Here is a 57,671-nt window from a genome sequence, read left to right on the forward strand (position 1 = left end):
CTGTGTAGCTAAACATGCCGCTTTTCATGTTGAAGCGGGCAAGGTAGCCTTTGCAATTAATGACGGAAAATTTACCGAAGCGGAAGCTATGCTCAATACGGGAAGTTCATTCAGCACCGCTTCAAATGAAATTACCGCTGCCGTAAATGCCCTAAAAAATGAAACAGGTTTGAACTAAGCGTTTAATAAAAAAAGGCTCCTCAAATCGGAGGAGCCTTTTTTTCTACGCTAAAAACTCATCTTACGGATGAGCATCCAGCCATGTTTTAAATTGCTCTTTTGCGTTTTTCATGGTAATTACATCGGTGATAAGCGTTTTCCCGCTATCATTAGCTACAGCGTAATTTATTTTGTGCGGCCTTCCATCGGGATAATGCACCCCGAATTTGGTAAGATGGGAGTTTGCATCATTGGAATCGGAAACCCATAATGCAGTTATATTGTCATCGGCATCAAATTCAACACCCCAGACGGTAACAACATGAAGACCGGCGTTGTTCCCCAATATAAACTGCACTGCAAGAGCGTTGTGTTTATCAAATGCATCCTTTATTGTGTTTTCAAATTCTTCTTTGTTGTGCACATAGCGTGGTACTATCAAATCATTTAAATCGGAAAATATACCTTGTACAATACCGGGAGCCGGTTCGGCACTATACTGAGGGGTTAGCTCTCCTCCGGCAGTCATACCCAATAAATACCAGCCGACAGCACTATTTAATGCAGTACCGTGCACACTATTTTTAAAACGCTTTCGGAACACATTGGCAACACCGCTTTTTCGCTCCGATAAATTTCTATTATATTCACCCAGATATAATTTATATTCATCAGTATCGGGAGATATGCCTTTTTGTTGAATAACACGCTTCAGGTTCTCTTCATTTTGCTTCATCCACCAATGTAAAAGATCGGCGGTTGACATTGCCCAACACATCTGATCATCTGTATTATCTTGTGATTTTTTTGCATTAAACCACGTAGTCGTTTGAGTTTCTTTCCAGACACCATATTTGGGATTTACACTATGCCCGCCGTGCTCCAATTCACTGTCGGAAGGCGGTGTTATACCGTGCACCCACTTTGTTTTAAGCACGGGAGCGGGACAAACTTTTTGAATAATCGGTATTTCACGAATAAGGGTTGGTTTGGCAGTATTGGTTTTAAATACAAGATAAGCCCTTCGTTCAAATGCCGATTTATTTTCTTTAAGCTTTACGGTAATTGTATCAATATTCTCTGCCGAAACAGATGTCGTTTCCACCCAATTGCCGTTCCCGTAAGCATATCTGACGGTACAATTATATGTTGAATATTGTGTTTTTTTTGCAACAGACAACACCGTAGAGGAAGCCTGATGATCGGATTCTATTTTCGGCTGGCTGAACACAAACGTAGAATCGTCCTTTATCTGGAAACGGATAGAAGTACGTTTCTTACCGTCGACCCAAATATTAACGGTTGCAGTTCCTTTTCCAATTGCCGTAACCAGCCCGGTTTCCGTAACTGAAACCAGATTCTTCTCATACGTATATTTTACTTCTTTGTTTGTCGCATTTTCCGGTTTAATAACGGGTTTCAGCTGAAACTGTTCCCCCAACTTAACCGGTAAAGTAGTATCTTCTTCGATAAGTTCATCATTTACATCGTTAAGAACAACGTCCGTTACCGGAACATACTTCGGTATAAACGGAGCGGGCTGCCCAGAATTGTCCGGGTTTTGTCCCTGTCCCGAGTGCGGTTTGACAGTACCGCCGCCGGAAGGGTTTGTTTTTGCGAGACTATTTGGACAGCCGGCAAGAAGTACAATGAGCGCCGTAAGAGCACCGAATAAACCTGCATATAATATCCGTTTTTTATTCATTTAAATCTCCTTAAAATATATCCGCAGCGCATTATCAGCGTGCGGACATTGTGTTTCTAAAAACTCACAATTTTCAGTTCGCGGCATCCAGCCATGCTTTAAATTCTTTTTTTGCCGATTTCATAACAGCTACTTCTTCAATGCGGGTGTCTCCCTTATCGTTCGGAGCAGCATAGTTTATTTTATGCGGTATTCCATCAGGATAATATACGCCGAATTTTACAATATGCGAGTTTCTGTCATTGGAATCGGAAGTCCACAGTTCAACGATGTTATCGTCTTCGTCAAAAACAACGCCCCAAACGGTAACGACATGCAGCGGATCGATAATATTGGTTTTCGGTTTTATAACAACGGCAATAGCATGTCCATCATTTAAAGCACCATTTATCATATCTTCAAACTCTTTTTTGTTATGCGCGTAACGGACTTCTATCAGCTTGTTTAAATCTTCCTGTCCCGTAAATACGTCTTGCACAATACCGGGCGGAGCAATCTTTTGTGAACCGTTGGAAACGCCGCGTAAATACCAATTAACGGCGGTGTGTAACTGTAACCCGACATCGCCGTACCCCTTGCGGAATACATTTGCAATGCTGCTTTTATCTTTTTCGCCTATATCGCCTAAACCGCCCTTGTATTCGCCCGTGTAATATAAATATTCGGCTTTACCGGATGTAATTCCTTTTTTTCGCATATAGCGTTCAAGGTTGTCTTTGTTTTCCCGCATCCACCAATGTAAAAGGTCGGAGGTAGACATTGCCCAGCACATATTGGCATCCGTAACCGAACGATAGTTTTGCGTGTAGCGGAGCTTGCGGGCATTAAACCATGTAGTATGTGCGGTTTCTTCCCATTTGCGGTAACGCACATCAGTTCCCGTTTCGGTTTTAATTTCGCCTTCCGCCGGAGGTGTAATGCCGTGCACCCACTTTGTAATAAGCTTGGGGTCAACGAGGTTTGGAGTTTGGGTAATGGTCAGCTTGTGTACTGTTTTTTGTTGTTGCTTTCCTCGCCTAGCCGGTTCTATTTTTGAAACAGTCAGCGAAACCATTCTGGGCACGGGTGCTTTATTTTCTGAGATACGGAGCGTAAGCGTTTCTTTTTTTGTGTTTTCGCCTGATTTTTCCACAGTCAGCCAAGGTACTACAGGATTAACCGTCAGCACATACTTGGTACTGTTATATTTTTTTTCAATAACAAGCGTTTCGGTAAAAGCATCGCGGCTGTGTTTTATTTCCTTTTTACCTTCAACCTTAAAAGTATAATCGTCTTTAATGTTAAAGTACATAGTGTACTCGCGTCCGTTTGACGCTCTCGCCGTGATTTCGGCATTTCCGATGCCGTTTACCGTAATAATTCCTTCGGGGCTAACGGAAATATCGCCTTTTTTTACCTCGTATTGCAGGTTTTTGTCCGAAGCATCGGGCGGGTCGAAAACGGGGATAAGCCGATACGGTTTATTCAGTTCAAGATTCATAGAATACGTTATCGCAAATTCCGTACCATCTTGTGTATCTTTTCCCTTAAAAGTTATATTTTTGACGGGAACCGTACCTTGATCGGAAGATGCCGGCACTTGTCCCGAAGCAGGATTTTGCTTAAACAATACCTTTACCGATGCATCGGAAGTAAGTTTTACCGCCGCAGTTAAATCACCCTCGTTTCTTCCCGATACTATCTCACCGCCTTTAACATTCCAGCCTGCTACTACATAACCCTCGCCCGGTTCAGCGGTAAAAACTACGGTTTTGCCGCTTACGGCTTTTGCACCGGATGCAATGCTTTTTCCGTCAACCGCCGCCTTAAGCCGGCCGCCTCCGCCTTCGACTTCAAACTGTACCTCATATTTTAACGTCTCCGGCTTTATAGGGGCCGAGCATCCGAGTGCCAAAACCGAAATAAGGGCAGCCACCCCGAAAAGGTTTAAAAAAAGCCGGCCCCTTGGTCTATGTTTTTTTGTATATTGTTTCATAGTATAATCCGTTTAATGTATAAAATTATCCTTATTAAAGGTAACGTTTATTGTTGCCGTTTGATTTTCCAGCTCTAAATTCTGTACTTTTACATTTTCTAACTCTATCGTCCAGTCGGCAGGAAGCGGTAACGGCGATATCGATGTAAATTTGATTAACCCGCTGCCGCCTTGATTCGGTAAAAAAGACAGGGTTTTGGTGTTAGGATCATAGCTCATCCGTCCAAACTTAGAGTTTCCTAGTCCCAATGAGCTATCAAAAACAGTAAGAGTATTACCGTCACTTATTACCAGATAGAGCTTTTCGGATTTCCCGCCTTTAGTTTTTTTCAGTATACCCGCAGCCTCCCAGTTAAGATTTTGAACAAGATATTCCTGAAACATTACCTTCACTTCCGTGTCTTTTTTTACGGTCAGCTCGGCGGTTTTTTTATCGGACGATACCTTTAAACCTTCGCCGCTCCACCCCAATATATAATACCCCTTACCGGCTTTTGACGGTGTTGCGGTAAAGATAATTTTCGTTCCTTCATATACTTGGCTTCCGCTGTGAATGGGGGCACCGTTGTCCTTTCTCTTTGCGGTAATGGTACCTCCCGCCGAAGGTTCGGCACTATAAGTAACCATGTATTGCTTGAGCGTTGATGTATTAGGGCAGCCTATTAAAAAAAATAAAACTGAAACTAAAACTCCCGCGCCTATTAACTGTGTTTTAATTTTTTTCATATTAAAATCTCCTTAAAAATATTATTTATAACTATAATTTTTGCGCATAACGCGTAATATATTATACAAGTTTTCCGCCTTCCAGCCGTTTGTATGCATAATGGCGTATCTTGTTTTTCAATGAATACAGAGCACAAGATAAGCTGCTTATATGCTTTTATGTTACCGTATTTTTTGTCTCCGTATTTCAAATAAAAACTCCTTCGCAATTACGGATTATATCCTAAAAAAGGCCGTGTTGTAATTTCGACAATCTTGCCGCCGCACAACTGCATACTCACCTTTAATTCCCGATGACATATTCCGGACTTACTTCCAAAGCGATTTCTTCGCCTTCACCGGTAAAGTTTATATGTACTTTGAGTTTATCGCTTCCGCTTTCTTTATTCAAATAAACATATTTTATAAAAATATGTTTACCGTCCGCCGTTTTTGAATAGGATATAGGCTCGTTAAAGGCTAAAACGTCTTCAGGTTCCCTGCCGTTTACTTCCAAATAAAATGCGGAAACCGCTGTCTTTTGTAAGGGATTTTCCAGCGCAAACATCGTCATCTCTCTTTCGGTATCGTATTGTTCCGATAAAAAGCGGTAGTTTTCAAAAACTTTATGTTGCCATTTTTGACGCGAATTTGGGTCATCTTTTACCTTTACGGAAAAATTAAATAAAGACGCTATATTGTCTTTAGGAATCTTTTTAAACCCTGCCGCCTTTGCCGTTTTTGTTACGGTTATGCGCCGTACGGAAGGGTCGGGTTTGGAAGAAAGCATTTCTGCGATTTGTTCCTTTTCGGCAATACAATAAGTTATTTCCAGAGTTCCTTCAATATCATCCGCCTTTATACCTTCATTTTCCGGATGAAATAAAGCCGTGTCCATCTCCATATTGAATTGTCCGCCCTCCCGATTATAACGGGTCATAATTGTTTGTATATGGGCATCATTTATAAGACGCGCAGGTGTTACCCTAAGGTGCTTTGCAAAAGCATAATATTCCGAACCGAACACATCGGCAGATACATTGATAATGCCGTCATCGGTTTTGTTTATAAGATACCTAAACACATCTTCTTTCGAAAAATAGGGCTTTGTAAGGTCGGCTCCCAAGCGTGCAAATAAAGCACTTCTATCCGTTTCTGTTGAAGTTTCAATGCCGCCAGCCTCTTTTTTTAAGTATTTAACCTTATACTCTGGTTTTATTTTTATTTTATCGCCGTTTTTTTCCAATGCCGCGGCTAAGCTGTAACGGTCATGAACTCCCAAACTGAGAGAGCCGATATTATCATCACTGAAAGACAGCTTTTTTAAAAGAGCGGAGTTATGAGCCGCCTCCGAAATAAAGGTATCAAATGTTTTATTGTGCTCTATAGCGTCCGAAAAATCCAATTCCGCTTCACTGAGCGAAGGAAAAATCTTTGCATAGGGATTTTCAAAACCTGTAAAGGTTAGTTCTTTTTCAAAGGGCTTTCCGTCTTTTGTGCCCTTTACCTTTACGGTAAATGTTCCGGCTTTATCATCGTAGGCGGTAACCGTGTTTCCTGAAAAGGTCAGCCCCGAACCCGCAAAAGGAGACATATCACGGATTTTTTTTGCCGCATCGGAGGCGGTTATATGTCCCTTTGTTAAAGCAAAGGCGCTCATAATATCCTCTTTTAACAAATCGCCCGGCTGTATCTGCGGATTAAGCGGTGCATTTGAGTTTATATCAGTTTTCGGTATTACCGAATTAGGGCATCCCGCAAATAAAAAAATGCAACATATTATAGCAGCTGCCATTATATTGTTTAATATTGTTTTCATAAAACTCCTAACATAAATATATCATTTTAACCAGACATTAACAAACAGAGAGCGAATTTAGTTACAAGAATATTAATAATTTTCTCTTGATTTTATTATTTTTTAGATTTAGATATATAATGTTATTATAGATAATTACAATTGTTGTAAATTAAGCTAAAAAATTTATTCTAACCAAAACCTTTGATATTTATAGGAGATTAAATTATGAAAAATATTGCAAAATATACAGTTATAAGCATATTTATTCTTATGCTGTACACCGCCTGTCCCCATAAGAGAAACAACCCCGACTCACAGGATTCCGTTCCTTCCGCACCCTATGTCGAAGGCGGTATTTCGCTGGTAGTAAGTCGGGATAAAAAGACGATAAATATTAACGTAAAAAGCAGTAACGGCACACCGATTGAACTCGAAGAATGTACCGCATCTTCCGTTCCGCATGATACATACGAAAATGTAACGGCAAAAAACAGAATCATCATCTTAAAGCCTCAAACCGGTGCCGATATTATAGGATTAAACTGTCCTAACCAAGCCGTGCTGAAAATAAATGCCTCAGGATGTAAAACGCTTACAAGCTTAACCTGCAATAAAAATCTGCTGGACAGCCTTATTCTTCCTGCCGATTCGCAGTTAACCCATTTAGCATGTGCGGAGAATAAACTTACTGCTCTTAATATACAAGCATGTAAAAACCTTGAAAGCCTTGAATGCGGAAAAAATAAGCTGACATCGCTCGACCTCAGCGGGTTAAACAACTTGACTAAAGCGGAGTGTTGGCAAAATAATCTTACCGAACTTAAGCTGACCGGCTGTACCGCTTTAACAAAGCTTGACTGCGAAACCAACAATTTGTCGGCACTTAATCTCAGTAATTTAACGGCTTTGACAGAAGTAAACTGTAAGTCAAATAAGCTTACAGAGCTTACCGTAACCGGCTGTACCCAATTAGCAAAACTGGATATAAGCGGTCTTAATCAGCTGCAAACCGTATTATGCCATGGGAACAAACTGAACGAGATAAATATTACAGACTGTACCGCTTTAAAACAAATAGAGTGTTATAACAATGACTTGAATAAAGACGCCTTTACAACGCTTTTAAATACCCTGCCGGATAGAACTTCCGCCGAGACGGAGGGGAAGGCCGTATTGTACAAAGAAGGCGAAACGGGTAATGTAACCGATTTTACAACACCGGAAGCTTTGGCGAATGCAGTTACCGCTGCTAAAAATAAAAACTGGAAATTGTACAAAAAAACCGGCACGGATACGGACGAAGAAATATAAAAATCAATACAAAACCGCCGATTAAGGTATTTAACCCTAATCGGCGGCTTTATTATAAGTTAGAACAACGCTTTTAAAGCTTTTAACTTTAGCAAATTTTGCCGCCCGAAACCTTTATATCGGCATCGTTTTCGACAATGGCTTCTATTGCAAGTTCGATTCCCCTTACAATCATCTCAAGGCTCATCGAGGGAGTTGTTGCAGGCTTTCCGACAGCCTGTTCGGGCAAAAACGGAATATGAATAAAGCCGCTTTTCATCGGCTTGCCTTGGGCTGTTCTTGCGGCTGCAATATGAGCAACACCGTAGCAAACATGGTTGCAGATAAATGTCCCTGCCGTATTCGATATTGAAGCAGGTATTTTGCCTGCCTTTACCTTCTCGACAATGGCCTTAATCGGTAAAGTAACAAAGTAGGCAGCAGGGCCGTCTTTTACAACAGGCTCATCAATCGGCTGATTGCCTTCATTGTCGGGAATTCGGCAGTCGTCAATATTTATACCGATTCTTTCTACCGAAATATCGGCACGGTTTCCGGCTTGACCGATACTTAAAACAACATCGGGATTTTCTTTTTCAATCATTTCTTTTATCTTTGCTACGGATTTTCCGATAACGGTCGGAATTTCCAGCTTGATAATTTGTGCTCCCAAGATTTGATTGGGAAGGAGCTTAATCGTTTCGAGGGCGGGATTTACCTTTTCCCCTCCGAAAGGATCAAAACCTGTAACTAAAATCTTCATTATATCGCTCCTAATTAAAAGGCAAGAGTCAGCATCAAAATAATGTGAACAATAATCAAAGCAAAGGACATAAAGGCTTGTGCTTTTATCAGGGTATATTTGTTTTCGGTTTCCAAAATTGCTGCAGGAACAATGTTAAAGTTTGCAGCCATGGGTGTTAAAAGAGTACCGCAATATCCGCAGGTCATACCGAGGGCTCCTACAATTGCAGGGTTGCCGCCCTGTGCAATTACAAATGGAGCACCTACACCGATTGTGATAACGGTAAAGGCAGCGAAAGCATTACCCATAATCATTGTAAAGATTACCATACCTAAGCAGTATGCAATAACACCAAGGACCGGAACACCCTGAGGAACAATACCGCTTGCAAAATGGCCTATGATTTTGCCGATGCCGGCTGTTGCAAAAATTGCACCCAAAACACCGAGAAGCTGGGGAAGTAAGCTGGAAGAACCTACCTGCATAAGCATCTTTGATGTATCGTTAATAGATTCCTTCATCTTAGGTTTGGTCAAAAGAACCGCAAAGATGAGGGCAACGATAGAAGCTATACCGACAACCTGAGCTGTAGTAAATCCGAAGATAATTTCTTTTCCGGCAGCATTTGTTCCGAGAGAAATTTTAAAGCTCTTCATCTGTGCCAAGAACATGGCGACAACACCAATCAAAACGGCAGGTATAAAAATCTTATTTCCGACCTTTTTAGAATTTTCTACAATTTCTTCTTTTGTAGCAGAAGGAATATCTGCAACCTTTACCTGCTTTGTAAGAGTAAGAACACCAAGACCTACCAATAAAGCGCCGATGATGGCTCCGCCGTAGGGCACATTGAGTACAAGAACCTTTCCGAACATAAACAAGAGACCCAAAATTCCCCAAAACAAGAATGTTCCGATAGGATTCTTTTTATCTTTTAAGGAGATTACGGCTGTAATAATTGAAACAAGACCGCAAAGACCATATATAATTTCATCGATGATCATGCTGTTATTATTAATAAAACTAAACATCAGCCTACTCCCCCTTTCTAAGTGATTTTTCAAAAAGCCAGCACTGTATCAAGGCTATAAGAACCATTGCAACACCTGCAAAAATTGAGTACTTAGCTACATCCGTATTTGTAATATCAAAACCCTGCTCCTTTAGTGTTCCTGTAATTAAAAGAACACCTGATGCAACAGGGAAGATATTTTGACCGAAAAAGTTTCCGTAGTTTTCGGAAGCACCTGCAAGGCCTTTAATTTTTTCGATGTCGTCCTCGGTAAGCTTTATATGTTTTTGAGCCGCACCTTCAGCCATCGGGAGGATTAAGGGTCTGATAAACTGAACATGACCGCCCAACCTGATCGAAAAAGCCGAAGCAATTGTCCTTATAAGAATGTAAAGCCAAATAACCATACCCGCACTTGCACCCTTAATTTTTTTAATAAAGTCTGCAGCACGCTCTTTTAACCCATACCGCTCCATAATTGCAATTACAGGGAAAGAAACAAAGAACAAACTCATGTAGCGGTTGTTTACAAAACCTGTTCCGATAGCATTGAGAACTTCAACAAAACCCATCTTTGCAATCAAGCCTGTTACAAGTCCCGAAATCAAGACTACTGCAACTACATCGAGCTTTAAAATAAAGCCGACGATGATAATAACAACGCCGATTAAAACCAAATAGTTCATAAGACACTCCTTTTATTGGTTTACAAAAATTACGGCTCATCACCTATAATTTTATCCGGCGCATTTTATCAGAAATATGAATATTTGTCTATTATAAAAAATTAAAAGCTGCAATTAAAATAAGAATCGAATAATTGATCCATATCAAAATCTACATCTTTAATCAAAGCAATTTGGAATATTATTCCATTACCTTTTTGATATATTGCATTTACCCAAACATAATTATACTGATTTAAATCCGTAGCTTGAGGGAAAACCAGAGCATCTACAATCTGAAAATCAGCACCTAATTCCTCCTTAAGGGTATAACTCTGATCGATTTTTGAAGCATATATTTCACGCAAAGACGGTTCTTTGCCTGCAAGCTTTTGAGAAGTTTGATGAATAAAGGCGTAGACTGAGTCCATTTCTGTTGGCTTATTTTCTTTTGCATAAGCATAATAAACAAGGCCTGAACCGTCAGTAAATTCAAAGGCTTTTTCGACCGATATTCCAAATTTTTTTGGCGGCTGGATCTCTTTAAGATATGGAACAGACTTAACATTTAATCCATATTTTTGAAATTTAAAATTTGCTTTTTTTAAGGCCTCTTTTTCTTTTTTTTCTGCAGTTCTAAGCATATCAATATCTTTATTGGAAATTCCATATTCTTTTAAGATTAGGTCATCCTTGATTTTTGAATAACTCATCCTTGCTAAGTTATAATCTCCGAGCTTATAATAACATGCTGCAATAAAATATAAAGCCTGAAATGCATAATGAGATTCATTTTTCATATATAGATTGAACGCATATTTAAAAAACTCTAAAGCTCGAACTTCTTTACCGTTATTGTATAATAATAAGGCCAATCCGTAATTTCCCTCAGGGTTGTTTTCATCATTAGCCACAACATGAAGATATGCACTGATTGCTTTATCAATCATTCCATTTTCTTCATAAGCAAGAGCAAGGTTAAGATGCAGCATAATATCCGATACCTTTAATCTTTGTGCATCTTTTATGGCTTTTTCAAAGGTCTTTATCGCCTCAACATTTTTGCTTTGCCTGTAATATATAAGTCCCAGAAAATTAGAGGCATCAATAAAATCGGGGTCGAATTTAAGGGCTTTTTTGAAAAACTCCTCAGCTTTTTCAAAATTTTGTGCTTCATAATAATTCGTTCCTTCCTTATAAGCCGCCTCAGCATTTTTATTTCTGGTAGGATTAATCATATCATGATTAATATCCTGAGCAAAAACCAAACTTGTTATTAACAACAAATAACACAAAAAAAAGATAATCTTTTTCATACTTTACTCTCCTCGTAAAAACTTGATTATATTAAAAAACATACAGGAATTAAACTTCTTTTTCCAAGGAGCCCAAAGAAATCAACCTCTGATTAAGTCCCGAAAAGATCATAATTCTGTCGCTTTCAATATCGAAGTTTATTTTTTCACCTATCTTGTAGGCTATGTTTAAAAATACTACACCCGTTAAAAGAAGGTTCCCTATCTTTATTTTTACTGTTGTTTCCATACCTGTGGGCATCGAGCTGTAGATTGTTCCGGTAAGTTTTCCGTTTTCGTGTATTTTAATAAATTCGGGACGGATGCCGAGAATAAAATCTTTTTCGCTCGGAGCTGGCGAATTTAAAGCAAGCTCGGTTTCGTCGGTTTTTGCAATATGATACTTAAAGGGCAAAATCTTATTTTCTTTTTCGGCGTTTTTTGTACGCTCGGCTTCTTCTTCCCTTTCTTTTTTAATTTCAGCTTCCGTTTTTAAAAGCCATTCTTTATAATCGATTTTTTGTGCAGGTTTAAATTTAAATTTTAAACCTTCTAAACAAGTTAAATTAAAATCTCCGTCTTCACCGGTCTCACCTACGGCTTCTACAAAATTTATAGAGGGGTTACCTATAAAGTCTGCCGTAAAGAGGTTTACGGGTTTTTCGTAGATGTCCAAGGGAGCATCATATTGCTGCAAAAGGCCGTTATCCATCAAGCATATCTTTGTAGCCAAGGTCATAGCTTCGAGCTGATCATGGGTAACATAGATAAAGGTCGATTTTGTGTCCAGATGAAGGCGCTGCAATTCACTGCGCATTTCAAGACGCAGCTTTGCATCGAGGTTTGAAAGGGGTTCATCCATAAAAAGAACCTTAGGCCCGGGAGCCAAGGTTCGGGCAATGGCAACCCTTTGCTGCTGTCCGCCTGAAAGCTCGTTAGGATACCTATCCATAAACATTCCGATTTTTACGATGCGGGAAACTCGGCGGACTATTAAGTCTATTTCTTCGTTTTCGAGTTTACGCACTTTCTTTACAACTTCACCATTTGAATCTACAAGCTCATAATTTGCATTTACTGAAACTCCGTTCTTTTTATGCCTATCCAAAAGAGCAGCTCTTTTTTCATCCAAGCCGGAAAGTATTGTCTTTATTTTTTCTTCCCGATTATCAAGTATTTCAAGTCCGTAAGACAAAACGGTTTTTGCCGTATGCTCTGAGACGATAAACCCATCGATAATTTTAATTAAGGCAATTTTTTCGTCCGGCTTTTTACCTGCTTTTTTATCTTTAACTTGAGAATCGGAAATAATTTCGATAAGTTTTTCGCTTTCACTTAAAATCTTTTTTAAATCGTCTATTCTTTTAATTTCAAAGTCGCAGAGGGGCATTTCTTCTTTGATATTTTTTAAGCCGAAACTTATGTTTTCATAGACGGTCATATTCGGCCAGAGGGCATAGTTTTGAAACAAAAAGCCGACCTTTCTTTTATTTGCAGGAATGTTTATGCCTTGTTCGCTGTCAAAAACGGTTTCTCCGTCGATTATTATCTTTCCGCTTGTCGGTGTTTCAAGACCGGCAATCATTCTAAGTGTTGTTGTTTTGCCGCAGCCTGAAGGCCCCAGCAGAGTAATAAACGAATTATTTTCTATAGTTAAATTTAAATTATCCGTTCCGTAAAATTTCCCCCATCTTTTGGTAAGGTTTTGTAAAATTATCTCAGGCATTATCTTCCTCCTAGTCCCGAATCAATTCCAGCCTTTGTAAGTTTGTTTAATCCAAAGTTGACGGCCAAAATAAATATAATTAAAATTAAGTTGATTGCACTTGAAAAGGCGTATAAGCCCATTTCGTCATAATAGTCCAACATGGTTGTGCTTATCTTGGACTGACTGCACAAAAGCATAAATAAGCTTAGCTCTCTAACGCAGGTTATAAAGGGTAAAAGATAGCCGCTTAAAATTGCCGTCTTTTGAATAGGAATTATTATCCTTGTCATGCGCTTATGCCAAGGCGTATCCTGTATCAAAGCCGATTCTTCTATCTCGTTGCTGATTTGAAGCATCGAGTTAAGAGAGCTCCTCGACGAAAAAGGAATGTACTTAATTGTTCCGACTATTATCAAAAGCAAAAATGTATCATAGATGCCCATCATCGACCCGAAGATAAAGAATGCTATACCTACAGCGAGAGAAGGCAAAAGGTATGGCAAAAAAGCTATGTCGTTTACATAGTTTGCAAATTTGTTTCTTCTGTGCTTGCTTACTGCATAGCCTATTAAAAGACCTATTGTTCCTGCAAGCAAGGCACAAGAAACGGCAACGAGTATGGTTCCTCTAAAGCTCATCCAAAAGGCCCGGTTATATAAAATACCGAACTGGCCGTACATACCGACATCTTCTGCAGAGTGATGAGTCCACCATTTTAAGGTCAGGTTTGCAAAGTCTCCGGTTCTAAAAAAACTGTAATCTCCCGGGTTGGGTAAAAATGTTTCAAAGGCAAAGGAAATAACAGGATATATTCCTGTAAATAAGGTAAAGATAATTAAAATTGCAGGAATTAAATATTGTCCGATTTTCCCTACATTTACCTTGCTGACCTGTCCGCTTTTGCCCGTGATTGTGGTATAGTTTTTTCGGGACTTCATACTGAGCCTGTTTGTAATCAGAATTAAAATTCCAAAGACCATCATCACTACGCCGATAATGCTCGCCTGTCCCGTCCTTACAACCTTTAAGTCTATGTATTTTGTAGAAAGGGTTGTCAATTTTAAGTAGTGTGGAACGGGATAGCTTCCCATAGCACTTCCGAATACGAGCAAAATAGTAGATAGGATTGCAGGTCTTAATAAGGGAAGGGTTACCTTGCGGAATATCTTTGATTTTGAGGTATTTAAGATCAAGGCTGCTTCTTCAAGGTTGGAGTCCATATTTTTAAATATGCCGCCTATTAAGATATAGGCAAAGGCCGCATAGTGCAAGGACAAAACAACTATAGAAGGGAAAAGGCCTTCTGCCCACCATGCAGGCATCGTAATGCCGAAAAGCCCTGCAAGAATTCCGTTAGAGCCTCCCGTAACGGCTGTGCTCTTAAAAAGGTTCATCCATGTAAGAGCTAATGTCCACTGAGGCATTATATATGGAAAAATAAAAACGATATTCAGATATTTTTTACATTTTATATTTGTACGCGTAATCAAATATGCAAAAACGCCGCCTATTAAGATAGCTCCTATGCAGCTGAATATCGCAAGCAGCAAGGTATTTGTAAGCGGGCTCCAAAAATTTCTTACAGCAAGAGAGCCGGTAAAAATATCCTTCCAGTTAAAAACGGTAAAGCCGTCAGGCCCATGCATGGCATCTATAGTACCGGGGTGAACTGTAATTGTATCCAAAAGAATAGTTACTATCGGAGCTATAGTCGTAACAGAAAGCACAACACCGAATATAAGCAATATCATATTTTGCGGCTTTCTAAAAAAATCTTTGCTTTGATTTAAAAATACGGCACGCGGAATTGTCTTAGTCAAAATCTCCTCCAATAAAAACAAAGGTTTCCGCCGTTTTTAAAATTAAGACAGCGGAAACCTATTTATAAAAACTCTTTTTAATTACTTAAATAAGAGCAAATGTTAATTAACCGCTATTAATTTCTTAAAGAGCTTATCCATTCACCTACGGTAAAGGTTACGCTTGCACAGTATACGGGGTCTTCGACAATTAAGCCGCCTTTTCCTTCTCCTGTCCACCAGTCATAGCCCCTGTCGTTTTTGGCAGGGAATTTATTTATCTTTTTGATTTCGCCTTTTACTTCTTCATCAACATAGCCGTCCATGCTGTGGTCCTGATTGATAGCAGGGTTGGAGCTGTATCCGCCCATATCCTTTCCCCAAGGATGGAAGCCTTCTTTTGTAGTTACCATGTAGGCGATAAAGGCACAGGCAGTCCAAGGAAGAGGTGCATTGTTTAATACCTGCAAATAGTGCTTATAGGCATAACCCCCGAAGCCCTTATATCCGTCCTGATAAGCTGCAACAGTGATATTGTTTACTGAAGATTCGTCAGTCTCTTTAATAGAGCGCAGTTTGGAGTAAACCAATAAACCTGTTTGATCCTTAGAGGATTTTTTTACCAGGTCTACACTGATGGGGCCGTCATCGGTTTTTAAGTTAAATTGAGAAACAAAAAGCTTAATCCAGCCGAGAGCGTACTTGCCGTTTTCGCTTAAACCGAGCTCCTTAGCTGTTTTTTCCAAGCTGTCTACAACGGGTTTAAAATAAGCCTTGTCCGTTTCAGGCAAAGCATCATAGGCGGCTTTTACAACCTTTGAGTACTTTTCGTGAGTAAGCATAAGCAAAAAGTTCTTTCCGATAGGTTCGGATTCCAAACCCATAAATAAGGGGCTTTGACCTTCTTTTACAAAATCCCATACGTTTAAAAACTTGTTTGAGGCTTCTACGTTATTGTACATAAAAACCTTGTTCAAGGTCTGCAAGGCCAAGGGATTTCCGTTTTCTTTCATGTCGGTTCCTTTAGACTCTTTCCACTCTTTAGGAACAAAGTTATGCAAAATACCCGTATCAATCATCTTAGACTTAATCTGGGCTCCATCCTGGATAAGGGTCATAGAAAATTCGGGCTTAACGTTTTTGTTATCGTTTGTAAGCTGATCAAAGATAGTATTGTTCTTAGGCTGGGACCAATCTATTTTTCCTGTATAATCTGGATATTTTGCCTTTATTGCTTCAACAAAGGTTTCGCCCGCAGTTTTACCCCGGCTTGAGTTCCCCAGACCTTTTAAAACCTTTCCGTTTGATTCTTGATAGGCTTTTTCGAAAAGCTGATCAAGGGTCATGCCTTCGGCTTCCTTTATTACCTTAAGAACAGCGTTGTTCTTTTCCGATTTGCCGCCGCAGCTTGTAATTGCAAGCAATAGCAGTGCGATCGATAATGCTGAAATGATTTTTTTCATTTAAAATCTCCCTCAATATATGTATATCTTTCTATAACTATAGTACATATTCTTTAAATACACAAGAGCCTCTTATAAAAGTAAAAAATATTTTAAAATTTAAACTTACATTATATTACTTCTTATGTTATACTAGAATAGTATATGTAAAATAGGGAGAATATAGAATATGGAAAAAAGTAAGGTAAAAAAAACGGCACGCAGAAGTCTTGTTTTTAAAATTTCTACAGTAGTATGTTGTGTTTTTATTTTTTCTGCAGGACTTATTGGAACTATCATTTTTCAGCAATTTGCTAACATAATTCTGGGAGATATAAAAACAAGTCTTTCGTCACGCATAGATAATGAGGCAAATATAATTTACGGTAGGATTTTTTCAAAGATGGAAACTAAATCTATTGATTACGCCTTACTGATTACTAATTTAGGCTTTCAAGATCCGGAAAACCTCAAAAAGATAAGCAGCATAACTATGGGGTCCGATAAAAACATCGTAGGAGGAGGCTTTTGGCTTGAACCATATGTTATAGAAGGAGAAAAATTTTACGGTCCCTATTGGTACACCGAAAATAATACTGTAAAAATGACTTGGGAATACAGTAACGAAAAAAACGACTACCGGAAATTCGTTTGGTACAAAAATGACGGTATTGCTCAAAAGAAAAACGTTGTTTGGAGCGAACTTTATAATGATGAGGTTACCGGAGTACCAATGATAACAGCGACATCTCCCATTGTTTCAGGAGCAAAGAAATTAGGCGTAGTCACTATAGACCTTGGGCTTGAACCTTTAAGCCGTTACTTTGGAAGTCTAGCCTTTGAAGATATAAAAAATTACTCTTTATCTTTAGTAAACAATAAAGGATTTTGTTTAAATAACAAAAATAAAGATTTAATCGGTCAAAAAATTTTTGACTTTGAAATAGAGGCTAGGAAACAGCTGATAGAAGACAGCAAAAAAATAATATTTATTTCACCTATAGAAGACACCGGCATTTATATCTCACTTGAAGTAACAAAGGCAGTCATATTTAAGAGCTTTTATAAACTGCTTACAGTAAATATTTTACTTGCCGTTTTTTTTGTACTTGTTTTGATTTTTTTAGTCATATTTTTTATGAGAAATATTCTTATAAAACCTCTTTTTAAAATTGTTCAAGCCCTTAAACAAATAACGTCCGGAGATTTAACCGTAAGACTTCCTATAAAATCAAATGATGAGATAGGAGAGCTGTCAGCATACTTTAACAACGCAATGGAACAGATAGGGAATGCTATAAAATCCTTTGAAAAAAATACCGAAATCATGAATATGGTAGGAGATGAACTTGCAAAAAATATGACTGAAACGGCAAGTGAAATAAACCAAATCAGCTCAAGAATTGAAGGAGTAAAACAGCAAGCCCTGATACAAGCATCAAGTGTGGATAATACATCAAAAACAGTAGACAGTATAATAGACAGAATCAAAAGTCAAAATGGCAGTATTGAAATTCAGGCGGCAAGTGTTTCAGAATCATCATCTGCAATAGAAGAGATGACCTCAAATATAAGCTCAATCACTCAAACTATTGAAAAAACCGATGATATGATAGGCGAGCTTGCAAATGCAACGGCAGACGGCAAAAAGAACGTTGCAAGTTCAAATGCTATAACGCAGCAAATAGCTGAAGAATCAGGCAGTCTTTTAGAAGCTTCAAGTGTAATTCAGCACATTGCAAGTCAGACGAATCTTCTAGCCATGAATGCAGCTATTGAAGCGGCTCATGCAGGAGAAGCAGGAAAGGGATTTGCTGTAGTAGCCGACGAAATAAGAAAACTGGCAGAAGAATCGGCAGCTCAGGCCAAAGCCATTACCTTCACATTAAAAAATTTAAGCTCCGAAATCGATACCCTTTCAGATTCTGCAAAATCGGCTGAGGAACAATTCAACTTTATATTTAACCTTTCTGATAAAGTAAAAAATATGAGTACCGATCTTACAGATGCCATGAAGGAGCAAGAAAACGGCAGTAGGGAAGTTCTACTTGCAATCCAAGAAATCAGAACGGTAACCACAAAAGTAATAGAAGGATCCGGTGAAATGCTAAAAGGAGGAACAGCTGTATCGGGAGAAATGGGAAAACTTAATAATTTAACCGATCTTATAACCGACAGCATGAATGAAATGGCTGCAGGTGCAGTGCATATAAACAATACAATACAGGAAATAAACCAAATCACTCAGAAAAATAAAAAAAGCATTGAAGCCCTATCTGAAGAGGTTAAAAAATTTAAGGTGTAATACCTAGTTTATTTGTAAAAAAAGATATATAATGTTAAGATACTCTTATATTTTTTATTAAGGAGATTTTACGTGTTTTTTGACAATTATCCTATAAAACTTTCAGATACAACGAAACCCTTTTTTTTAAAAGGACTAAAAACCGCGCCGGCTATTTTGCTGATTCATGGTTACACGGGCTCTCCCAGAGAGATGATTTGGCTGGGACGCCAGTTAAATGAAGCAGGCTACAATGTCTATATCCCCCGCCTGCCAGGACACGGAACCAAAAAAGACGATTTTTTAAGTACATCTTGGAAAGACTGGCTCCGCAAGGTTTGTGACGAATATATTGACCTTTGTGCAATGTATGAAAGAGTTTTTGTCGGAGGTCTTTCTATGGGCGGAGTACTGGCATCTTTAATAGCAGCGCGTTTTAATCCGGAAAAAATATTTTTATGTGCACCTGCCTTTATAGCAACGGATAACAGGATAAAATTGACACCTTTTTTAAAATTTTTTGTCAAAAAGATAGAAACCGTAAAAAAAACTTATGAGAACGATCCTGAATACGGAAGATCAATGACGGACTATAATGGTGTAGAATACTTAGCAAAAACGGCGGATCTTTATAAATTACAAAAATTAGCCTTAAAAAACATGGTTTTTATAAGATCTCAAAGCCTTACAATCTTATCAAAGGCCGATAAATTAGTCCCTTTTAAGGTAAAAGATCTAATAGATAAGAATTTAAGAACTCAAAACGAGTATCTAATACTTGAAAAAAGCAGTCATATAGTTACAAACGATATTGAAAAAGAACTTGTAGCAAAAAAAATAATAGAATTTCTAAAGGATTAAACTTTTTAATAAAATTTACCGATAATATTGCCGGATTATAGTATATTTAGTATGACTTTTTTAAAAAAGAGTGATATACTTATACTTATAGGTTTTACAAGGAAGTTTTAATGAGAGATTTTGATTACTATAAAAAGCAGCCCAAAGCTGATACTCATAATCATCTGAATTTAAGTATGAAGTATTCCGACTATAAAAAATGGGCAGGGTTTGACATTCCCAATTTTCCTCGCAAAATGAACGGTCTTGATGAGATGCATGAAATCATCGGACAATATACTCGCCCTGCATGTACTACAGCGCAACACGTTATAGATTTAATAGAAATGTCCATACTGAGTGCAATAGAAGACAATGTTGTTCACATAGAAGGCTCAATTGATATAGGTTTTATAAGACAATTTAAAGGTGATTTGGACGGTTTTTTAACCGGAATAAATAATATTGTAAAAAAATATAAAAGTAAGATTAACATTGTTCCCGAATTGGGAATATCAAAAACTATAGATCAAATTTTTTTAAAGCAATGGGTAGAACCTATGATGTCATCAAAGGTATTTAAAAACATAGACCTTTATGGCCCTGAAGTTTCGGAAGGCATTGAACAGTGCGTATATATATTTAGATTGGCCGAAAAATACGGATTAAAAAAGAAGGCCCATGTAGGCGAATTTTCAGATGCAGCTTCAGTCAAGTATTTTGTTGAAATGTTTGATTTAGATGAGGTTCAGCATGGTATAGGAGCAGCCCAAAGCGACAAGGTGCTGCAGTTTTTAGCAGATAGAAAGGTCCGTTGCAATGTTTGCCCCCAAAGCAATGTAATGCTGGGAGCGGTCAAAGACCTAAAATCTCATCCATTACGTAAAATGATGGATGCAGGTGTACCGATAAGCATAGGAACCGATGATATTCTCTTTTTTGGGAAAACAAACAGCGAGCAGTTTTATGACCTCGTAAGCGAAAAAATTATAACCGAAAAAGAAGCCGACAAGCTGATGGCAATTAGATAATCTAAAATAATCCTAGTATCATTTCGCCGAAGACGTCATAAAATAATTTTGCAAACAATAAAATTATAACCACAATCATAAGAGGCCTTATAAAGGCAGCCCCTTTCTTTAAAGCAAATCCGGCACCTAAGTAATTACCGATAATACCGCAAACTGCAGCAGGAACAGAAAGCGAAAAAACAACCTTATTATTCAGCAAAGCGGCAGTCAAAGAAGCATAGTTTGAAGCTAAGTTTAAAAGCTTGGCATTTCCCGAGGCTGTTTTTAGGTCGTATTTCATCCATGCGGAATAAGCTATAATTGCGATTGTACCGGTACCGGGCCCTATAAGTCCGTCATAAAAACCTACACAAGCACCTATTAAGCCTGCCAAAACATAAGCCTTTTTTTGAGGAATTTCCTTGGATTTGTTTTCGTTGCCGAAATTTCTTTTTATCAAAAGAACAGCCGCTATCACGGGAAATATTAAAATCAGGGCAGTTTTTAAGACCGCTTGGTCTATTCTGAGCGCAATTTTCATTCCTATATAAGAAGCCCCAAAAGAAAAAACTGCCGAAACCAGAGCTACACGCCATTCAAGAGCCCCGTGCTTAAAAAAACGGAAGGTTGAAAGAGTTGTCCCGCAGGCTGCCGAAAATTTATTGCAGCCTATGGCTGTATGAGCCGGAAGGCCCACAAAAAAATAGGCCGGGAGCGAAATAAGACCGCCGCCGCCGGCAGCCGAATCTACAAAGCCAGCAAGAAAAACGCAAAAGCACAAAAAAATCATTGCCTGTAACGATAAATACATAAAAACCCCTTATACTATTTTTTCGGTAAACATCAATTTGCACCTAAATGCTTTTTTACCTTATCTTCATGGTGTAAGAACATAAAAAGAGCAACTGCAAATATTATAGCAAATCCTAAAAAACTCCACCGGTCGGGAAGCTCTCCCAAAAAAGCGAAGCCGAAAAGTGCAGAAAAAACTATTTGAGTATAATCATAAACCGAAATTGAACCTGCAGGAGCATGGGCATAGGCAGCAGTAACACAAAACTGTCCGCCCGTTCCTACAAGACCTGCAAGCAAGAGGGTGATAGTTTGTAAAAGAGTCATCGGACGATAAAATATTATAAATACGGGAAGAAGGATCAATATCGAGCAAAACGAAAAGAAAAAAACTATAGTTGCGCCTTTTTCTTTTTTTATTGAAAGATAGCGTACGCAGGTATAAGCTGCCCCGGCCATCATTCCCCCGAAGGCCCCTATAAGGGCTGCAATAACATGACTCTTATCTGCAAAGGCAGGTTTTATGATAAGAAGGCTAGCCGAAAAAGCCGTTATAACTGCAAGAATTTGATAAAGCTTTATTTTTTCCTTTAAAAAAAGGAACGAAAAAAGGATGGCAAAAAAAGGCGCCAGTTTTGCAAGAATAGAAGCATCGGCGAGAAGCATATTCTCTATCGCATAAAAATTCCCGACAATCCCCATAGTGCCGAAAATTGCCCTCATAAAAAAGAAGGGCAGATTTTTTTTATCCAAATGAAATTTTTCTTTTGACCGTATAAGTACTGCAAAAGACACAAGAGCCGCTATTAGATTTCTAAAAAAAGCCTTTTGCATCGAAGGCAGATCCCCTGCAAGCTTTGCCAACAAATTCATCGATGCAAAGCAAAGCGCCGAAAGAATTAAAAACATAATACCCTTTTGTTTTGATGTTAATTTCATTTTTTTTCAACTCCTACTAAATTCTTTTACACATCCCCTATATCGTATCTGCTCATACCCTCATATTCATAAGAGGCCTGTATGCCCCTCATATAAACTTCCCTGTTCTGAATATCATCGGTTAGGGCTGTTTTCAATAAAAACTTGAGTTCCAGACTGTTTACCGGAGAGCGTTCCATCGCACTTAAATAAGAAAACTTGTCTATCTTTGACCAATCAACACACTTTCCTAAGCGTTGTTTTAAAAGAATATCCAGCCATATCCTCATGCTCCTTCCGTTGCCCTCTCTAAAAGGATGAGCAACATTCATTTCGATATATTTATCCAAAATCTCATCAAAGGCCTCGTCCTTCATCTTATCGATTATTTTAAGATTTTCAGTCAAAAATAAAATTGGAGCAAAGCGGAAGTTTCCCTTTGAAATATTTACCTTTCTAACTTCTCCTGCAAAATCAAACACATCTTGAAACAGGTATCTATGTATTTCTTGCAAACCCTTAAAGGTTCCAACTTCAATATTTTCAATTAAATTTTTATCCCAAAGTTCGAGAGCCCTGATCTTTGTCAGCTTTTCTTCATCATTCATAGTTTGTTTCCTTTAAAATTTTTTTTAGCTCCCGATCAAAATCCGATTCTATTTTTTGTGTTTTATTGAATATATCATATTCGGATTCGGCTTTTTCTTTTGCCTTGGCATATGAAACTTTTCCCTTATTTTGAAGAATGTCATATCGGCGGAAGGCTAAAAATTCATTAACACTTTGAGAAAATTCCTGCATGGTAAAGGTATTTTCTCTTTCTATGATATCCTCGATATAATCAAAATATCCGGTAATAGCCCGTTCAAGTCTTTTTATCGATTTTTCATCAAGATAGTTTTTTGCGATGCTGACATCCGATTTTAAAATACGACCATTCGGAGAATTCTTCCATGTCATAAGCCCCATGTTTTCTTTTTTACTGTCTGCACTCTCGTATACAATTTCAGCGGCAGTTTTTCCGCTTATGGCATAATGAAATTTATTTTGCACCATAGCATAAAAATCTTTTGTAATATGATTGTCTTTATCATAATCTATAGAACATTCGGCAAAAATATCAGTTATCTGCTGCCATATACGCCTTTCACTTGCACGGATTGAGCGGACTCGCTCCAATAATTCTCTAAAATAGTCCTTGCCGAAAAGGGTTTTACCCTGTTTTAATCTTTCATCATCAAGGGCAAAGCCCTTTATCATGTACTCTTTTAAAACCCCTGTCGCCCAAATACGGAATTTTGTTGCCTTTTGAGAATTCACACGGTAGCCCACCGAGATGATTGCATCTAAATTATAAAACTTCGTATCCTTCGTTTGTGTTTTTCCGGGAATAGCACCATGGTCAGTGGTTATTTCCAAAATGGAAACAACCACTTTTTCATTAAGCTCTCCCTCATCAAAGATGTTTTTTAAATGCTTGGATACGGCAGGTACTCCTATACCAAAAAGTTCTGCCATGGCTTTTTGGGTGAGCCAAATGGTTTCATCTTTTACAACCACATTAACCGATACGTTTTCCTCTTTTGAGGTGTACATCAAAAACGAAAGCTCCTTTAAATCATTCATCCTTCAAACCTCCTTATAGATTTTCACTTAACCATAAAACGGTCTCGTCGAGCATTTGAATACTTATATAATGATCCATTCTTTCGACACTCATAAGCCTTAATAAATCTTTATTATTATAAAGCGGAAGGGTTGAGTCGTAAAATTGTTTTTGGATTTTGTAAGAAACCAGGGAGTCCTTTATTCCGTGTAAAAGAAAAAGAGGCCGATCTATGAGTTTGTCGATGTTTTGTGCGGGATCAGCTTTTTTTGTTGCCTCATCAAATTCGATATGGCCTTCATCATATTCTTTTTCGATTTGAAGGATTGCATTTTGCCAATCGCAGGCACCGTTAAAAACGACCGCAGTTTTAATGCTCGGATTATGGGTAAAGATTCCTGCTGTAGTAAAACCGCCCATAGAATGTCCCGAAACTGCAAGGCGTTTTTCATCTGCATTAAAATTTTTTATGGCATAGTTTTTTATTATGGGAAACTCGGCAAGGTTTTGCATAATGACAGGCAAAAAAAACTCGTTTAAGGCCTCATCATAATCTTCAAACTTATTTCTTTCACCGTGATGGACAGCATCCGGTAAGATTACTTGATATCCCAAGGTAGAAAAAACATAGCCAATCAGCTTTTGCTTATTTTTTTCTGAAGACCAGCCGTGATAATAAAATAAGGTAGGAAAAGGCGGAAGAAATCCGCTCATCTTTGCAGGATAAAAACGCAAACAGGGTATACCTTCTATTTCGACCCTCTCTTCGATTATATTTTGATTTTTGTATTTTCCCATAACTCCTCCCTCAGTACGGTCATTCCGAAAAAATAGAATTGTGAATCAGTTTTATTTTTGAAATATGAGCAATAGAAATTTTCAACCTATCTTTAGGATTATCACACACAATGGTAAGAACTGCATCTTTTTCTTCTTTTAAAATTTCCTCGGGAACTCCGCTTATTTTTTCCGGACCCTTTTCTGTGTTCAACTCTATTTCAAGGATGTGTTTACCTAGGATTGCCTGCTCCGCTATTTTTTGTTTTCCCAAAAAATCAAGCCCGGATGCTTCCTTTTTTGTAAACTTAAAAACTCCGTCTTTAAGCTGCTCCTCCGTAATTATAGCTTTACGGTTTATCCTGCCGCTTACAATTTTGGTATCTTCCTTTGCTAACTGTAAATCTTTTAGTATTGCACTTAATTGCGATAAGGTCTTTGAATATTTATCTTCCCTTTCTTTTTGATGTTTTACCCAATCAAGTTTTTTTGTGTAATCCTTTTTTTCTTTTTGAGAAAATAAATTAAGCCTTTGAAAATTTCTTACAGAAGGAGATTGGAGAGGTCTATTTTTATAAAAGATAAATTCCAAACCGCTTTTGTAAACGGCTTGTTCAAAATCTTTTAAATCTTGAACATTTAAAAGATAGACCCCCTCTGCTATTTTTTTATGGACAAGCTTTTTTAAAGGAGTATCGAGCTCAAAAAATTTTTCTTTTTCCTTAGCAACAGAAACTACAAAACCGCTGTATAATTCCAGTGAAGTAAAATTCTTATACCACTCGTTTATTGAAACTCTTATATTTTGAGGAATCTCATGCCCTGTTGCCTCCGATAAAATTTTATACACATTCTCGGAAGTAAATCCTAACTGAAAAATCTTCGAACATGCTTTTTTTGTAATTTCGAATTTTCCCGTCATTTGAATTAAGACCGGCTCCATACACTCCGCTGTATCTAAAAGGCTTTTTAAATTGCTGTCAGGTAAAACGGTAACCTCAAAAGATGGATCTATTAAAAGAGGCTTTTTAGGTTCAGTTACATTTTTTAAAAGCTCAGGATTCAAATAAATCAAATGCTTATCCCTGCATAAAAGACCGAAGGTTTCAGCAATCTCTATAAAATTTAAATGAAGGATGTCAATTTCATTTTTAATAAAGGATGAAGAAAAATTTTGCATACACAAAAGAAGAAAAAATTGTTCTACGTCATCTTCCTCATAATAGGCCCTATCATAAAACCCATTTAAAAATTCAAAAAGAATTAAAACAAGTTTTTGTAAATTTTCTTTTCTCGTTTTAAATAAAGAAGCAGCAGTAAAATATATCAACCGCTCAGGTTTGCTTATCTGAGAAAAAGCTTCCCATTTTGCCCTTTGAACTGTAAAGCCGTTTTCCGTTCTAAAAATAAGCCCTAGGGATTCACATGCCGAAAAAATGGAGTAAATACGTTTTGTCTTTTCCGAAAGCCACGGAAAAATTTCTTTGATTAAATCTTCATATCTTTTTTTAAAAGAACCGTCATTTTTTAAAACGGTTTCGTTATGAATACAAAAGGAATAAAGCCCGGCAAGGGCCGCATCGTTTATATTTATTTCTTTAGCTTTTACCTGCCCCGATTTTTCGGGCATAAAAAAAAGATTATTTAATAAAAAAGGTTCTATAGTTTTTTGTAAAAGAGGGTTAATCTTATAAACCTTATCGCCATCGCTGTTTTGAACACGGTACAATAGCAGACGTTCTTCCGAATTTAAAAGTTTTTCGGATAACTCGGCGTAGGATATTTTTTTTGAAAAAAACAAAGAGAGCATAGCCTGCGTAGGATTGGGAATTTCTTTTACGGCTTTTAAAATCAATATATCGTGAGAATCGAGACTTTCTGCAATTTTTTCTTGTATAGCGGGTTTTCGTAAAAAAGCACTCAGCTGTTCCGCAAGCCTTTGCTTATTAAAGGGAGTTTTGATTTTTCCCAAATAAAGCTGCATTAAATCAAAAAAATTATGGTCGGGCAATTTTACAAGGCTTTCCCGCCACTCGACAACATCTTTGGGATTCATCTTTTCCTCCTCTTACCGAAAATTTTTTAGCGAGGTAATATTTTATCACATAAGGGGAAAAAATAAAAGTAGGAGAAGGCTTAACTAATTGCCTAAAAAACCTCTAATACGATAAACTATGAGGCAGTATTATCGGGTAAATTTTTACGCCCTTATCGGCGGCGAGTTTATCTACATTTTCTTTTGTTACCTTTCCGCGGGGTCTGGGATGAGGAGGGGCATCGCCTATCAAAATTAACTTTTTATCCACATCGGCATCCAAAGCACGCCATGACTGACGAAGTCCCAAGAAGATGCCCTCATAGACAGCTTCGGGAATATCTCTTCCGCCGAAAACTTTAAAACCGTAAAGGGCTTTTTCAAACTTTTTTAAGTTATCCGTAAAAACGCAAGCCTCTCTCACCAAAAAATCTTCATGATAATCCTTGTACAAAATCAAAGCAATTCTATAAGTTTTATATTGAGGAAGAATGTCGCCAAGCATTGAGCTTATGTTTTTACGCACCTCTGCAATATCATCCATCATGCTTTCAGTGGAGTCTAACGCAAAGAGTAAATCAAGATGATCTTTATCTCCCTTTTTTAAAATTTCTTTTATAATTGGGAGAATATCCTCAGGGCCCTTTGCATAAATCATCTCTCCTTCAGTACTGTCGGCCAGGTCGGTAAAGGTTTTTACAGCCTCATCGCTGTAGGCAAGATCGGGGGGAGGATCTTCTTTGACGGGCTTTTGAGTTACTCTCAAAGTAAAGGGGTTATCCTGAAAAGTTCCCGTATAATCCCCATAAGGTTTTGAAAAGGTTCGGATATTAAAAAAGGTTCCATCCTTTACTTCGACCTCACCGCTGCGAGACCAATCATATCCGTAAAAAACTACATAGGGAATCCAAATATGATAGGCTTCACCCAGAGGGGTATTTATTTCGGGAGTCGAATCTATAAGGCTGTAAAGCTTTTTTTCGGGCAGTAAAAACTCGCCGTTTAAAAGGCGTTTTTCGTCTCCGTTTATTTCATTATAATTGGGATCACGGTAGGCATAATTATCCAACTTTAAATCGGGATCCTTTGTTGTCTCGGTTAAAAGTACACTTTTTATATCGGCCTTAGCTCTTATGTATAAATGATAACCGCCCTTGGGGTTTTGTATAACAAGCAAATCTTCCCTTGAAATGCTTAAGTCTTCAGCTTCAAGAAAAACAGAAAAAAAAACAATAACAATCAATAAAAACTTACTTTTTTGCATATACTAATTATCGGATTAAATTCTTATTTTTTAAATAGAAATTTTTATGCATAATAACCATTATTGACTATATGTATAAACTATAGTAAAATTATGCATGGAGGATAAGATGAGAACAACTATTGTATTAAATGATTCAAAAATTCAAAAAGCATTCGCATTGACAAAAATAAAAACCAAAACAGAGCTTATTGAAGTTGCTCTTGATAACTTAATAAAAAAGTATCAAATTCAAGACCTAAAAAACTATTTTGGCAAATGCAACTTAGACATAGATCTTGATAATTTAAGGATAAAAAGATGGAAATACTTTTAAAATCTTACAGGGGCAAAATTGAAGACCTTTACACATTCGGTTCAATAGCCGTAGTCGATAAGAACGGAAACATTGTGTTCTCGGCAGGAGATACCAAGGAAGTGTCTTTTCCGCGTTCAAGTGCAAAACTTTTTCAGGCGATGGTACCTCTTTCGCTTGGGGCTAAGGAAAAATTCAATTTAAGCCGCGAAGAAATAGCTCAAATCTGCGCCTCGCATTCGGGCGAGGATTTTCATATTAAAACCGTAACCGGAATACTAAACAAGATCGGTCTTGATGAAAGAGCCTTAAAGTGCGGCCCTCACTACCCTTTTAAACGTGAAGTAGAGTTGCAGATGAAGATAAATAACGAAAAACCCCGCGATATACACAATAATTGCAGCGGTAAGCATTCCGGTATGCTGACGGCTGCCGTATTGATGAAGGCTTCCACTGAGGATTATTACAAGCCGCATCACCCCGTTCAACAAAAAATAAGGGAAATGATAGAACTAATCTGTGATTGCAAAATTCCGGGTGATAACATCTCGGTTGACGGCTGCGGTGTTCCCGTCCACTCCCTGCCCCTTTACAATTTTGCATTCGGAATGGCAAGAATGGCCGACTACGAAAACCTTCCTCAAAATTTGTCTAGCCATGCAAAAGACATCATAGAGTCCATAACAGCCTGTTCCGAATACACTTCCGGCACGGATAGAATCGACCACCTCCTGGTCAAAAAATACCCGGGCAAACTCGTCGTAAAATCCGGAGCAAACGGATACTTCGGCGGCCTTTTACCCGATAAAAAATACGGAATAGCAATCAAAGTCTATGACGGAATTTCAAAGACAAGAGATATCGTTTTGGTTCACTTGTTAAAAAAACTCGGAGTAATCGCTGAGTCTGATTACGAATATTTCGACAACATTGCCGATAAAAGCATTAAAAACCATCGGGGAGAAACAGCCGGAGAGGTTGTGCCTCAGTTTTAAATTTCTTATAAGCAATCTTGCAAAATCAATATGGTTTTCTTCTATGCCTGAAAATTAGCTGGCATCAGCACTGTCTTTGAGCAGTTTTTCTACCTTTTCGTTCGGTATCTTAAACCTTACATTAGGTGACACATCTTTAAAGGCCTGAGGTCCGATAGAGGTAAGACTTGAGGGAAGCCTTACTTCATTTAATACGTTACAATACAAAAAAGCCCCTTCACCGATTTCGGTAAGACTTGTACATAAAGATAAGTCTATCTTTGTTAAGTTTATGCAGTAGAAAAAAGCCCATGCACTGATTTGGGTAAGATTTTTACATGCAGATAAGTCTATCGTTGTTAAACCCTCACATCTGTTAAAAGCACAATTTCTGATCTGTGTAATACTTACCGGTAATCTGACTTTCGTTAAACCGGTACAATCGTAAAAAGCCCATTCAGCGATTTCGGTAACTGTATCAGGTATAGAAACTTGCGTGATACTTTCGGCTGCACATATAAGTTTTTTCATGTCCTTTGTGTATATAACATTATCTTTGCTAAAATAAGCAGGATTTGCAGGGTCAACTGTCAGTGTATGTAAATTTTTACAGCCTATAAAAGCATTCTGATAGATTTCCGTAATCGTATCAGGTACCAAAACTCTTGTAACCCCTCCTGCTGTAAAAATAAGTTTTTTCATATCTTTTGTGTATATGATATTATCCTTGCTCGAATAAACCGAATTTGCAGGGTCGACTGTCAGCTTACGTAAGTTACTGCAGCCGTTAAAAGCAAACCCACCTATGCTGATAAGACTTTTAGGGAAGTGAACTTCAGTTAAACCCTTACAGAACAGAAAAGCCCAGCCGCCGATTTTGGTAAGGCTTTCAGGGAAGCAGACTTCAGTTAAGCCGGTACAGCCGGAAAAAGCCCAGTCACCAATTTCCGTAAGACTTCCAGGGAAGCAGACTTCAGTTAAACCGGTACATTCTCGAAAAGCATTTGCGCTTACCTTTTTAACTGTGGCAGGCAGAACGAGTTTTCCTTTTAGCTTTGTTTTATCGGTAACTCCGGTAAGAGTACCGTCTTTATCGATAATCAGCAGGGGATTGCGGTTTTTCTTTATCAGATCTTCTAATTCCTTAAGTCTTGCTTGAGCCTCAGCCAGTCCCTGCTCCGCTGCTTTACCAAACCATTCGGCAGCTTTCTTATAATCTTTTTTTACCCCTATTCCCTCATAATAAAGCCAGCCAAGATTAAACTGTCCTTCGGCATCTCCCTGTTCCGCTGCTTTGCGGTGCCAGTAGACTGCTTTCTCATCATTTTGCCGAACCCCGACACCCTTGTGGTGCATCCAGCCGAGTTTATTCGCTGCCTTTGCCAGCCCTTGGTCCGCTGCTTTTAGGTACCATTCTGCGGCTTTTTCGGCGTTTTTTGCAAGACCTAAGCCGTCAAAGTACATATTTCCAAGATTAAACTGTGCCTCAGCAAGTTTCTGTTCTGCAGCCTTTCCATACCAGTAAACGGCTTGTTCATAACTCTGCTCTACACCCAGACCTTCCTTATGCATAAAGCCGAGATTATTCTGTGCCTCGGCAAATCCCTGTTCAGCAGCTTTATTATACCAATAGACAGCTTGTTCATAACTTTGCTCTACACCCCGGCCTTCCTTATACATGAAGCCAAGGTCGTACTGAGCCCCGGCATGTCCTTTTTCGGCCTCCCGGCGCAGTACCTGTGCTTCATAAGTTTCTTCTGCTATGAGAGGACTTACAAATAACAACGGCAGCATACATATGGCTGTCATAATAAAAACTTTTATAAGGGCTAATACTTTTTTCTTTATTTGCTTCATTATGGATACTCCAATTCTATCTTTAATTATATTTTATTTGCTAAAAATTTCAATGGTTTTATTTCGGTATTCTCGATTTTTAAAAGGCGGTTATAGTTTAAGCCGCCTAATTTTTCTGCTTCGTGTGTTGTTACAATTAAGATTTTAGGATTTAAACCGTTTATTATTTTTATCATATTCTCGGTATTTTCTGCATCCAGTCCCGAAAAAGGTTCATCAAGTAAAACTATTTTTTCACTTAAATTTCTTATAAGCAACCTTGCAAAATCAATACGGCGTTCTTCTCCGCCTGAAAATTTCTTTTGATTTTCAAGCTTTGTGCTTAAATAGGCTATATTAAGTTTTTTTATTGCATCTTCGGCAGCAGTATTTTTTGACTTATCAAACAATGTAATATTCTCTATTAATCCTGCATCAAAAATATGAGTTTTTTGCTCCAGCATAAAAACATAACTTGAAAGGTTAATATCCGTTTCTTGTAAAACTCCGTCTATATAAAGTTTACCCGTATTTTTTTCAAATCCTGCCAAAACATTAAGTAAGGTACTTTTGCCGGAACCGCTTAGCCCTGTTACAAGAATTCTATCTCCTATCCGTAAGGCTAAATTTTCCACGTTCAAACATTCTTTATCTTCTTTAACAATTACACAATCCTTAATTTGTACTTCTTTAAAATCTTTTAACCTATGAAGTTCCTCTTTTTCTTGCAGAACCGAATTTATAGTTTTTTCGATGGCTTTAGAAGACATTATACCGGCATATCTTTCGCCTATAATTTGAAAAGGTCCCGCTATCGATTCGGCAATTTTGGTAAGGGCTATCAAACCGGAAAAGGTCAACAGCCCGGCCCTTATAAAAAAGGCTCCGGAAACCCATGTTAAAAGAATAATTAAAAGCCCTGCCCCGAATGCTGATGACATAATAAGATTTTCACGCTTTGCAAGTTTTATTTCGGCTTGGGTATAATCATAATTTGCATTCCCGGAATATTTTGTTCCGGCTTCTTCCGCTCCATACATTTTAATTGTTCTAAAACCGTTCAATACATCGCTTAATTTTTTTATAAAAAACGAACGGGCGTCCGATTTATTTTTTTGTAAGCCTTCAAGTTTATTTTGTGTCAGCTTAGGAAACAAAACAGGAAAAACACAGATGAGCAAAATTACGGGTAAAAAAATCGGCTGAATGTATAAAACCGACAAGAACGAAAAAACCAAATTAAGAACCTGATATAGACAGGATAAAAGAGCATCAAAATAGTTTTGCTCCAAACTTAAAACATCGTTTAATAATAATGATTGATAATCGGAATAAGATTTTTTTTCTTTATGAAGAACGCTTTTATTTAAAAGACTTAAAATAATGTCATTTTTTAGCAGGTAGGAAATATTTTTACAAAATTTAACACGAGAATAATGAGCTAAAAAATCAGATAAAACGGCCGCAAAAATATAAACCGCAGTGCAGACTGCAAGAAAAATCATTTTATTCAGTTCGTAGTTGAGAACCGAATCGGCAATAAGTTTTAATAGAAAAGCCGTACCGACATTAAATAAATAAGCCGCTGCAGCTAAAATAATTACCAAAAAAAATGATAACTTATTTTTAAAAAAATATTTTGATGCAAAGGCGTTTTTTTTCATTTTTAACTCATAAAGCGGCAGTTAGAGCAGCCCAGTATGTGGACCCGTTTTTTCCCCTTTCTACGGTCAAAATACCTTGCAATAAGGTGGGCTTCATTCGGAACGGTTTTATGGCAGACAGGACACTGACGATGCACTTCATTTTCACAGCTGGGATAACAATGCGGACAGCCGTAGATATAACATAAGCGGTCATCTTCACCGGGATAAACAGCAGACTTTACTTGTTCTCCTCGAGCTAAAACAGTACCGCAGACAGGGCAGACGCCGGGAGCACCTTTTTCTCCTGTTTGTCTAATCTTCTTTCCGCTTGCATGCTTTGCAGATGCGCTAAAAAGAACATAGGCGAATACAATTAAGAAAAGACCTATAAAAACTAATATCATCCATGATAAAGGCTGTAAATCCGTCATAAATACATCATACACCTTTTTTTCTATTGATTCAATACTAAAACTATGATATAATGACTAAGTGGGAATTTTATTTGTTGTTGCCACTCCTATAGGCAATCTAAAAGACATCAGTTTTAGAGCTTTGGAGACTTTTAAAGAAGCCGATTTTATAGCCTGTGAGGACACAAGGCACACCTTGGGCCTTTTAACTCATTATGAAATCTCAAAGCCTCTAATTTCATGCAGGGCGGTAAATGAAGCGGCAGCCTCCGAAAAAATTGTAAAACTTTTAGATGAAGGAAAAAAGATCGCCTATGCAAGCGATGCAGGAACCCCGGCAATCAGCGACCCGGGCTCTATTTTAGTAAGGATGGCGAGGGAGGCAGGGCACACAATAATTCCGATTCCGGGAGCTTCAGCCTTTGGAGCTATCATGAGTATAGCAGGAACATACGACAAAACAGTAGTTTTTGAAGGTTTTTTGTCGCCCAAGGCCGGAAAACGCAAGCGGAGGCTGCAGGAGCTTTTTGACTTCGGGGCAGGTTTTGTTTTATACGAATCACCCTATAGAATTGTAAAGCTCTTGGCCGATATTGCCGAAATAGATAGTAACCGTGAGCTTATTGTGGGGAGGGAGCTTACAAAACTCCATGAAGAAATTATCAAGGGGCCGGCAGTTGAAGTTTTACAAAACTTTGAAAAAAGGCCGTCGATAAAGGGGGAGTTTTCGGTTTTTGTTACAGGAAAATAGACTTTTGTAAAAATAAAACCTTAACTTTTGATTAAGATTAACCGATAATCGGTTAGGAAGGCAGGAAAACATGATGATAGAAAAATTGGGCGGAATTGATCCGATCAAGAATTTACAAAACACTCAAAAACCCAGAAGAATGGAAAAGGTAGAAATTTCCGATTCGGTACAAGTGTCTCCTGAGGCTCAAAAATTATCGGAAATTTATTTTGCAATGGATGCGGTAAAGGCTGCCCCGGACATCCGAAAAGAAAAAATAGAAGAAGTTACCAGAAAATTTCAAGATCCTTCATATATAGACAGTATTTTGGATCAAACAGCAGATAAAATTTTAGACTCTTTAGGATTTTAGTTAAAATAATTTATTGATAAAGGCATGGATGACCATGCTAAGCCGGCATCATGGTTTCAATATCATCTTTAAAACAAAAAAGGCTGTATCTCTTTGTGAGCTTACAGCCTTTTTTATTTAATTTTCTTAATTTTTGACAGCTTTTTTTATTGATACATTATCAGATATGGACGAGGATTTAAATTAAAGACCTCTTCAGGGCTCATCATAGGCTGGTCATAACCTGCACCGGCAACAGTCGGTTTTGAAAAAAGCTTAAACGACTTAAGCGGAATGTTTTTTGCCAGAGCATTATAGGCATAAGAGTCCTTCTTTAATTGTGGAGAGCCGAAGCCGTCTGCACAGTGGATAAGCTGAACTCTTTCATAATCGCTTCTTACATTAGCTCTTTTTTTAATCATTATAGAATTAAACTGATGAATTACAAGCATCCTTCTGCCTGTAATATTATTTTCCTTTATGTATTTATCCATCATCTCTTGGGCCTTATTTATCTCATCACCTGTAACGGAACCGATAACCTTCATCGGCTGCGTTGTACGCCACTCAGGATCCAAGGCAAGATGAACGTTTGGGTACTTCAAAAAGGGTAAGATTGTATTCATAGCCTGTTCTACCGTATATTTCCCGATTTGGTGGTCAATAAATACATACCAGCCCCTTTCGGCAGCAAATTCTATATATTTTTTTACGGTGGATAAGCGTAAAAGGCCGATCTCGCCTTCAGGCCAGCATGTTCCGTAAATTAAATAAAAAGCAGGTATAATTCCTCTTTCCTTATTTGCTTCGTCATAGGTTGCAGCAAATTCATTCATAATCGGCTCAATGGCTTCGGGGGTATATCGGCCTAAAATTCCCATTGTGTATGCCCCGGGTTTTCCATATAGGGCAAAAATATCGTTATTTAATAAAACAGATTGCAGTTTTGATTCGTCAAATTTAAGAGAAGCTTCCATTTCTTCTTTTGTTTTTACCGTATGAATGACGGCTTCTTGGTTGATTGGGGCATTTTTTACCCACAAGGCTGCAGGAAACAATGGATCCCACTTAGGGGGCATCGAAGCAGCCGGAATATTTTGCTTTATATCTCCGGATTCGGAAAAAACGGCTGAAACACAAAATAAAAAAAACACTAACCTAACGGCAAATTTAATAAGAGAAGTCTTCATTAATACCTCTTATCGGCTTAAAAAAAATAAGCTTTAATTCAAGCCTTGCACCTAAGCCTAAAAAAATGTATAATGAGTCCCTTAATAAACTTGACATTATCTATAACAGTTTTAGGAGGTTTTGTAACTATGCAAGTTAAAGTCAGATATGCTCCCTCTCCTACAGGCTTTCAGCACATAGGCGGAGTCCGTACAGCCTTGTTCAATTATCTTTTTGCCCGCTCAAAGGGCGGAAAATTCGTTTTACGTATTGAAGATACCGATAGAACAAGATACAGCGAGGAATATGAACAGAACCTTTATGATACCCTTGAATGGCTCGGCCTTGAATGGGATGAAGGCGGCCCAAAGGGCGGCCCCTGCGCTCCATATATTCAGTCGCAAAGATTTGAAATCTACCGCAAATATGCCCAAGAACTTGTAGATAAGGGCTTTGCCTACTATTGCTTTTGCGATTCGGAAAGGCTCGACAGAATCCGTAAAATCCAAACCATGAACAAGATGCCTCCGGGCTACGATAGGGCTTGCCGCAATTTAACCGATGAAGAAATTAAGGCTAAAATGGAAGAAGGGGTTCCCTATGTTATCCGCCTAAAGGTTCCGCTTGAAGGCAGCACAAAATTTACCGATGCCCTCTTAGGGGACATTGAATGGAAAAATGAAGACATAAACCCCGACCAAATCCTTTTGAAAAGCGACGGGTTTCCCACCTATCACTTAGCAAACATAGTGGATGACCACCTGATGGGCATAACCCATGTTATGCGTGCCCAAGAATGGCTTCCTTCAACCCCCATGCACGTGATTATGTACAAGGCCTTCGGCTGGGAACCGCCTCAGTTCTGCCACCTGCCCATGGTTATGGGAAACGACGGGCAAAAGCTTTCAAAGCGTCACGGAGCTACAAGCTGTAACGAATTTAGGAATAGGGGCTATTTAAAAGAGGCTATTATCAACTACGTAGCTATGCTCGGATGCTCTTACGAAGATGGAAGGGATATGTACAGCCTTTCAGACTTAGAAAAACTCTTCGATGTAAAACACTTGAACAAGGCCCCGGCCGTATTCGATTATAAAAAACTGGAATGGTTTAACGGCCAGTACATGAGGGAAAAAACCGATGAAGAGCTTTTTGAGCTTACATGGCCCTATATTGCAAATTCAGGCCTTTTCGGAAAAATAGACGAAGAGAAATTAAAAAGTGCCGGCTGCCGCTTTGAAAATCAAACCTATTTAAAGCCGACTCAAGAGCAAAAAGATATTTTAATGAAAGTAATGCCTTTAGTAAAAGAAAGACTTCACCTTTTAAGCGAAATAACCGAAATGGTACGCTTCCTATTTGAAGAACCGGCTGTTCCTCCGGCAGAAGAAATAATCCCCAAAAAGCTCGATGACGAAACAACTAAAAAGGTACTTCAAAAAGCCATAGAAGTAATGCCTAAAATCAAAGGTCTTGACGACCACCAGGGCGGTGAAGTCTTTAGAGCAGAAGCTGATGCTATGGGTATTAAGATGGGAGACTTTATGATGCCTGTCAGAATGACAGTTACCGGCAGCAGAATAAGCCCGCCCCTTGTAGGTTCAATCCAAATATTGGGAATCGAAAAAGCCGTTAAGCGAATAGAAAAAGCTATCGCTGAACGCTTTTAAATTTTAAGATATTAAAAGGCTAATCTTTTATAATGAAGTAAAATTCTAAAAAAGATTAGCCTTTATTTTTTATACTAAACATGTAACGGTTTTATTCTCTTTATGTTAAATTTTTGGAGTTATGATAAACATTTCGGCAGAAATTCAGCCTCACTGTTTATCTTCGAGTTTTGTGCAAAGCACAAAACATCGTATTATTTTGTGTAGTTTTGCAAAAGCAAAACTACTTGAAAAAACTTTTTTCGCAAATTGATATTTGCTGCAAAAAGTTTTTATCGGAGTTAATTATGAATTTAAATTTACACTACGAGCAAAATCAAGAAGCTGCGGATAAAATTGCAGATTCATTATCGGCTTTTAAGGAAGAAAAGTTATTTCATATTGATGTCTACGGCCTTGCAGAAAGTCTAAAACTAAATAAAGACACGGCCTTAAATATTTTTATTCAAGGCGTATATGACGGTTTTTTTATTATAGACTGGATTTATCACTGCCCGACCTGCGGAGGCGTTGCCCATGAAACGCTCTCAATACATGAAGCTGTTTCGGAAAACTACTGCTTTGCTTGTCAAAAAGCCTTTAACAACACATTAGACGACAATATTGAAGTTTTCTTCTCCATTCATCCGAATATAATACCCTTGGAACCTTCATTAAAGGAAGCCTATCTTGCAAAAATAGAAAACGACGTAAATACCGGAAATTACCTCACATGGAAAAAGACCAATTCCATAAAGGGAATCGATTTAATTCAAAACAACCTTTACAGAGAACTCATGGGGTCGGATGTTTTGATAGCCGAACAGTCCCTTCAAATAATGAAAACGGTAATCCTGTTTACAGATATTAAAGGTTCGACCTTTATGTATTCGGAATTAGGAGATGCAAAGGCCTTTGCCCTTGTCAGGGATCACTTTAGAATTCTATTTGACGTAATAAAAAGATTTAATGGTGTTCCTGTAAAAACAATAGGCGATGCGATTATGGGTGTTTTTATGAATTCTAAAAATGCAGTCGATGCAAGCATTGAGGTACAAAAAGAATTGCACGAGCACTATAAAAACAATCCCGAAATTGAAAAGATTGAAGTAAAAATAGGTATCCATGAAGGCCCCGCTCTGGTCGTTACCTTGAATAACCGCTTGGACTACTTCGGCACAAGCGTCAACATGGCTGCCCGCATTCAAAACGCAGCGCAACCTAATGAAGTGGTAATTTCAGAAGAGCTTTTTAACGACAAAGAAATACAAAAATCCATAGCTGCCGTTACAAACAAGGTCCAGCGCCAGCACATAACTTTTAAGGGAATGAAAGAAGAAGCGACTATTTATCATATAAAGGTTGAAGGCTAAGATTTATAAAATTCTTAATGGCCATCAAACGCATCGCCGGTGGATTTTAATACATTCCAATTTTTTTTCTTTGCATTGTTAACCTGAATAATAGTACAGATATTATTATCTGTACTATTATCACGCCGATCAACAACATATAGCTTTCCCATATCATCACTTGAACGGGAGGGCAAAGAGAATATCAGTCTTTCCATCTCTTTTTCTTTTATCAGATTATTGTAGCAGGATATGTATTTTATACTTTTATTATTTAGAAAACTAAGACCTATAAGTAAGTTATTATAACACCATAACTTTTGCAACTTTGAATTATTTCGTAAATTCAAAAATTGCAACCGGTTATCGTTTACAGACAAAAACACCAACTCCGGATTTTTTGTAAGATCCAGATTACCGATTTCATTTTCATGACAATATAAAGTATTTAATTTTATATTGTTAGATGTATTAAGAGCTTTTAATTTATTATTTTCACAATATAATTCTTTTAATTTTCTATTGCTGCTTATATTCAATTCTGTCAACATATTCGTTTTACAGCCAAGCTCTGTAAGATTTAAATTTTGCGTTATATCCAAAGATGTAAGCCGGTTTTCGGATAAATAAAGATACTCAAGGTTTTTAAGATTGGAGCAATTTATTTGAGATATATTGTTTTCATTGCAAGACAATGTTATCAACTTACTATTTTTTGATACATCCAGTTCACTTATATTTGTATTGGAACAATAACATTCTTGCAATTCAGGAAGATTAGTAATATCCAAAGAATTTAGCGGATTCCCGTAACAAGATAATATTTCAAGTGTTTCATGTCTATCTAAAGATAAAGAAGATAGATTATTTTTATAACAATAAAACTCTCTAAGTCTTAAATTTTTGCTTATATCCAATTCGGATAATAAATTATCACCGGCTCCAAGAAAACTTATATTAACATTTTTCGACAAGTCGAGATTTTCAAGCTTATTATTACCGCACCATAATTTCTTTAAAAGAGGACTTGAGCTGATATCTATAGAAGTAAGAGCATTACCTGAACAAGCGAGAAATTTTAAATCTCTGCAATTGTCTGTATTCAAATATGTCAGCTCATTGTCATGACAATATAATGTTGTAAGAGAGGTATTTTTGGACACGTCGAGAGAGTCTAATTTGTTATTTTGCAGTTCTAAATGTACTAATCCTGTGATATGCGAAACATCCAGTTCCGTAATTTGATTTTCATAACAAAAAATTTTTTTCAAATCGAAATTTTGGCCAAGGTCTATATCGGTTAAACGATTTTTAAAACAAGACAAATATACAAGATTTCTGTTATTTGTAAGCTGCAAGTCTGTAAGATTGTTGTCAAAACATGAAAGACTTGTTAATGAGGGATTATTACCCAAATCAATGCTTGTGATACGGTTTCCATCACAAAAAAATCTATTTATTTTACCGTATATAGTTATAATATCACTATCAATAACATAATCACGATAAGCGGACATACCGGGAGTAACAAATGAAGTTATATCTTCTTTTTCATCTATTTGTTTATTTCCGTTTAAATCAATCCATATAAGTTCACGATTATCGACAAATCTTTCAACTTTGAGTCGTATTTTTTCTCCCTTTGATTTTGCTGTAGTCAAACTTATAGATTCCATATTCGGTAAATTGATCGATGCTTCTTCTTTATCGTTTTTGTTATCGGCAGTTTTTATATCTTGCTCTTTTTCCGGCTTATTATCCGAACAAGCTGCAGCAAAAAGAATAAAACTTATAAAAATTATAGTCTTCTTTAGTTTTTTAATATCCATAAAACAAAACCTCTCATTAAAATTATCAAATACGCTAAGGCTATGATGACTTTTTTTCAAAATGATGTCAAGGGTCAACCAAGTTGAAAGCTAGAAGAAAAATAATAATCTCTTTTAAATTTGCATTCCAAACATTTATATGATATAATTTTTCTTGCATTTATGTAAATGCTTAGGAGGTTTATATGCAAGGTATAGCACTTATTATCACATTTGTTATTGCTATTGCTCTTATGATTTTCGCTATTTCAAAGCTGAAAATTCATCCCTTTTTATCGATTATGGGCGTTTCGCTTCTTTTGGCTCTGGCTGCAGGAATCCCCTTGGTAAAGATTCCCGGCATAATCGGAGCCGGCTTTAGCGGAACCTTTACAAGTATCGGTATTGTTATTATTCTTGGAGCCCTAATCGGAACAATCCTTGAAAAAACAGGAGCAGCCTTAAAGCTTTCCGACATGGTTATTAAAGTTGTAGGCAAAAAGCATCCTGAGCTTGCCATGCTTATCATGGGTTGGATAGTTTCAATCCCCGTATTTTGCGACAGCGGCTTTGTTATTCTAAACCCGATAAGAAAAGCCCTTGTACAAAGAACAAGGATTTCAAGCGTTGCCATGACCGTGGCCTTATCGGCAGGTTTGTATATTTCCCACGTATTTATTCCGCCTACACCGGGGCCGATTGCAGCCGCAAATACTCTAGGCATAGGAAACAATCTGCTTTTAGTAATCGGTATGGGAGCCTTGGCTTCTATCTTCCCCCTCATTGCAGGTTATTTTTTTGCAAGATATATAGGAACTAAGGTAAAGGCCTCGGATGACAGTTCTACAAATGAAGTTTCTCAATCCTATGAAGAATTGGTTGCAAGTTACGGAACCCTTCCGAACGGTTTTAGCGCCATAGCACCTATTGTTGTGCCCATTCTCCTCATGGCTCTTTCTTCGGTTGCTTCTATGGCAAAGATGACCGGTATAGGTGCCGATATTTTAAAATTTCTCGGCGCTCCGATTATAGCCTTAGCAGTCGGACTTCTATTCGGAGTTGTGCTCTTTGCAAGTCAAAAAAGAGCAGAGGATTTTTCTACCCTCACAAATGAAACCTTAAAGGTTGTAGGTCCCATCCTCTTTGTAACTGCTGCAGGCGGTGTTTTAGGAAAGGTTATAGCCGCTTCCAGTCTTGTAACTTATATTACCGAACACGCTGCAGTTTTAAAGACAGTAGGCATCTTCTTCCCCTTCCTCTTGGCTGCTATTTTAAAGTCGGCACAAGGCTCTTCGACTGTTGCAATTACAACTACAGCCGGTATCCTTGCTCCCCTTATGGCTCCCTTAGGGCTTGCGACTGTACCTCTATCGGCCTTAACCGTTATGGCAATAGGAGCCGGATCGATGACCGTTTCCCATGCAAATGACAGTTATTTCTGGGTAGTTACCAACTTCGGCGGTTTAAAGGCGGAGGACGGATACAAGACTCAAACTCTTATGACCCTTGTAATCGGTATTGCCGCGATTATAGGCATATTTATCATATCCTTCTTTTTATAATAAAGGATATTTAATTAAAAAGAGGTTAATATTATGAAAAAGATACTGCTTATCCCCGACTCCTTTAAGGGAACAATGAGCTCGGCCCGAATCTGCACTTTGATGAACTCTGCGATAAAAGAGATTTTGCCTGAGGCAGAAACTCTTTCAATCCCTGTAGCTGACGGAGGAGAGGGCAGTGTCGATGCCTTTTTAGAAGCCGCAGGCGGAATAAAAAAAACGGTTAAAGTGAAAAATCCTTTTTTTGAAGAAATGGACGGCTTTTACGGTATTTTAAAAAATGAGAATCCGAATGCCGAAAAAACCGCCGTAATTGAAATGGCCGCCTGTGCAGGCCTCCCCCTTGCCATGGGGAGGCTCAACCCTTCTCTTACCACAACCTACGGGGCAGGGGAACTCATAGCCGATGCTCTCGAAAATGGCTGTACAAGAATTATAATCGGCTTGGGCGGAAGCGCTACAAACGACGGGGGCTGCGGAGCTGCGGCTGCCTTGGGAGTAAAGTTTTTTAACAGGGAAGGCAAAAGTTTTGTTCCTACAGGCGGAACATTAAAAAACATTGAGCGCATAGACATGTCGGGCTTAAACCCCCTTGTAAAAAAAGCAAGGTTTACAACCATGTGCGATATAGATAATCCTCTTTTCGGGAAAAACGGAGCCGCCTACATCTTCGGCCCTCAAAAAGGCGCAGACCCTAAAATGGTTGAAGAACTTGACCAAGGCCTTAAACACCTGGCTTTAATTGCGGAAAGAACCGAAGCTCTTAATTCCCGTTCCAAAGCTGCTGAAATTCCCGGAGCAGGGGCGGCCGGAGGAATGGGCTACGGCAATCTAATTTTTTTAGGTTCCGAATTAAAAATGGGCATAGAAATTGTCCTTGATACCGTTGACTTCGATAAAAAGCTCGATGAAGCCTCATTTGTTTTTACGGGAGAGGGAAAATTGGACAGTCAAAGTTTAAGGGGAAAGGTCGTTGTAGGAGTTGCCAAAAGAGCCAAAAAGAAAAACGTCCCTGTCATAGCCGTAGTAGGCGATGCGGAAAGCGGAATAGAACCTGTTTATGATATGGGGGTCTCTGCCGTATTCAGCATAAACCGCCTTGCTGTTCCCTTCAGCCAGGCACAAAAAACAGCCGAGACTGATTTGGGTTCAACAATGAAGGATATCTTGCGTCTAATCAAAATAAAACAGTAAGAAAAATTTGCTATATGTTGACAAATAGCTTCATTTAGTGTAATAATTCTCCTTTTAGGAGATATAATCTATGCTTACAAATCCCCTCATCTTAGCGGCTGTACTATTCGGTCTAACCTATTTTTTGATGATTACTTTGACCAATTACAGACCCATAGTTGCCTGCTCGTCAGCCCTCATCTTTGTTATTTTAGGAATTTTGCCCTATAATGAAGTTTTTTTTGCAATAGATTGGAATGTTATTTTAATGATTGCAGGAACAATGGGCTTGGTCGCCCTCTTTACCGAATCTAAGATGCCTCAACGCATTGCAGATAAAATCATAAACAACGTACCCAATGTAAAATGGATAATAGTATGTCTATCCCTTTTCGCCGGTTTTATTTCGGCTTTTATGGATAATGTGGCTACGGTACTTATGCTTGCTCCCATTGCAATTGTCCTATCGAAAAAACTGAATATGTCACCTGTTAAGCCCATAATCGCTATTTCAATTTCGGCAAACCTTCAAGGTGCAGCGACCTTGGTAGGAGATACAACTTCAATTCTTTTGGGAAGCCATTTGAACATGACCTTCTTTGACTTCTTCTGGTACTTGGGAAAACCCTCTCTTTTCTTTGCTGTTGAAATTGCAGCAGTGGCAGCCACCGGAATTATCTACTTTATTTTCCGCAAGGCGAACCAAAAGCCGGATAAGGTTGAACTTACCAAAGTAACTGATTATTTCCCCTCAATGCTGCTTCTTGTAATGGTTGTTCTTATGATAGGAGCCTCATTTTTGCCCGAGGACAAAAAACCGCAAACAATAAACGGCCTAATTTGTACAGGGCTTATGATTGTCGGTATTCTTTACAATATCATAAAAACAAAAAAACTCGATATTTTAAAGGTTGTAAAAAAAGAACTCAGCCTTGAAACACTCTTTTTGCTTATGGGGCTTTTTACGGTAATCGCAGCCGTTACAAAGGCCGGAGTTATACAAGCCATTGCCGACTGGTTTTTGACTCTAGGTTCAAATGTATTTTTAATTTATACAATCATCGTATGGGGCTCGGTTTTAATTTCGGCTTTTGTAGATAATATTCCATATGTTGCCGCAATGATACCCATCATCGAAATCCTTTCACAGGGACTAAATGTTGCTTCGCCTATTTTGTTCTTCGGTCTACTTTCAGGAGCAACGCTTGGAGGAAACATAACACCTATTGGGGCATCTGCAAATATTGCTTCCCTAGGTATTTTAAGAAATGAAGGCCACCAGGTAAAAAACGGTGAATTTATGAAGATGAGCGTTCCCTACACATTAATTGCAGTAGTCATCGGTTATATACTCATATGGCTATTTTACGGCGTGTAATTGTATCTTTAACAAAAATCGGTATAATTGAGACATACCGAATTTGCTTAATTTTTCTGGAGGAAAATATGAAAAAAGGTTATGTACAAGTTTATACCGGAGACGGTAAGGGAAAAACGACAGCGGCTTTCGGACTTGCCCTAAGAGCTGTATGCGCCGGATACAAGGTTTATATAGGCCAGTTTTTAAAGGGAATGAATTACAGCGAGCTAAAAGCTCCCGAATATTTGCCCAATCTTGAAATAGAGCAATATGGAGAAGCTCACTTTGTTCATAATGATCCTACAGAAAAGGATATCCAAAGGGCAAATGAAGGCTTGGATAAGATTGAAAAGATAATTATGTCAGGCGACTACGATGTCGTAATCATGGAAGAGGTCAATGTTGCCCTTTTATACGGTCTTTTTGACATTGAACGCATCCTGCACATCATCAAAAACAAGCCCGAAACGGTCGAGCTCATCTTGACAGGCCGCTATGCAAACAAAAAGATAATTGAAGCCGCCGACCTTGTAACGGAAATGAAGATGATAAAACATTACTTTAATGACGGTGTACAGGCAAGACGCGGTATTGAATCTTAAAAACGCTGATGGAGATGGGGGGAATTGAACCCCCGTCCCGAAAAGGGAATCAGAAGCGTCTACAGGCTTATCGGTGCGAGGTAGTTGTCGGGATCCGGTAGCAGCACCGAAAGCGTCGAATCCTCAGTGCAGAAAAAGTCCTTTTTAACGTCCGCACACCGCTAAAAAGCAAGCCCCGATTGGCGTCGGAATCATGCCCCGCTCGGAGCAGTGCAAAGCAGATTCCGCGATTATGCAGCTAAGGCGTAATCGAAACTGTCGTTATTTTCGGCAGTTATAGTGTTTGCCGAATCAGGAGATCGGCACTCCGCCTGCAGCTTAAGCCTCCGTCTTTCCGGTCGAAACCGGAACATCCCCAAGCTGTGAGTAATCTACTATATTTATATGGAAAAGTCAAGCATACTAAAAATAGAAAAGAAAGCTAATTTTAATAGTGCAGAAAAACTTTTTTTACTCCCCTTTGCAAAAGGGCTGCAAGTAAAACGGCTATCCCTGTCCATGCAAAGATAGAAGCTGTCTCAAGCTGAACCTTAGCCGTCTGAAAAGCGGAACCGATGCCGTATTTCGGCTGACTCAAAACCTCAGCCATTATAACAACCTTTACGGCAAAGCCTGTGCTTAAAACATAACCGTTTTTTAAAAAAGGCCTGATACAGGGCAGGTATAAACTTTTTAATCTTTTACCGAAATGGACATTAAAATCATAAGACATTTCTATTAAATTCTTGTCTATGTTTTTCACGCCGTCCACAATGTTCCTATACAAAATAGGGAGAACTATCAAGCTTGCAACAAAAATGGGTGTCATGTTTGATTTAAACCAAATAAGGGCTAAGAGCAAAACGGCTATTGTAGGGCTGGATTTTAAAATACTTTCGGGAGCCGACAAAAAGTCTTCTATATTTTTATTTAAACCGGAAATTATCCCGAATGCAAAGGCAATAAGTGAATCGACGGCCAATGTTATAAAAACCCTAATAAGCGAGCTTAAAATAAAAACATAGGTTTCCTGAGTTTTTATAATAAGAACAAAGGCAGTTACTATTTCTTTAAGAGGGGGAACAATAAGCGGAGCCTTTAATATTTGTGCAAAAAGCTCCCAAAGGATGAGACAAAAAAAGACTCCGCCTATTTTATAAATTTTAAACTTATTTTGCCTTGTAGTAAAAAGCATCATCAGGCAAACTTCCGCCTATAAATTTAGGATTTGTTTCAGCTAAAACCTTCAAATAAGCTTCTACAGCGGGTCTTGCTTTTTCAACCTCAACAAAAGCTATGTTCAATTTTGGGATAGCCTTCGATAAAATAGGAGGCGGGGGCAATGTTGCAATCTGAGAAGCGTACTCGGCAGCCTTTTGAGGGTTTGTATTTACCCATTCAGACGACTCTTTAGCCTTATCCAAAAAAGCTTTTACATACTCAGGATGCTTTTTTGCAAATTCGGAATTAACAATTAAAGAGGCTTGCGGATACGAAGCTCCGTCAAAAAACTTTTTCCATTCTGCCTGAATATCGGCGATTACCTTGGTGCCGGGCTTTTTTGTCATAATCATGCTGAGAGAGGGCTCTGCCGAAACAGCAAACTTAGCTTTTCCGCTTATAAAGGCCGGAGGAATATCGCTTGCGGCCGCTACATACTCAAAGCTCACATCCTTATCAGGATCAATTCCATTCTTTTTCAGAACTTCGCGAACCGTTAAATCGGGAGCATTATTCCTTCCAAAAGAATAAAGAGTCTTTCCCTTTAAATCACTGACAGAAGAAATAGTCTCGGAACTTATCACATAAAGATTTCCCCAAATAATGGGAGCCAATAATTTTATATTTTTTTGTTTGGAATATAAAACCGATGCAAGATTGGTCGGCACAATTGCAATATCGGCTTCACCGGATAAAACTCTTGCCTGTAAGAGCTCAGGACCGGAAAGAACCTCATATTCAGTTTTAGAATTATCAAACTGCATCTTTTCATACACAAGTTTTGAAAGAGCCACAGCAGGAGCTCCTGACGGCATGACAACTTTTACATTAAAATTATCCTTTTCCAACTTCTCTTTGGTTCCGCCTGCAAATAGTACACCAAAACAAACAAACAATAAAAAAAATTTTAAATACATTTTTTTCATATTTTCCTCCAATTGTCAATTATTGTTGACAATACAAGAATACTATAAATATCATTTTGACGTCAAGAGATTAAGGCAACCGCATCAAAAAGTATAAATTATAAGAGGTATTGCAAAAAAAAAATCTAAAATGTATGTATACATTTGATTGTCTGTTTTATATCCAAACATTCGTTTAGGATAATTATTTATCCGATTCACTATTTCCTTTATTTGCAGAGTAAAAATATATTAATTTTTTTTAGAAAAAAAATTTTTCTTGCCAAATTTATAAATCTATGCTAAAATAAATTAACTGAGAAAAATGTATTGATAATTATCTTACCTTTTTCTCAGTTAAATTTTAGTTCTTTTATGAACTTATTTTATTGTATCTGGAGGTATAAAATGAAAAGGATATTAACGACTTTGTTAATTTTTACGATGGTTTTTTGTCTTATCAGCTGCGGAGGTAATAATGCAGAGCAGGCAAATCAAGACTCTGTAGATGGATTTATCGTAATTGCCCAAACATCTGATATAACTTCTTTGGATCCGCATCTACACAATGACGTTTCTTCTGCAAGTGTTACCAGAAATGTTTTTGAAACATTAGTCAAACTGAACAATAAAACAATGCAGTTTGAAAATTGGCTTGCAAAGGATTTTGTTTACAAAGATCCCAAAACGCTTGAAATTTCGTTACGAGAAGGAATTTCCTTTAGCAATGGAGAACCTTTAACAGCTGAAGATGTTAAATTCTCTTTAGACAGACAAAAGAAATCAGGCAAGGTTGGTCACCTAATTGCAATGGTTGGTGATATAGAAGTTATAGACAAATTAAAGGTTGTTCTTCATCTTAAAACCCCGTCTTCTGCCTTGATTTCTTCGCTATCTCACATGGGCAGCTCAATTATGTGCAAAAAAGTTGTCGAACCCTTAGATGCTGCAGGAAAACAAATGGAAAATTCAGAAACAGTAATCGGTACAGGCCCCTTTACTTTTAAATCGTGGACTCTTGGCAGTCAATTTGAGCTGGCAAGAAATGAAAACTATTGGAGGGAAAAAGCAAAATCGCCAGGTTTAATCTTCAAAGTCATCCCCGAAGAAACATCCCGAATGGTAGCTCTTGAAGCTGGCGAAATTGATGTTCTTCTAGATGTACCCACTATCTCTGTAAAAGATATTAAAGCTAATTCAAATTTGAAGATGGAAGAATATATTACTACAACATTAAATGGTATTGCTTTTAATGTAACAAAGGAGCCTTTTAATAATAAGGCTCTAAGACAAGCTGTTGCTCACTGTATTGACCGAGATGCAATTATTAAAATTCAAAGTAACGGTTATGCTGTGCCTAATTACTCTTGTATAGGTGTTGCAGCCTTGGGTTACACTCCTGATGTAAAAAAATATGAGTATGATCTTGAAAAAGCAAAAGCTAAATTAAAAGAAGGAGGAAAACCGGACGGGTTTAAATTCACTTGTACGCTCCGAAATGAATCTCAGGCTAGAGCTTTGCAGGTTGTACAAGCGGCTTGCCGTGAAGTAGGTATAGAATTGGTATTAGATCAAGTTGAAAGATCTATGTACAGTGAAAGAATCGGCAAAGGATTACATCAAAGTTCGTTTGCAGGCTGGTCTGCAAATGCAGAGCCAGATAATACATATCGTCCCTTATTCAGTAAGGCAACAGTTGCAGCTGGCGGATATAATTACGCATGTTTTTGGGATCCGAGGATAGAAGAACTTTTAGAAAAAGGCTCTACAACCAACGACAATAATGAAAAACTACAAGCTTACATGGACATTGCCAAAGTTGTTGCAGAAGAATGTGCTATTATAGGCTTTAGCTCGGATATGGGCTTTATAGCTATGCGTAAAAATATTGAAGGTTTTGATGTATCCAGTATTTATATGCATAACTTCGATAAATTACATACTGTCAAGTAGTTGCTTGTGAAAAGTTGTTGAATTTTTACAACGACTTACAAAAGTGTGAAGCTTTTGTAAGTTTGCTTGGATTTGTACTTAACCGACCGGTACTTAAAAAAGTTCCAGCAAACCGGTTGGTTAGGTTTTATAGTTTTTATGGGAGTATGTAAATGTTAAAGTATGTGCTAAACCGGTGTATTCTTTTAGTACCGGTTATTTTAGGTGTAACCTTATTGATTTTTTTTGTTTTGGACTTATCTCCTGGCGATCCTGCTAGATTAGCTCTCGGAGAAATGGCTCCCCAAGAAAGTATTGACAGATGGAGAGTTGAAAGAGGGCTTAACGATCCTTTTTTTGTTAGATATTTTCGATATGTTGGTAATATGTTAAAAGGGGATTTAGGTCGATCTTATTTTAATAATCGCGATGTTTTTAGGGAGGTTATCCAACGATTCCCCATTACCATAAAATTAGCCCTTGGCGGAATGCTGATAGCACTGTTATTCGGCATACCCTTGGGAACAATTTCAGCCTTAAAACAATATTCCTTCATTGATGGATTTGTTACAGTATTAGGTATGCTTGGTATTGCAATGCCGTCATTTTGGTTCGGATTAATGATGATTATGTTTTTCTCTCTGAGAATGGGCTGGTTACCATCACAGGGCCTATCAGGCTTTAAGGGGTTTATTATGCCGTGCTTTGCAGTAGGAATTTCTTGTGCCGCAAATATTATGCGAATGACACGGTCTGCTATGCTGGAAGTTGTACGCACGGATTTTGTGCGAACAGCAAAAGCTAAGGGGCTAACCCCAAGAGAAATAGTAAATAAACACGAAATAAGAAATGTTCTCATTCCTGTAGTTACAATTGCAGGTTTGCAGTTTGGCTCAATGATGGCAGGATCGGTTGTGATAGAAGCAGTATTCTCTCTTCCGGGCGTCGGCAGTTTTATGATTAGTGCAATTAAAGGTAAAGATATACCGGCAGTTATGGGGTCAATTACCTGCTTTTGTATTGCATTCAGTTTTGTAAATTTATTGGTCGATTTGGTTTATGGTATTATCGACCCGAGAATTAAAGCTTAAATAAAGAGGTCTAGATTATGGAAAAACAAACTCAAGCACTACCACCTAAGCAAAATAGTTTATTTACCGAAACTTGGCGTCGATTTAGAAAAAACAAGACCGCCCTTGTCGGGATGGTAATAGTAATGTTTATTGTTTTATTGGCAATTTTTGCCGATCAATTATACGATTATGAAACAATGGCAATAAAACCCAATTACGATGCTACGCTACAACCTCCGTCATCAGAACACTATTTAGGTACAGACGAATTTGGACGTGATGTTTTAGCGCGGTTAATTCATGGTTCAAGAATTTCGTTAATTGTTGCTGTAATTTCTATTACTGTTGGCACTTTTATAGGGTCTTTATTTGGCGCTATTGCAGGATATTTCGGAGGCATCGTAGATTCAATTATAATGAGGATTATGGACGTTTTTTTAGCTGTTCCTAATATGCTTTTAGCAATTACGGTTGTAGCCGCCTTGGGAACAAGTAGCGTAAACCTTATATTAGCAATTGCAATTGCAGGAATGCCCCGCTTTGCTCGAATCGCGAGAGCTTCAGTTTTATCTGTAAAGAGTTACGAATTTATTGAAGCTGCTAAGGCGAACGGTGCAAGCAGTTGGCGGATTATTTTTGAAGAAGTTATACCTAATAGTTTGGCGCCCATCATAGTTCAGTACTCAATTGCATTAGCAGGTGCAATCCTTACAATTTCGTCAATGAGTTTTATAGGATTGGGAGTTCAAGCACCAACCCCCGAATGGGGTGCAATGCTCTCCAATGGAAGACAATACTTTAAGAATTCGGGATATTTAATTGTATTTCCAGGTTTAGCAATAGCTATCACGGCTTTGGCGATAAATTTATTAGGCGATGGTCTTAGAGACGCATTAGACCCAAAACTCAAACAATAGGATATCGTAATGACAGAAAAATTAGCTTTAGATATACAAAATTTATCGGTTTCTTACAAAACAGATACAGCTGTAGTCAAGGCTGTAAATAATTTGACCTTTCAACTTAAAACGGGGCAAACGCTGGGATTGGTGGGTGAAACAGGTGCAGGAAAAACTACCACCGCCTTGGCTATAATGGGCTTGTTGCCGGAACCTGTCGGTACCGTTGACAGCGGAAAGATAATTCAAGAAGATGTTGATCTGCTCAGTTTACCGGAAAAAGAAATGCGGAAACTTCGCGGAAATCAAATCTCTATGATATTCCAAGATCCGATGACATCCTTAAATCCTGTTATGAAGGTAGGAAATCAAATAGCGGAATGCTTTATTAAGCATCAAGATCTTAATAAAAAAGAGGCTTTAATCGAAGCAGGCAAGATGCTTGAAATGGTTGGCATCTCCGCAAAACGGGCAGGTGATTATCCTCATCAATTTTCAGGCGGAATGAAACAACGAGTTATTATTGCAATTGCTCTAGCCTGTAATCCTCATCTTCTTATTGCCGACGAGCCAACCACAGCTTTAGATGTGACAATTCAAGCTCAAGTTCTCGATTTGATGAAGCGGTTACGCAAGGATTATAAAACTTCTCTTTTAATGATTACCCACGACCTTGGAGTTGTTGCTGATATATGTGACGAAGTTGCAATTATGTATGCCGGAAGAATTGTGGAAAAGGGCAACTTGGAAGATATTTTTGATAATTTTAAGCATCCTTACACGGAAGGTTTATTTAATTCTTTACCTGATGTCGAAAATCGGCATGAACCCCTACGACCAATTAAGGGCTTAATGCCTGATCCGACAAACTTGCCGGCAGGCTGCTCATTTTTTCCGCGTTGTCCCTACGCAAAATCTGAATGTGAAACAAACTTACCATCTCTTTCTCAATTAAATGACAGCCACTATGTTGCCTGCTTGGCATATGAGGATACATACAAAAATCTTTTTGATTTTAAGTTGATGGCAGATATGAAAAGGAGGGCTGAAAAATGAGCAAGGAAATCTTAAAAGTTTCAAACTTAAAAAAATATTTTAAAACGCCCAAGGGAATGCTGCACGCTGTTGATGATATAAACTTTTCTTTAGATGAAGGAAAAACCTTAGGAGTTGTAGGTGAATCCGGCTGTGGTAAATCGACGTTGGGCAGGACTATTTTGCGTTTATTGGAACCGACTTCAGGTTCGGTATTCTTTGAAGATTCCGATATTGCAAAATTAAACGCAGGCGAAATGAGAAAATTACGGCAGAAAATGCAAATTATTTTTCAAGATCCTTTTGCCTCGCTAAATCCTCGAAGAACTGTAGCTTCTTTAATCGGCAACCCAATGAAGATTCATAAAACGTGTAAAAATAAAAAAGAATTTGAAGAGCGAGTAAAAGAGCTAATGGATACGGTCGGTTTGTCGCCTCGTTTATTTAATGCCTATCCGCACGAGCTGGACGGTGGGAGGCGGCAAAGAATTGGTGTTGCAAGGGCAATTGCCTTAAATCCTAAATTCATCGTTTGCGATGAGCCGGTTTCTGCCCTTGATGTATCGATTCAAGCTCAAATTTTAAATTTGTTGCAAGAGTTACAAGAAAAATTAGGACTGACATATATTTTTATAACTCACGATTTATCGGTAGTTAATTATTTTTCTGATGAAATTATGGTTATGTATTTGGGACAAGCCGTGGAAAAGGCTTCTTCCGAGCAGCTTTTTTTGAATCCATTGCATCCCTATACAAAGGCTCTTTTATCTGCTATACCTGTACCTAGGATTCATAATAAACCGGAGAGGATTTTGTTAAAAGGAGAGATAAGCTCTCCGATTGATCCTAAGCCTGGTTGTCGATTTGCAGTGCGATGTCCGCACGCTACGGAAAAATGCTGGACCGTTTCGCCGACCTTAAAGGAAATTGAGGCCGGACATATTATTGCTTGTCATTTATATTAAAAAGGAGAAATTTATGTTTTTAGATGCACACAAAAAACGAATTAAGGCAGAATACCTTTTGGAAACGCTGGAAAAAGTTGTCAACACACCCAGCCCTGTCGGATTTTACGAGTTGGGAAATCCCGTTTTAAAGGAATACGCCGATAGCTTGGGATTCAAAAGTTTTGAAGACGAGCGCCACTGCTTTTACATTGAAGCAGAAGGAAAAGATAACAGCCGCACGGTTTTAGTAGGATCACATATGGACACGTTAGGCTATTTGGTTCGTTGCATAAACGAAGACGGCTCGCTTTCGGTAAAAGAATTAGGAGGCTTGAACCATCATAGTTTGGAGCACAGTAAGTGCTATTTGTTTACCCGAGATATGAAAAAATATACAGGATACATCGCTTTACAGCATCACTCAGTTCATGTTTTTGATGATGCCAAGGATATGCCTCGTACTGATGTTAATATGCGTTTTTTATTGGACGAAGAGTTAGATTCAAAAGAAGATGTTGAGGAATTAGGAATTTCAGTCGGAGATTGGATTGCTCCCGAACCCTATTTTGAAGTCATGCCTAACGGCAGAATAAGATCGCGTTTTTTAGATAATAAGGCAGCTGTTGCAGCCTCCCTTTCAGTTTTAGAATACTTAAAAACGACCGGCAAAAAACCAAAATACAGAACTCTTTTTGCTTTCCCTTATTACGAAGAAGTAAACGCCGGCGGCTCCTATGTTCCGCCTGAGGTTAGAGAATACGCCGCAATTGATATAGGCGTGATTGGGCCCGATAACAGCGGCACTGAAAGAAGTGTTTCCATTGTAGCAGGCGACAGGCTGTTCAACTATGACAGAGCTTTAACAACCGAGCTGATTAAAATGGCAAAGGAGATAGATATTCCGTATTCGGTTGAACTTTACCACCGCTATAGCACAGATGGAATGTGTGCCTTTATACACGGCAATAACTTAAAACATGCCGCTTTCGGTATGACGGTTTATACCTCGCACGGTATTGAAAGAACATTTTTTGAATCTATCTATAACACCGCAGAGTTATGCCTTTCATATGTTTTAAGAGAGGGAAAATAAATTAAACAAAAAAAGCGTCGTCCAATTAGGCGGCGCTTTTTTTGTATTCTGCTTTTAATTGCTTTATTTGCCTAAAAGAATTCTCTGTTGGACGATGTAAAAACTAGTCTTTTTGCAGAACACTTAAAGCTATTTTATCATCAGGATTTATTTCTAAAACCGTTCTAAAAAAGGCTTCGGCTTCTTCCTGTTTTCCTTGTTTTAGGGCAAGGGTACCAAGGTTGGAAATAATTTTTATGTTTTCAGAATCTAAACTCAAAGCTCTTATAAGATATTTTTCGGCTTCATCAAAAAGCTTTAATTCCATACAACAAATTGCCAGTTCATTGTAAGCATCGCAAAGAGGTTTTTTATCCGGGATTTCAGAAGACTTTAAAAGTTCTATGGTCTGCAAAAAAGAAGATTTGGCATCCTCCCACCGGCTCATACGCCTTAAAGCCCAACCCAATAAAAACCAAGCATTCCAAACCTTAGGATTTTTTCTTAAAAAGAGTTTTATACTTTCGGCAGCTTTTTCTTCTTCACCTAAATCAATATGTTTGTAAGCCTGTTGAAAATGTTCATCATCAAGTGCTTGGTCCAAAATACTTTTAAGTAATTCGGAAGCCTTAGCTTTTCGGAATTCAGCAGTTTCCGTAACTTCATTCTCTATTTCCAAATATGTTTTTAAAAGTGATTTTGCTTTTATATAATTTTTTTGCTTCATAAAAAAATAAGCCGCATTAAAGAACACAGCCGGCATGGGCGGTTCAAAAGAAATAAGTTCAGAATAAAACTCTTCGGCCCTTTTATTAAAGTTTAAAGCATCATCAAAAAGATTTCTCATCTCACAGTATTGAAAGCGTTCTTCCATTAGCAGAGCCAGATTTAACTTGGTCATACCATCATCAGGATTTAAGCCTTCAAGAGAAAGTAAAATCTCTTCGGCCATATCAAAATCTCCGTTTTTAGTTTTGATAATTGCAGCTTGTGTCATTTCTTTACGGATATCGGGGCGGAGAAGATTAAATATTTTTCTATAATACTGAATATTAGGATGTTCTCTGTCATAGGCAAAAACGGTAAGCATTCCGGCAAGAATCATTTCCGGCTTTATATTTTCGGCCTTAAAATTTTCTTTTCGGCTAGGGTCGGATAATTGAATAGGAAGAGGAATAGAAGACTCAAGAGCTTCAAAAATTTTACCGGCTTGTTCGGCCGATATTTGTACATATAAAAGCGAATCGATAGGATTTTGCATTTTTTCTCCTAAAATATGGTATTTTGAAATTTTAGCAAGTCTATGATTAAGTAGTCTGTTGAGGAGCAGAATCGGCAGGAGGAGGCGTTAGAGAAACCTTATTGGTATCTATAGGAGACGAAACCGGAGCAAAGGATGCAGGAGGTTCTACATCTTCTAAAAAGTCGTCTCCAAACCCTCCAGAAGTTGATTTGCGCACAACAGAAAAATGCTTATTCAAATACATCTTATACATCATCGGAATATTTTGCGGATAGTATTGAATTGCAAGGGCAACCAAATCCTTTCTGCCTTCAACAGGTTCGGTTCTTACAGTTCTTCCCTTTATCCCAAATACGGAATGCGGATCATCAAAGGCAAAACGGAGGATTACTTCTTTATTCATTAAAAAGTTAGCAACACCTACAAGAAGTATTTTTGCGCCTGAAAAAGAAAGGTCTCTGATAAGACAGCGGCGAGGAATAGCATCTACATAAACAACCGTTCCTTTTTCTACAAGACCTATTCTCCTGCTTATCTCAGGAGTAAGCATAATTCTCTCATTTTGACGTTTTTGCGAGTTTACATTGGCTTCAAGTAAAACACCTAATTTTTCTATCAAGTCATCAGGAGCCCGTTGAGTATATTCAAATGTAATTAAAACAAGATCATGATTTCCTGCTTCATAAGATGAAATTCCGATCAATTTAGCAGCAACAAAAAAAGAAAGAGGGGCTTTCCCTTCCGTATCAAAAAAAGCAAATCTTATATTGACAGATGTGGTGCCGTTTCTCAACTTATCGATAAAACCGCTCTTTTTACCGCAAATTATCTTAGCCTTTGTCATAGAAGCCGAATTGATAATACAGGGCCACTGTCCGCCGGAGCAGCGTACAAAAACCTGCTTAGGATCAAAATTAAGAGTAGAAACGACTTCTTTTGAGAAAGTTACGTCAATGTCTTTATACAAGTTATAATATCTGTTTAACTGCTGACTTACTGCAAAGGCCATGGGTATATGATAATAGTTATTCTGTAAAAGGTCAATAAGGCTAAAATAAAAAACCCGGGAACACTACGGCACAAAAAGAATTAATCTACCGCTGCTTCCTTCCGGATCTGACGGGGTTCGAAAAACCTTTCTTGCATAGGCCCCGGGACGGAGAGAGAGGGATTCGAACCCTCGGTACCATCTCTGGCACACACGACTTCCAATCGTGTACCTTCGACCACTCGGACATCTCTCCAAAAGTTAAGGAATGCGTTTGAGGCTAAACCAATCTCCGTATAAAACGGAGAGAGGGGGATTCGAACCCCCGGTACCTTGCGGTACAACGGTTTTCGAGACCGCCCGATTCGACCGCTCTCGCATCTCTCCAAAATCAACAATCCCGACGCAGAGCATCGTGATATGTTGTTCTCATAAGGTGGTTGCAGTCGGCTTTAATACCCTTTGTTACGACGCAGAGCGTCGGGGTATTAAACCCTCCGCACGAATAAAAAAGCCGGTTGAAAACTCCAGCCGGCTATTAACGAGGCTAGGCGGGTTCGAACTGCCGACCTTCAGATCCGCAATCTGACGCTCTATCCAGCTGAGCTATAGCCTCAAAAAATTTGTTCGGAGTAGGGGGGATTCGAACCCCCGGTACCCGTAAGGGCACAACTCCTTAGCAGGGAGCCCGATTCGGCCGCTCTCGCACCACTCCAGAGTTTGTACAATAACAAACATTAACGGAGCGAGAGGGATTCGAACCCCCGGTACCTCTCAGCACAACGGTTTTCAAGACCGCCGCCTTCAACCGCTCGGCCATCGCTCCAAAATGTAGGGCATATATTAACCCAAAAACGGGCTTTTTGTCAATAGGTAAAATCTATTTTTTAATATGTCAATAAGATCTATCTTATTTCGAGACAGTAAAATTATTTTAGTTACATATTTATCTATATAATTAAAATATAAAATGTTTCACGTGAAACATTTTACTGTCTTGTATCAGATAGAGCTTTATGATAAGATATCATCGGAGCAACTTATGAACACAGTATCAGCAGAAAAGGCAGCAGCACTTTGTATTGGGAACAATATTATTTCGGGCTTTTTTTCAAAACCAGTAAAAAAAGATTTACCGATTCAAAAGATAAAATTGAGAAAAATCGTTTTAAAAAATCAAGAACAATATCAGCTTGAAATCTTTGAAGGCACAAAGGCTTTTCATAAAAATATTTTACCTCAAAATTTGCAAAAAGAACTAGAAAGTTTTTTTTGGGATTTTAAGATTGCAGAATTTAGTTCTTCAAAAAACTGGCTTATTTTTTTGCAAAACAATAAGGGGCTTATTCATTTTAAGACAAAAGCTGTAAAAAAAGAAAATCATCCAAATAAAGCAGATGTATCGTCAACTGAAATCTTTGAGCATAACAAGCAAAAGGAGTATATTCTAAGCACTTCCGAGATGCCTATCTTTTTAAAAAAGCTTAACTTTTTTACGGATGAAGGAAAAATAATTCAAAGCAAATATCATAAATTCCGGCAGATAAATAAGTATTTGGAATTTATAAAATCGGTTTTGCCCGAACTAAAAGATCTTTTAAAAGAAAAGAAAGAGCTGCAGATTGCGG

General features: G+C 38.1%; 48 protein-coding genes, 5 tRNA genes, 2 other RNA genes and 1 pseudogene (2 of these 56 running past the window's edge). 22 read left to right on the plus strand and 34 right to left on the minus strand.

Annotated features, from left to right (window positions below):
* Positions 1–178: pseudogene (locus tag E4O04_RS01005) on the plus strand (CZB domain-containing protein) (its annotated part extends 140 nt beyond the left edge of the window); the annotation flags it as partial.
* Between the two features lie 63 nt (positions 179–241).
* Here E4O04_RS01005 and E4O04_RS01010 read toward each other — a convergent pair.
* The 4 genes from E4O04_RS01010 to E4O04_RS01025 all read right to left on the minus strand — a co-directional run bounded on the left by E4O04_RS01010 (position 242) and on the right by E4O04_RS01025 (position 6,363).
* Positions 242–1,864: an IdeS/Mac family cysteine endopeptidase gene (locus E4O04_RS01010; RefSeq protein WP_253709119.1), complete on the minus strand. Its 1,623-nt coding sequence runs from the start codon at positions 1,862–1,864 to the stop codon at positions 242–244.
* Between the two features lie 73 nt (positions 1,865–1,937).
* Positions 1,938–3,839, minus strand: coding sequence for an IdeS/Mac family cysteine endopeptidase (locus tag E4O04_RS01015; protein ID WP_253709121.1), 1,902 nt, complete (start codon positions 3,837–3,839; stop codon positions 1,938–1,940).
* A gap of 12 nt (positions 3,840–3,851) precedes the next feature.
* Positions 3,852–4,565, minus strand: a complete 714-nt coding sequence (locus E4O04_RS01020) for an InlB B-repeat-containing protein (RefSeq protein WP_253709123.1) — start codon at positions 4,563–4,565, stop codon at positions 3,852–3,854.
* Positions 4,566–4,848: 283 nt separating this feature from the next.
* Positions 4,849–6,363: a lipoprotein 17-related variable surface protein gene (locus E4O04_RS01025; protein ID WP_253709139.1), complete on the minus strand. Its 1,515-nt coding sequence runs from the start codon at positions 6,361–6,363 to the stop codon at positions 4,849–4,851.
* A gap of 207 nt (positions 6,364–6,570) precedes the next feature.
* Between E4O04_RS01025 and E4O04_RS01030 the strand changes: the two genes are divergently transcribed.
* Positions 6,571–7,656, plus strand: coding sequence for a leucine-rich repeat domain-containing protein (locus E4O04_RS01030; protein ID WP_253709142.1), 1,086 nt, complete (start codon positions 6,571–6,573; stop codon positions 7,654–7,656).
* 88 nt (positions 7,657–7,744) lie between these two features.
* Here the strand turns inward: E4O04_RS01030 and pcp are convergent, their stop codons facing one another.
* The 7 genes from pcp to E4O04_RS01065 all read right to left on the minus strand — a co-directional run bounded on the left by pcp (position 7,745) and on the right by E4O04_RS01065 (position 16,322).
* A complete protein-coding gene (pcp, locus tag E4O04_RS01035) occupies positions 7,745–8,398 on the minus strand; it encodes a pyroglutamyl-peptidase I (protein WP_253677662.1) in 654 nt (217 codons plus the stop codon).
* 14 nt (positions 8,399–8,412) lie between these two features.
* On the minus strand, positions 8,413–9,411 hold the full coding sequence (locus E4O04_RS01040; RefSeq protein WP_253677663.1) for a DUF979 domain-containing protein: 999 nt from the start codon (positions 9,409–9,411) through the stop codon (positions 8,413–8,415).
* Between the two features lie 4 nt (positions 9,412–9,415).
* Complete coding sequence (locus tag E4O04_RS01045) at positions 9,416–10,078, minus strand: DUF969 domain-containing protein (RefSeq protein ID WP_253686263.1); 663 nt, start codon at positions 10,076–10,078, stop codon at positions 9,416–9,418.
* 101 nt (positions 10,079–10,179) lie between these two features.
* Entirely contained in the window at positions 10,180–11,373 is a 1,194-nt protein-coding gene (locus E4O04_RS01050; RefSeq protein WP_253709145.1) for a tetratricopeptide repeat protein, read from the minus strand.
* A 49-nt stretch (positions 11,374–11,422) separates the two neighbouring features.
* Positions 11,423–13,078 carry an ATP-binding cassette domain-containing protein gene (locus E4O04_RS01055; protein WP_253709147.1) on the minus strand — a complete coding sequence of 552 codons (1,656 nt, stop codon included), beginning with the start codon at positions 13,076–13,078 and terminating at the stop codon, positions 11,423–11,425.
* Positions 13,078–14,892: an ABC transporter permease gene (locus E4O04_RS01060; RefSeq protein WP_371922270.1), complete on the minus strand. Its 1,815-nt coding sequence runs from the start codon at positions 14,890–14,892 to the stop codon at positions 13,078–13,080. Before E4O04_RS01060 ends, E4O04_RS01055 begins: the two co-directional genes overlap by 1 nt.
* Before the next feature lie 104 nt (positions 14,893–14,996).
* Complete coding sequence (locus E4O04_RS01065; protein WP_253686255.1) at positions 14,997–16,322, minus strand: hypothetical protein; 1,326 nt, start codon at positions 16,320–16,322, stop codon at positions 14,997–14,999.
* Between the two features lie 169 nt (positions 16,323–16,491).
* Between E4O04_RS01065 and E4O04_RS01070 the strand changes: the two genes are divergently transcribed.
* From E4O04_RS01070 to E4O04_RS01080, 3 genes are all read left to right on the plus strand, one after another.
* Complete coding sequence (locus tag E4O04_RS01070) at positions 16,492–18,606, plus strand: methyl-accepting chemotaxis protein (protein WP_253686253.1); 2,115 nt, start codon at positions 16,492–16,494, stop codon at positions 18,604–18,606.
* Positions 18,607–18,678: 72 nt separating this feature from the next.
* On the plus strand, positions 18,679–19,446 hold the full coding sequence (locus tag E4O04_RS01075) for an alpha/beta hydrolase (protein ID WP_253686251.1): 768 nt from the start codon (positions 18,679–18,681) through the stop codon (positions 19,444–19,446).
* 110 nt (positions 19,447–19,556) lie between these two features.
* Positions 19,557–20,456, plus strand: a complete 900-nt coding sequence (locus tag E4O04_RS01080) for an adenosine deaminase (RefSeq protein WP_253686250.1) — start codon at positions 19,557–19,559, stop codon at positions 20,454–20,456.
* A gap of 1 nt (position 20,457) precedes the next feature.
* Here the strand turns inward: E4O04_RS01080 and E4O04_RS01085 are convergent, their stop codons facing one another.
* The 7 genes from E4O04_RS01085 to E4O04_RS01115 form a co-directional block, all read right to left on the minus strand.
* Positions 20,458–21,246 carry a sulfite exporter TauE/SafE family protein gene (locus tag E4O04_RS01085; RefSeq protein WP_253686248.1) on the minus strand — a complete coding sequence of 263 codons (789 nt, stop codon included), beginning with the start codon at positions 21,244–21,246 and terminating at the stop codon, positions 20,458–20,460.
* 32 nt (positions 21,247–21,278) lie between these two features.
* Entirely contained in the window at positions 21,279–22,166 is an 888-nt protein-coding gene (locus E4O04_RS01090) for a DMT family transporter (protein WP_253686246.1), read from the minus strand.
* Between the two features lie 26 nt (positions 22,167–22,192).
* Positions 22,193–22,753 carry a protein adenylyltransferase Fic gene (fic, locus tag E4O04_RS01095; protein ID WP_253686244.1) on the minus strand — a complete coding sequence of 187 codons (561 nt, stop codon included), beginning with the start codon at positions 22,751–22,753 and terminating at the stop codon, positions 22,193–22,195.
* Entirely contained in the window at positions 22,746–23,771 is a 1,026-nt protein-coding gene (locus E4O04_RS01100) for a virulence RhuM family protein (protein WP_253686242.1), read from the minus strand. The genes fic and E4O04_RS01100 overlap by 8 nt, the downstream gene beginning before the upstream one ends.
* 13 nt (positions 23,772–23,784) lie before the next feature.
* Positions 23,785–24,549: a prolyl oligopeptidase family serine peptidase gene (locus tag E4O04_RS01105; protein ID WP_253686240.1), complete on the minus strand. Its 765-nt coding sequence runs from the start codon at positions 24,547–24,549 to the stop codon at positions 23,785–23,787.
* 19 nt (positions 24,550–24,568) lie between these two features.
* Complete coding sequence (locus tag E4O04_RS01110; RefSeq protein ID WP_253686238.1) at positions 24,569–26,584, minus strand: helicase; 2,016 nt, start codon at positions 26,582–26,584, stop codon at positions 24,569–24,571.
* A 103-nt stretch (positions 26,585–26,687) separates the two neighbouring features.
* Entirely contained in the window at positions 26,688–27,827 is a 1,140-nt protein-coding gene (locus E4O04_RS01115) for a vWA domain-containing protein (RefSeq protein WP_253686236.1), read from the minus strand.
* A 109-nt stretch (positions 27,828–27,936) separates the two neighbouring features.
* Here E4O04_RS01115 and E4O04_RS01120 point away from each other — a divergent pair, with 109 nt between their 5' ends.
* Both E4O04_RS01120 and E4O04_RS01125 read left to right on the plus strand, forming a co-directional pair.
* Positions 27,937–28,143: a type II toxin-antitoxin system VapB family antitoxin gene (locus E4O04_RS01120; protein ID WP_253686234.1), complete on the plus strand. Its 207-nt coding sequence runs from the start codon at positions 27,937–27,939 to the stop codon at positions 28,141–28,143.
* Positions 28,128–29,117 carry an asparaginase gene (locus tag E4O04_RS01125; protein ID WP_253686232.1) on the plus strand — a complete coding sequence of 330 codons (990 nt, stop codon included), beginning with the start codon at positions 28,128–28,130 and terminating at the stop codon, positions 29,115–29,117. Before E4O04_RS01120 ends, E4O04_RS01125 begins: the two co-directional genes overlap by 16 nt.
* Positions 29,118–29,171: 54 nt before the next feature.
* On the opposite strand, the gene E4O04_RS01130 is transcribed toward E4O04_RS01125, so the two are convergent.
* The 3 genes from E4O04_RS01130 to E4O04_RS01140 are packed head-to-tail and all read right to left on the minus strand — an operon-like array spanning position 29,172 to position 33,009.
* Positions 29,172–30,953 carry a leucine-rich repeat protein gene (locus E4O04_RS01130; RefSeq protein ID WP_253709153.1) on the minus strand — a complete coding sequence of 594 codons (1,782 nt, stop codon included), beginning with the start codon at positions 30,951–30,953 and terminating at the stop codon, positions 29,172–29,174.
* 26 nt (positions 30,954–30,979) lie between these two features.
* Positions 30,980–32,596: an ATP-binding cassette domain-containing protein gene (locus E4O04_RS01135; RefSeq protein ID WP_253709156.1), complete on the minus strand. Its 1,617-nt coding sequence runs from the start codon at positions 32,594–32,596 to the stop codon at positions 30,980–30,982.
* 2 nt (positions 32,597–32,598) lie between these two features.
* On the minus strand, positions 32,599–33,009 hold the full coding sequence (locus E4O04_RS01140) for a hypothetical protein (protein WP_253686226.1): 411 nt from the start codon (positions 33,007–33,009) through the stop codon (positions 32,599–32,601).
* 61 nt (positions 33,010–33,070) lie between these two features.
* On the opposite strand from E4O04_RS01140, the gene rsmI reads away from it, so the two are divergent.
* Positions 33,071–33,742: a 16S rRNA (cytidine(1402)-2'-O)-methyltransferase gene (gene rsmI, locus E4O04_RS01145; RefSeq protein WP_253686224.1), complete on the plus strand. Its 672-nt coding sequence runs from the start codon at positions 33,071–33,073 to the stop codon at positions 33,740–33,742.
* A gap of 73 nt (positions 33,743–33,815) precedes the next feature.
* Positions 33,816–34,094, plus strand: coding sequence for a flagellar biosynthesis anti-sigma factor FlgM (locus tag E4O04_RS01150; RefSeq protein ID WP_371921980.1), 279 nt, complete (start codon positions 33,816–33,818; stop codon positions 34,092–34,094).
* 146 nt (positions 34,095–34,240) lie between these two features.
* On the opposite strand, the gene E4O04_RS01155 is transcribed toward E4O04_RS01150, so the two are convergent.
* A complete protein-coding gene (locus E4O04_RS01155) occupies positions 34,241–35,263 on the minus strand; it encodes a hypothetical protein (protein ID WP_253686220.1) in 1,023 nt (340 codons plus the stop codon).
* Between the two features lie 129 nt (positions 35,264–35,392).
* On the opposite strand from E4O04_RS01155, the gene gltX reads away from it, so the two are divergent.
* Positions 35,393–36,913, plus strand: a complete 1,521-nt coding sequence (gene gltX, locus E4O04_RS01160) for a glutamate--tRNA ligase (RefSeq protein ID WP_253709159.1) — start codon at positions 35,393–35,395, stop codon at positions 36,911–36,913.
* Between the two features lie 287 nt (positions 36,914–37,200).
* Positions 37,201–38,265 (plus strand): adenylate/guanylate cyclase domain-containing protein, encoded by a 1,065-nt coding sequence (locus E4O04_RS01165; RefSeq protein WP_253709161.1) that lies wholly within the window; start codon positions 37,201–37,203, stop codon positions 38,263–38,265.
* Between the two features lie 14 nt (positions 38,266–38,279).
* On the opposite strand, the gene E4O04_RS01170 is transcribed toward E4O04_RS01165, so the two are convergent.
* On the minus strand, positions 38,280–40,073 hold the full coding sequence (locus E4O04_RS01170) for a leucine-rich repeat domain-containing protein (RefSeq protein ID WP_253709163.1): 1,794 nt from the start codon (positions 40,071–40,073) through the stop codon (positions 38,280–38,282).
* Positions 40,074–40,258: 185 nt separating this feature from the next.
* Between E4O04_RS01170 and E4O04_RS01175 the strand changes: the two genes are divergently transcribed.
* The 4 genes from E4O04_RS01175 to cobO all read left to right on the plus strand — a co-directional run bounded on the left by E4O04_RS01175 (position 40,259) and on the right by cobO (position 44,749).
* Positions 40,259–41,614: a GntP family permease gene (locus E4O04_RS01175; RefSeq protein ID WP_253709164.1), complete on the plus strand. Its 1,356-nt coding sequence runs from the start codon at positions 40,259–40,261 to the stop codon at positions 41,612–41,614.
* Positions 41,615–41,647: 33 nt separating this feature from the next.
* On the plus strand, positions 41,648–42,808 hold the full coding sequence (locus E4O04_RS01180; protein WP_253709166.1) for a glycerate kinase family protein: 1,161 nt from the start codon (positions 41,648–41,650) through the stop codon (positions 42,806–42,808).
* Between the two features lie 70 nt (positions 42,809–42,878).
* Positions 42,879–44,165, plus strand: a complete 1,287-nt coding sequence (locus tag E4O04_RS01185) for an ArsB/NhaD family transporter (protein WP_253709168.1) — start codon at positions 42,879–42,881, stop codon at positions 44,163–44,165.
* 68 nt (positions 44,166–44,233) lie between these two features.
* Entirely contained in the window at positions 44,234–44,749 is a 516-nt protein-coding gene (cobO, locus tag E4O04_RS01190) for a cob(I)yrinic acid a,c-diamide adenosyltransferase (RefSeq protein ID WP_253677668.1), read from the plus strand.
* A 6-nt stretch (positions 44,750–44,755) separates the two neighbouring features.
* On the opposite strand, the gene ssrA is transcribed toward cobO, so the two are convergent.
* From ssrA to E4O04_RS01205, 3 genes are all read right to left on the minus strand, one after another.
* Positions 44,756–45,106, minus strand: a transfer-messenger RNA (tmRNA) gene (ssrA, locus tag E4O04_RS01195).
* 70 nt (positions 45,107–45,176) lie between these two features.
* Positions 45,177–45,926, minus strand: coding sequence for an ABC transporter permease (locus tag E4O04_RS01200; protein ID WP_253686206.1), 750 nt, complete (start codon positions 45,924–45,926; stop codon positions 45,177–45,179).
* On the minus strand, positions 45,898–46,875 hold the full coding sequence (locus tag E4O04_RS01205; protein ID WP_253709170.1) for an ABC transporter substrate-binding protein: 978 nt from the start codon (positions 46,873–46,875) through the stop codon (positions 45,898–45,900). Before E4O04_RS01205 ends, E4O04_RS01200 begins: the two co-directional genes overlap by 29 nt.
* Positions 46,876–47,262: 387 nt before the next feature.
* Here E4O04_RS01205 and E4O04_RS01210 point away from each other — a divergent pair, with 387 nt between their 5' ends.
* From E4O04_RS01210 to E4O04_RS01235, 6 genes are all read left to right on the plus strand, one after another.
* Positions 47,263–48,807 (plus strand): ABC transporter substrate-binding protein, encoded by a 1,545-nt coding sequence (locus E4O04_RS01210; protein ID WP_253686202.1) that lies wholly within the window; start codon positions 47,263–47,265, stop codon positions 48,805–48,807.
* Between the two features lie 152 nt (positions 48,808–48,959).
* Positions 48,960–49,877 carry an ABC transporter permease gene (locus E4O04_RS01215; RefSeq protein ID WP_253686200.1) on the plus strand — a complete coding sequence of 306 codons (918 nt, stop codon included), beginning with the start codon at positions 48,960–48,962 and terminating at the stop codon, positions 49,875–49,877.
* Between the two features lie 17 nt (positions 49,878–49,894).
* Positions 49,895–50,776: an ABC transporter permease gene (locus E4O04_RS01220; protein ID WP_253709172.1), complete on the plus strand. Its 882-nt coding sequence runs from the start codon at positions 49,895–49,897 to the stop codon at positions 50,774–50,776.
* Between the two features lie 9 nt (positions 50,777–50,785).
* Entirely contained in the window at positions 50,786–51,814 is a 1,029-nt protein-coding gene (locus E4O04_RS01225; RefSeq protein WP_253686196.1) for an ABC transporter ATP-binding protein, read from the plus strand.
* Positions 51,811–52,758: an ABC transporter ATP-binding protein gene (locus E4O04_RS01230; RefSeq protein ID WP_253686194.1), complete on the plus strand. Its 948-nt coding sequence runs from the start codon at positions 51,811–51,813 to the stop codon at positions 52,756–52,758. The genes E4O04_RS01225 and E4O04_RS01230 overlap by 4 nt, the downstream gene beginning before the upstream one ends.
* A 13-nt stretch (positions 52,759–52,771) precedes the next feature.
* Positions 52,772–53,833 (plus strand): zinc-binding metallopeptidase family protein, encoded by a 1,062-nt coding sequence (locus E4O04_RS01235; RefSeq protein WP_253686192.1) that lies wholly within the window; start codon positions 52,772–52,774, stop codon positions 53,831–53,833.
* Between the two features lie 103 nt (positions 53,834–53,936).
* Here E4O04_RS01235 and E4O04_RS01240 read toward each other — a convergent pair whose 3' ends face one another.
* The 8 genes from E4O04_RS01240 to E4O04_RS01275 form a co-directional block, all read right to left on the minus strand.
* Entirely contained in the window at positions 53,937–55,073 is a 1,137-nt protein-coding gene (locus E4O04_RS01240) for a tetratricopeptide repeat protein (RefSeq protein WP_253686190.1), read from the minus strand.
* 46 nt (positions 55,074–55,119) lie between these two features.
* Positions 55,120–56,064: a cyclic di-GMP binding protein gene (locus tag E4O04_RS01245; RefSeq protein ID WP_253686188.1), complete on the minus strand. Its 945-nt coding sequence runs from the start codon at positions 56,062–56,064 to the stop codon at positions 55,120–55,122.
* A gap of 49 nt (positions 56,065–56,113) precedes the next feature.
* Positions 56,114–56,212: signal recognition particle sRNA small type (ffs, locus tag E4O04_RS01250), an RNA gene on the minus strand.
* A tRNA-Ser gene (locus E4O04_RS01255) sits at positions 56,213–56,299 on the minus strand.
* A gap of 46 nt (positions 56,300–56,345) precedes the next feature.
* A tRNA-Ser gene (locus E4O04_RS01260) sits at positions 56,346–56,430 on the minus strand.
* Positions 56,431–56,585: 155 nt separating this feature from the next.
* A tRNA-Arg gene (locus E4O04_RS01265) sits at positions 56,586–56,659 on the minus strand.
* A gap of 12 nt (positions 56,660–56,671) precedes the next feature.
* Positions 56,672–56,758: transfer RNA gene (locus E4O04_RS01270), tRNA-Ser, on the minus strand.
* Positions 56,759–56,784: 26 nt separating this feature from the next.
* Positions 56,785–56,869: transfer RNA gene (locus tag E4O04_RS01275), tRNA-Ser, on the minus strand.
* 216 nt (positions 56,870–57,085) lie between these two features.
* Between E4O04_RS01275 and E4O04_RS01280 the strand changes: the two genes are divergently transcribed.
* Positions 57,086–57,671: the 5' portion of a class I SAM-dependent methyltransferase gene (locus E4O04_RS01280; RefSeq protein WP_253709174.1), read on the plus strand. 644 nt of this gene lie beyond the right edge of the window; only the first 586 of its 1,230 coding nucleotides appear in the window; the start codon lies at positions 57,086–57,088; its stop codon lies off the right edge, out of view.

The organism is Treponema sp. OMZ 799 (assembly GCF_024181365.1).
Classification (GTDB): domain Bacteria; phylum Spirochaetota; class Spirochaetia; order Treponematales; family Treponemataceae; genus Treponema_B.

Excerpts from the sequence above, each read along its gene's own strand:
- E4O04_RS01010 (WP_253709119.1), bottom strand. The coding sequence starts at position 1,864 with ATGAATAAAAAACGGATATTATATGCAGGTTTATTCGGTGCTCTTACG.
- E4O04_RS01015 (WP_253709121.1), bottom strand. The coding sequence starts at position 3,839 with ATGAAACAATATACAAAAAAACATAGACCAAGGGGCCGGCTTTTTTTA.
- E4O04_RS01020 (WP_253709123.1), bottom strand. The coding sequence starts at position 4,565 with ATGAAAAAAATTAAAACACAGTTAATAGGCGCGGGAGTTTTAGTTTCA.
- E4O04_RS01025 (WP_253709139.1), bottom strand. The coding sequence starts at position 6,363 with ATGAAAACAATATTAAACAATATAATGGCAGCTGCTATAATATGTTGC.
- E4O04_RS01030 (WP_253709142.1), top strand. The coding sequence starts at position 6,571 with ATGAAAAATATTGCAAAATATACAGTTATAAGCATATTTATTCTTATG.
- pcp (WP_253677662.1), bottom strand. The coding sequence starts at position 8,398 with ATGAAGATTTTAGTTACAGGTTTTGATCCTTTCGGAGGGGAAAAGGTA.
- E4O04_RS01040 (WP_253677663.1), bottom strand. The coding sequence starts at position 9,411 with ATGTTTAGTTTTATTAATAATAACAGCATGATCATCGATGAAATTATA.
- E4O04_RS01045 (WP_253686263.1), bottom strand. The coding sequence starts at position 10,078 with ATGAACTATTTGGTTTTAATCGGCGTTGTTATTATCATCGTCGGCTTT.
- E4O04_RS01050 (WP_253709145.1), bottom strand. The coding sequence starts at position 11,373 with ATGAAAAAGATTATCTTTTTTTTGTGTTATTTGTTGTTAATAACAAGT.
- E4O04_RS01055 (WP_253709147.1), bottom strand. The coding sequence starts at position 13,078 with ATGCCTGAGATAATTTTACAAAACCTTACCAAAAGATGGGGGAAATTT.
- E4O04_RS01065 (WP_253686255.1), bottom strand. The coding sequence starts at position 16,322 with ATGAAAAAAATCATTTCAGCATTATCGATCGCACTGCTATTGCTTGCA.
- E4O04_RS01070 (WP_253686253.1), top strand. The coding sequence starts at position 16,492 with ATGGAAAAAAGTAAGGTAAAAAAAACGGCACGCAGAAGTCTTGTTTTT.
- E4O04_RS01080 (WP_253686250.1), top strand. The coding sequence starts at position 19,557 with ATGAGAGATTTTGATTACTATAAAAAGCAGCCCAAAGCTGATACTCAT.
- E4O04_RS01085 (WP_253686248.1), bottom strand. The coding sequence starts at position 21,246 with ATGTATTTATCGTTACAGGCAATGATTTTTTTGTGCTTTTGCGTTTTT.
- E4O04_RS01090 (WP_253686246.1), bottom strand. The coding sequence starts at position 22,166 with ATGAAATTAACATCAAAACAAAAGGGTATTATGTTTTTAATTCTTTCG.
- fic (WP_253686244.1), bottom strand. The coding sequence starts at position 22,753 with ATGAATGATGAAGAAAAGCTGACAAAGATCAGGGCTCTCGAACTTTGG.
- E4O04_RS01100 (WP_253686242.1), bottom strand. The coding sequence starts at position 23,771 with ATGAATGATTTAAAGGAGCTTTCGTTTTTGATGTACACCTCAAAAGAG.
- E4O04_RS01105 (WP_253686240.1), bottom strand. The coding sequence starts at position 24,549 with ATGGGAAAATACAAAAATCAAAATATAATCGAAGAGAGGGTCGAAATA.
- E4O04_RS01110 (WP_253686238.1), bottom strand. The coding sequence starts at position 26,584 with ATGAATCCCAAAGATGTTGTCGAGTGGCGGGAAAGCCTTGTAAAATTG.
- E4O04_RS01115 (WP_253686236.1), bottom strand. The coding sequence starts at position 27,827 with ATGCAAAAAAGTAAGTTTTTATTGATTGTTATTGTTTTTTTTTCTGTT.
- E4O04_RS01120 (WP_253686234.1), top strand. The coding sequence starts at position 27,937 with ATGAGAACAACTATTGTATTAAATGATTCAAAAATTCAAAAAGCATTC.
- E4O04_RS01125 (WP_253686232.1), top strand. The coding sequence starts at position 28,128 with ATGGAAATACTTTTAAAATCTTACAGGGGCAAAATTGAAGACCTTTAC.
- E4O04_RS01130 (WP_253709153.1), bottom strand. The coding sequence starts at position 30,953 with ATGAAGCAAATAAAGAAAAAAGTATTAGCCCTTATAAAAGTTTTTATT.
- E4O04_RS01135 (WP_253709156.1), bottom strand. The coding sequence starts at position 32,596 with ATGAAAAAAAACGCCTTTGCATCAAAATATTTTTTTAAAAATAAGTTA.
- E4O04_RS01140 (WP_253686226.1), bottom strand. The coding sequence starts at position 33,009 with ATGACGGATTTACAGCCTTTATCATGGATGATATTAGTTTTTATAGGT.
- E4O04_RS01150 (WP_371921980.1), top strand. The coding sequence starts at position 33,816 with ATGATAGAAAAATTGGGCGGAATTGATCCGATCAAGAATTTACAAAAC.
- E4O04_RS01155 (WP_253686220.1), bottom strand. The coding sequence starts at position 35,263 with ATGAAGACTTCTCTTATTAAATTTGCCGTTAGGTTAGTGTTTTTTTTA.
- gltX (WP_253709159.1), top strand. The coding sequence starts at position 35,393 with ATGCAAGTTAAAGTCAGATATGCTCCCTCTCCTACAGGCTTTCAGCAC.
- E4O04_RS01165 (WP_253709161.1), top strand. The coding sequence starts at position 37,201 with ATGAATTTAAATTTACACTACGAGCAAAATCAAGAAGCTGCGGATAAA.
- E4O04_RS01170 (WP_253709163.1), bottom strand. The coding sequence starts at position 40,073 with ATGGATATTAAAAAACTAAAGAAGACTATAATTTTTATAAGTTTTATT.
- E4O04_RS01175 (WP_253709164.1), top strand. The coding sequence starts at position 40,259 with ATGCAAGGTATAGCACTTATTATCACATTTGTTATTGCTATTGCTCTT.
- E4O04_RS01180 (WP_253709166.1), top strand. The coding sequence starts at position 41,648 with ATGAAAAAGATACTGCTTATCCCCGACTCCTTTAAGGGAACAATGAGC.
- E4O04_RS01185 (WP_253709168.1), top strand. The coding sequence starts at position 42,879 with ATGCTTACAAATCCCCTCATCTTAGCGGCTGTACTATTCGGTCTAACC.
- cobO (WP_253677668.1), top strand. The coding sequence starts at position 44,234 with ATGAAAAAAGGTTATGTACAAGTTTATACCGGAGACGGTAAGGGAAAA.
- E4O04_RS01200 (WP_253686206.1), bottom strand. The coding sequence starts at position 45,926 with ATGATGCTTTTTACTACAAGGCAAAATAAGTTTAAAATTTATAAAATA.
- E4O04_RS01205 (WP_253709170.1), bottom strand. The coding sequence starts at position 46,875 with ATGAAAAAAATGTATTTAAAATTTTTTTTATTGTTTGTTTGTTTTGGT.
- E4O04_RS01210 (WP_253686202.1), top strand. The coding sequence starts at position 47,263 with ATGAAAAGGATATTAACGACTTTGTTAATTTTTACGATGGTTTTTTGT.
- E4O04_RS01215 (WP_253686200.1), top strand. The coding sequence starts at position 48,960 with ATGTTAAAGTATGTGCTAAACCGGTGTATTCTTTTAGTACCGGTTATT.
- E4O04_RS01220 (WP_253709172.1), top strand. The coding sequence starts at position 49,895 with ATGGAAAAACAAACTCAAGCACTACCACCTAAGCAAAATAGTTTATTT.
- E4O04_RS01225 (WP_253686196.1), top strand. The coding sequence starts at position 50,786 with ATGACAGAAAAATTAGCTTTAGATATACAAAATTTATCGGTTTCTTAC.
- E4O04_RS01230 (WP_253686194.1), top strand. The coding sequence starts at position 51,811 with ATGAGCAAGGAAATCTTAAAAGTTTCAAACTTAAAAAAATATTTTAAA.
- E4O04_RS01235 (WP_253686192.1), top strand. The coding sequence starts at position 52,772 with ATGTTTTTAGATGCACACAAAAAACGAATTAAGGCAGAATACCTTTTG.
- E4O04_RS01240 (WP_253686190.1), bottom strand. The coding sequence starts at position 55,073 with ATGCAAAATCCTATCGATTCGCTTTTATATGTACAAATATCGGCCGAA.
- E4O04_RS01245 (WP_253686188.1), bottom strand. The coding sequence starts at position 56,064 with ATGGCCTTTGCAGTAAGTCAGCAGTTAAACAGATATTATAACTTGTAT.